50 protein-coding genes and 3 pseudogenes (2 of these 53 running past the window's edge) are annotated in these 57,171 nt (G+C 71.9%); 33 read left to right on the forward strand and 20 right to left on the reverse strand.

Annotated elements, in window-relative coordinates; genetic code table 11:
* A protein-coding gene (locus tag ABR737_RS14725; RefSeq protein WP_350250633.1) for an acyl-CoA dehydrogenase family protein crosses the window boundary here: on the reverse strand, positions 1-479 show its 5' end (the start). It extends 1,708 nt beyond the left edge of the window; the window shows 479 of its 2,187 coding nt (coding positions 1-479); its start codon is at positions 477-479; the stop codon falls past the left edge of the window.
* A 204-nt stretch (positions 480-683) separates the two neighbouring features.
* Here ABR737_RS14725 and ABR737_RS14730 point away from each other — a divergent pair.
* Together ABR737_RS14730 and ABR737_RS14735 are read left to right on the forward strand one after the other, a co-directional pair.
* Positions 684-1,127: pseudogene (locus ABR737_RS14730) on the forward strand (TnsA-like heteromeric transposase endonuclease subunit); the annotation flags it as partial.
* Entirely contained in the window at positions 1,067-1,906 is an 840-nt protein-coding gene (locus ABR737_RS14735) for an EamA family transporter (protein ID WP_502964484.1), read from the forward strand. The pseudogene ABR737_RS14730 and the gene ABR737_RS14735, both read left to right, overlap by 61 nt.
* On the opposite strand, the gene ABR737_RS14740 is transcribed toward ABR737_RS14735, so the two are convergent.
* Positions 1,866-3,011, reverse strand: coding sequence for an epoxide hydrolase family protein (locus ABR737_RS14740; RefSeq protein ID WP_350250635.1), 1,146 nt, complete (start codon positions 3,009-3,011; stop codon positions 1,866-1,868). The genes ABR737_RS14735 and ABR737_RS14740 overlap by 41 nt on opposite strands.
* A 63-nt stretch (positions 3,012-3,074) precedes the next feature.
* Here ABR737_RS14740 and ABR737_RS14745 point away from each other — a divergent pair, with 63 nt between their 5' ends.
* The gene (locus ABR737_RS14745; protein ID WP_350250636.1) at positions 3,075-4,040 is read left to right on the forward strand and encodes a helix-turn-helix transcriptional regulator; all 966 of its coding nucleotides are present in this window, start codon (positions 3,075-3,077) and stop codon (positions 4,038-4,040) included.
* Positions 4,041-4,069: 29 nt separating this feature from the next.
* On the opposite strand, the gene ABR737_RS14750 is transcribed toward ABR737_RS14745, so the two are convergent.
* The gene (locus ABR737_RS14750; protein WP_350250637.1) at positions 4,070-4,708 is read right to left on the reverse strand and encodes a TetR/AcrR family transcriptional regulator; all 639 of its coding nucleotides are present in this window, start codon (positions 4,706-4,708) and stop codon (positions 4,070-4,072) included.
* Positions 4,709-4,769: 61 nt separating this feature from the next.
* On the opposite strand from ABR737_RS14750, the gene ABR737_RS14755 reads away from it, so the two are divergent.
* Positions 4,770-5,201, forward strand: a complete 432-nt coding sequence (locus tag ABR737_RS14755) for a DUF4259 domain-containing protein (RefSeq protein ID WP_350250638.1) — start codon at positions 4,770-4,772, stop codon at positions 5,199-5,201.
* A 117-nt stretch (positions 5,202-5,318) separates the two neighbouring features.
* Here the strand turns inward: ABR737_RS14755 and ABR737_RS14760 are convergent, their stop codons facing one another.
* Complete coding sequence (locus tag ABR737_RS14760; protein ID WP_350250639.1) at positions 5,319-5,654, reverse strand: hypothetical protein; 336 nt, start codon at positions 5,652-5,654, stop codon at positions 5,319-5,321.
* Between the two features lie 133 nt (positions 5,655-5,787).
* Between ABR737_RS14760 and ABR737_RS14765 the strand changes: the two genes are divergently transcribed.
* The 5 genes and pseudogenes from ABR737_RS14765 (at position 5,788) to ABR737_RS14785 (ending at position 10,961) form a co-directional block, all read left to right on the forward strand.
* Positions 5,788-6,402, forward strand: a complete 615-nt coding sequence (locus tag ABR737_RS14765) for a GNAT family N-acetyltransferase (RefSeq protein ID WP_350250640.1) — start codon at positions 5,788-5,790, stop codon at positions 6,400-6,402.
* Positions 6,403-6,955: 553 nt separating this feature from the next.
* A complete protein-coding gene (locus tag ABR737_RS14770) occupies positions 6,956-7,615 on the forward strand; it encodes a class I SAM-dependent methyltransferase (RefSeq protein WP_350250641.1) in 660 nt (219 codons plus the stop codon).
* Positions 7,616-7,634: 19 nt separating this feature from the next.
* Positions 7,635-8,609: an N-acetylmuramoyl-L-alanine amidase gene (locus tag ABR737_RS14775; protein ID WP_350250642.1), complete on the forward strand. Its 975-nt coding sequence runs from the start codon at positions 7,635-7,637 to the stop codon at positions 8,607-8,609.
* A gap of 198 nt (positions 8,610-8,807) precedes the next feature.
* Positions 8,808-9,683, forward strand: a complete 876-nt coding sequence (locus ABR737_RS14780) for a hypothetical protein (protein ID WP_350250643.1) — start codon at positions 8,808-8,810, stop codon at positions 9,681-9,683.
* A 266-nt stretch (positions 9,684-9,949) separates the two neighbouring features.
* Positions 9,950-10,961, forward strand: a pseudogene (locus ABR737_RS14785) (LLM class F420-dependent oxidoreductase).
* Between the two features lie 14 nt (positions 10,962-10,975).
* Here the strand turns inward: ABR737_RS14785 and ABR737_RS14790 are convergent.
* From ABR737_RS14790 to ABR737_RS14805, 4 genes and pseudogenes are all read right to left on the reverse strand, one after another.
* Positions 10,976-11,779, reverse strand: coding sequence for a maleylpyruvate isomerase family mycothiol-dependent enzyme (locus ABR737_RS14790; protein ID WP_350250644.1), 804 nt, complete (start codon positions 11,777-11,779; stop codon positions 10,976-10,978).
* A 61-nt stretch (positions 11,780-11,840) separates the two neighbouring features.
* A complete protein-coding gene (locus ABR737_RS14795; RefSeq protein WP_350250645.1) occupies positions 11,841-12,923 on the reverse strand; it encodes a prenyltransferase/squalene oxidase repeat-containing protein in 1,083 nt (360 codons plus the stop codon).
* Between the two features lie 221 nt (positions 12,924-13,144).
* A pseudogene (locus ABR737_RS14800) lies at positions 13,145-13,876 on the reverse strand (class I SAM-dependent methyltransferase); the annotation flags it as partial.
* A 69-nt stretch (positions 13,877-13,945) separates the two neighbouring features.
* On the reverse strand, positions 13,946-15,358 hold the full coding sequence (locus ABR737_RS14805; protein ID WP_350250647.1) for a glycosyltransferase family 4 protein: 1,413 nt from the start codon (positions 15,356-15,358) through the stop codon (positions 13,946-13,948).
* A 239-nt stretch (positions 15,359-15,597) separates the two neighbouring features.
* On the opposite strand from ABR737_RS14805, the gene ABR737_RS14810 reads away from it, so the two are divergent.
* Positions 15,598-16,317, forward strand: coding sequence for a TetR family transcriptional regulator (locus tag ABR737_RS14810; protein WP_350250648.1), 720 nt, complete (start codon positions 15,598-15,600; stop codon positions 16,315-16,317).
* 171 nt (positions 16,318-16,488) lie between these two features.
* Here ABR737_RS14810 and ABR737_RS14815 read toward each other — a convergent pair whose 3' ends face one another.
* Positions 16,489-16,722: a ferredoxin gene (locus ABR737_RS14815; protein WP_350250649.1), complete on the reverse strand. Its 234-nt coding sequence runs from the start codon at positions 16,720-16,722 to the stop codon at positions 16,489-16,491.
* Complete coding sequence (locus ABR737_RS14820) at positions 16,722-18,173, reverse strand: aldehyde dehydrogenase (protein ID WP_350250650.1); 1,452 nt, start codon at positions 18,171-18,173, stop codon at positions 16,722-16,724. The genes ABR737_RS14815 and ABR737_RS14820 overlap by 1 nt, the downstream gene beginning before the upstream one ends.
* A 259-nt stretch (positions 18,174-18,432) precedes the next feature.
* On the opposite strand from ABR737_RS14820, the gene ABR737_RS14825 reads away from it, so the two are divergent.
* The 6 genes from ABR737_RS14825 to ABR737_RS14850 all read left to right on the forward strand — a co-directional run bounded on the left by ABR737_RS14825 (position 18,433) and on the right by ABR737_RS14850 (position 26,001).
* On the forward strand, positions 18,433-19,503 hold the full coding sequence (locus ABR737_RS14825; protein ID WP_350250651.1) for a Strvi_7410 family MBL fold metallo-hydrolase: 1,071 nt from the start codon (positions 18,433-18,435) through the stop codon (positions 19,501-19,503).
* Between the two features lie 494 nt (positions 19,504-19,997).
* On the forward strand, positions 19,998-21,302 hold the full coding sequence (locus tag ABR737_RS14830) for an SCO2321 family membrane protein (RefSeq protein WP_350250652.1): 1,305 nt from the start codon (positions 19,998-20,000) through the stop codon (positions 21,300-21,302).
* Positions 21,303-21,337: 35 nt separating this feature from the next.
* Positions 21,338-22,048: an SCO2322 family protein gene (locus ABR737_RS14835; protein ID WP_350256787.1), complete on the forward strand. Its 711-nt coding sequence runs from the start codon at positions 21,338-21,340 to the stop codon at positions 22,046-22,048.
* A complete protein-coding gene (locus ABR737_RS14840) occupies positions 22,045-23,337 on the forward strand; it encodes a CbiQ family ECF transporter T component (RefSeq protein ID WP_350250653.1) in 1,293 nt (430 codons plus the stop codon). The genes ABR737_RS14835 and ABR737_RS14840 overlap by 4 nt, the downstream gene beginning before the upstream one ends.
* Entirely contained in the window at positions 23,334-25,043 is a 1,710-nt protein-coding gene (locus ABR737_RS14845) for an ABC transporter ATP-binding protein (protein ID WP_350250654.1), read from the forward strand. The genes ABR737_RS14840 and ABR737_RS14845 overlap by 4 nt, the downstream gene beginning before the upstream one ends.
* Positions 25,044-25,119: 76 nt before the next feature.
* Positions 25,120-26,001: an ECF transporter S component gene (locus tag ABR737_RS14850; protein ID WP_350250655.1), complete on the forward strand. Its 882-nt coding sequence runs from the start codon at positions 25,120-25,122 to the stop codon at positions 25,999-26,001.
* Positions 26,002-26,100: 99 nt separating this feature from the next.
* Here the strand turns inward: ABR737_RS14850 and ABR737_RS14855 are convergent, their stop codons facing one another.
* Complete coding sequence (locus ABR737_RS14855) at positions 26,101-27,465, reverse strand: alpha/beta hydrolase family protein (protein WP_350250656.1); 1,365 nt, start codon at positions 27,463-27,465, stop codon at positions 26,101-26,103.
* Between the two features lie 166 nt (positions 27,466-27,631).
* Complete coding sequence (locus tag ABR737_RS14860; RefSeq protein WP_350250657.1) at positions 27,632-28,801, reverse strand: steroid 3-ketoacyl-CoA thiolase; 1,170 nt, start codon at positions 28,799-28,801, stop codon at positions 27,632-27,634.
* A gap of 247 nt (positions 28,802-29,048) precedes the next feature.
* On the opposite strand from ABR737_RS14860, the gene ABR737_RS14865 reads away from it, so the two are divergent.
* From ABR737_RS14865 to ABR737_RS14880, 4 genes are all read left to right on the forward strand, one after another.
* Entirely contained in the window at positions 29,049-30,281 is a 1,233-nt protein-coding gene (locus ABR737_RS14865; protein ID WP_350250658.1) for a cytochrome P450, read from the forward strand.
* 412 nt (positions 30,282-30,693) lie between these two features.
* Positions 30,694-31,314 carry a DUF6230 family protein gene (locus ABR737_RS14870; protein ID WP_350250659.1) on the forward strand — a complete coding sequence of 207 codons (621 nt, stop codon included), beginning with the start codon at positions 30,694-30,696 and terminating at the stop codon, positions 31,312-31,314.
* Positions 31,305-31,823 carry a DUF6114 domain-containing protein gene (locus tag ABR737_RS14875; RefSeq protein ID WP_350250660.1) on the forward strand — a complete coding sequence of 173 codons (519 nt, stop codon included), beginning with the start codon at positions 31,305-31,307 and terminating at the stop codon, positions 31,821-31,823. Before ABR737_RS14870 ends, ABR737_RS14875 begins: the two co-directional genes overlap by 10 nt.
* Positions 31,824-31,954: 131 nt before the next feature.
* Positions 31,955-32,653 (forward strand): hypothetical protein, encoded by a 699-nt coding sequence (locus ABR737_RS14880; protein WP_350250661.1) that lies wholly within the window; start codon positions 31,955-31,957, stop codon positions 32,651-32,653.
* 88 nt (positions 32,654-32,741) lie between these two features.
* Here ABR737_RS14880 and ABR737_RS14885 read toward each other — a convergent pair whose 3' ends face one another.
* The gene (locus ABR737_RS14885; RefSeq protein WP_350250662.1) at positions 32,742-33,083 is read right to left on the reverse strand and encodes a hypothetical protein; all 342 of its coding nucleotides are present in this window, start codon (positions 33,081-33,083) and stop codon (positions 32,742-32,744) included.
* Between the two features lie 134 nt (positions 33,084-33,217).
* Positions 33,218-34,864 (reverse strand): aa3-type cytochrome oxidase subunit I, encoded by a 1,647-nt coding sequence (gene ctaD, locus ABR737_RS14890; RefSeq protein ID WP_350250663.1) that lies wholly within the window; start codon positions 34,862-34,864, stop codon positions 33,218-33,220.
* A gap of 126 nt (positions 34,865-34,990) precedes the next feature.
* On the opposite strand from ctaD, the gene ABR737_RS14895 reads away from it, so the two are divergent.
* From ABR737_RS14895 to proP, 3 genes are all read left to right on the forward strand, one after another.
* Complete coding sequence (locus ABR737_RS14895; RefSeq protein WP_350250664.1) at positions 34,991-35,647, forward strand: RNA polymerase sigma factor; 657 nt, start codon at positions 34,991-34,993, stop codon at positions 35,645-35,647.
* Positions 35,640-36,668, forward strand: coding sequence for a CU044_5270 family protein (locus ABR737_RS14900; protein ID WP_350250665.1), 1,029 nt, complete (start codon positions 35,640-35,642; stop codon positions 36,666-36,668). Before ABR737_RS14895 ends, ABR737_RS14900 begins: the two co-directional genes overlap by 8 nt.
* 630 nt (positions 36,669-37,298) lie before the next feature.
* On the forward strand, positions 37,299-38,798 hold the full coding sequence (proP, locus tag ABR737_RS14905; protein WP_502964322.1) for a glycine betaine/L-proline transporter ProP: 1,500 nt from the start codon (positions 37,299-37,301) through the stop codon (positions 38,796-38,798).
* Between the two features lie 315 nt (positions 38,799-39,113).
* On the opposite strand, the gene ABR737_RS14910 is transcribed toward proP, so the two are convergent.
* Positions 39,114-39,965: an AraC family transcriptional regulator gene (locus ABR737_RS14910; RefSeq protein ID WP_350250666.1), complete on the reverse strand. Its 852-nt coding sequence runs from the start codon at positions 39,963-39,965 to the stop codon at positions 39,114-39,116.
* Between the two features lie 67 nt (positions 39,966-40,032).
* Here ABR737_RS14910 and ABR737_RS14915 point away from each other — a divergent pair, with 67 nt between their 5' ends.
* The 3 genes from ABR737_RS14915 to ABR737_RS14925 all read left to right on the forward strand — a co-directional run bounded on the left by ABR737_RS14915 (position 40,033) and on the right by ABR737_RS14925 (position 41,633).
* Complete coding sequence (locus tag ABR737_RS14915) at positions 40,033-40,542, forward strand: DUF2000 family protein (RefSeq protein WP_350250667.1); 510 nt, start codon at positions 40,033-40,035, stop codon at positions 40,540-40,542.
* Positions 40,543-40,708: 166 nt separating this feature from the next.
* On the forward strand, positions 40,709-41,038 hold the full coding sequence (locus tag ABR737_RS14920; RefSeq protein ID WP_129296640.1) for an antibiotic biosynthesis monooxygenase family protein: 330 nt from the start codon (positions 40,709-40,711) through the stop codon (positions 41,036-41,038).
* Positions 41,039-41,105: 67 nt separating this feature from the next.
* Positions 41,106-41,633: a GNAT family N-acetyltransferase gene (locus ABR737_RS14925; RefSeq protein ID WP_350250668.1), complete on the forward strand. Its 528-nt coding sequence runs from the start codon at positions 41,106-41,108 to the stop codon at positions 41,631-41,633.
* Between the two features lie 118 nt (positions 41,634-41,751).
* On the opposite strand, the gene ABR737_RS14930 is transcribed toward ABR737_RS14925, so the two are convergent.
* The 3 genes from ABR737_RS14930 to ABR737_RS14940 all read right to left on the reverse strand — a co-directional run bounded on the left by ABR737_RS14930 (position 41,752) and on the right by ABR737_RS14940 (position 47,022).
* The gene (locus ABR737_RS14930; protein ID WP_350250669.1) at positions 41,752-43,959 is read right to left on the reverse strand and encodes a M48 family metalloprotease; all 2,208 of its coding nucleotides are present in this window, start codon (positions 43,957-43,959) and stop codon (positions 41,752-41,754) included.
* Positions 43,956-44,453: a hypothetical protein gene (locus ABR737_RS14935; protein ID WP_350250670.1), complete on the reverse strand. Its 498-nt coding sequence runs from the start codon at positions 44,451-44,453 to the stop codon at positions 43,956-43,958. The genes ABR737_RS14930 and ABR737_RS14935 overlap by 4 nt, the downstream gene beginning before the upstream one ends.
* A gap of 490 nt (positions 44,454-44,943) precedes the next feature.
* Positions 44,944-47,022 carry a DHA2 family efflux MFS transporter permease subunit gene (locus ABR737_RS14940; protein ID WP_350250671.1) on the reverse strand — a complete coding sequence of 693 codons (2,079 nt, stop codon included), beginning with the start codon at positions 47,020-47,022 and terminating at the stop codon, positions 44,944-44,946.
* A gap of 301 nt (positions 47,023-47,323) precedes the next feature.
* Here ABR737_RS14940 and ABR737_RS14945 point away from each other — a divergent pair, with 301 nt between their 5' ends.
* Both ABR737_RS14945 and ABR737_RS14950 read left to right on the forward strand, forming a co-directional pair.
* Positions 47,324-48,412 (forward strand): peptidoglycan-binding domain-containing protein, encoded by a 1,089-nt coding sequence (locus tag ABR737_RS14945; RefSeq protein ID WP_350250672.1) that lies wholly within the window; start codon positions 47,324-47,326, stop codon positions 48,410-48,412.
* Positions 48,413-48,679: 267 nt separating this feature from the next.
* The gene (locus tag ABR737_RS14950; RefSeq protein WP_350250673.1) at positions 48,680-49,342 is read left to right on the forward strand and encodes an HAD-IA family hydrolase; all 663 of its coding nucleotides are present in this window, start codon (positions 48,680-48,682) and stop codon (positions 49,340-49,342) included.
* A gap of 87 nt (positions 49,343-49,429) precedes the next feature.
* On the opposite strand, the gene ABR737_RS14955 is transcribed toward ABR737_RS14950, so the two are convergent.
* Entirely contained in the window at positions 49,430-50,011 is a 582-nt protein-coding gene (locus ABR737_RS14955) for a TMEM165/GDT1 family protein (RefSeq protein ID WP_129296636.1), read from the reverse strand.
* Between the two features lie 225 nt (positions 50,012-50,236).
* Positions 50,237-50,995 (reverse strand): ABC transporter permease, encoded by a 759-nt coding sequence (locus tag ABR737_RS14960; protein ID WP_350250674.1) that lies wholly within the window; start codon positions 50,993-50,995, stop codon positions 50,237-50,239.
* Positions 50,996-51,204: 209 nt separating this feature from the next.
* Here ABR737_RS14960 and ABR737_RS14965 point away from each other — a divergent pair, with 209 nt between their 5' ends.
* The 5 genes from ABR737_RS14965 to ABR737_RS14985 all read left to right on the forward strand — a co-directional run.
* Positions 51,205-51,849 carry an HNH endonuclease family protein gene (locus ABR737_RS14965; protein WP_350250675.1) on the forward strand — a complete coding sequence of 215 codons (645 nt, stop codon included), beginning with the start codon at positions 51,205-51,207 and terminating at the stop codon, positions 51,847-51,849.
* Between the two features lie 145 nt (positions 51,850-51,994).
* Positions 51,995-53,743, forward strand: coding sequence for an alkaline phosphatase D family protein (locus ABR737_RS14970; protein ID WP_350250676.1), 1,749 nt, complete (start codon positions 51,995-51,997; stop codon positions 53,741-53,743).
* Between the two features lie 215 nt (positions 53,744-53,958).
* Positions 53,959-56,049 carry an FAD/NAD(P)-binding protein gene (locus tag ABR737_RS14975; protein ID WP_350250677.1) on the forward strand — a complete coding sequence of 697 codons (2,091 nt, stop codon included), beginning with the start codon at positions 53,959-53,961 and terminating at the stop codon, positions 56,047-56,049.
* A 79-nt stretch (positions 56,050-56,128) separates the two neighbouring features.
* Positions 56,129-56,593 (forward strand): DoxX family protein, encoded by a 465-nt coding sequence (locus ABR737_RS14980; protein WP_350250678.1) that lies wholly within the window; start codon positions 56,129-56,131, stop codon positions 56,591-56,593.
* Positions 56,594-56,892: 299 nt separating this feature from the next.
* Positions 56,893-57,171, forward strand: the 5' portion of a protein-coding gene (locus ABR737_RS14985; RefSeq protein ID WP_350250679.1) for a DedA family protein. The gene runs 372 nt beyond the window's last position; the window shows 279 of its 651 coding nt (coding positions 1-279); it begins with the start codon at positions 56,893-56,895; its stop codon lies off the right edge, out of view.

Consider the following 57,171-nt stretch of genomic DNA (forward strand, 5'->3'; position numbering starts at 1 on the left):
TGCGCGGCCAGCACCAGCAGATCCGCATCGGCGCCGGCCAGGACCGGGGGCGCGGTGCCGTCCAGGACGTAGCCTCCGGCGTGCGCCGTGGCGGTGAGGGAGCCGGGCCCCAGGGCGACGGCGGCGATGCGCTCCCCTTCGGCCAGGGCCCGCACCAGGGACCGGTGGCCGCCGGCGCGGTGCAGCAGCTCGGCGGCGAGGGTGGTGGGAAGGTAGGGGCCGGGGAGCGCGGCGCGGCCCATTTCCTCCAGCACGACGGCGAGATCGAGCAGTTCACCGCCACCACCGCCGTCGGCCTCGGGAAGGTGCAGCCCCAGCAGCCCCTGGGCTGCGAGCTGGTCCCAGTAAGCGGGCCGCCCCTGCGGTCCGTGTGCGGTGTCGAGCAGCTTGCGCACCTCTTCGGGCGGCACGGCCCGCGCGGCCCAGCCCCCCGCCGCCTCGGCCAGATCACGGTGCTCTGCTGTGATTCCGATGCCCATACGGCACAGACTAGAACACGTTTCATTCTGACGGAAGGTCAGGAATGGAGTGGAGTGGGGTGGGGTGGGGTGGAGAGGTGGGGTGGTGTCTTGTCTCGCTGAACCCTGCGAAGTCCGGGCATAGGTTGCGAGGGATCTTGCGAGGTCCCGCGTTACCTTGCGAGCGGACCTGGCGTTAGACCATCCGTGGAAGCTGGGTTACGCATGCTGGCCGGCGGCGCACAGGGGCCGCCCGCCGATGGATTCGAGGTCGGGTACGTCGAGCAAGATGGATCGGAACTACGCCGGCCGCTGGCCGATGTGTGGTCAGTACGGTTCGAGGACGTCGCGCCGGTACGCGCGTTCAAGTCGTACAAAGGGCAGCGGCACCTGCCAGGGCTGTGGTGGTCGTCGACGACGGACGGGCACATCGGGTACGAGTCCTGGCTGGAACGTGATCACGTGATGCTGATGGACTTTGACCCGTCCGTGGTGGCGGTGTCGTCACAGCCATTTTGGCTGTTCTGGATGTCGGGGAACAGCAAGGGCCTCTCGCACGTGCCGGCCTACTTCGCACGGCGGGAAGACGGCTCCGCAGTGGTGTTCGACTGCCGCCCTACGGAACGGCGCCGGCCTCGAGACTGGGAGAAGTTCGAGGCGACGCGGGCGGCCTGCGATCGGGTGGGGTGGGAGTTCCGGCTGGTGGGGGCACCGGACGAGATGCGGTCGGCCGGCCGCTGCTGCGGTCGTTCACCTGGGCGCAGTGGCGGCCGGTGCTGGGGCTGGCGCTGGTCTTCGCCACGATGAACCTGTCGCTCTACACGGCCATCGACCGCATCGGGCTCGGGCTGGCCGTCACACTGGAGTTCCTCGGCCCGCTGACCGTGGCGCTGGCCGGCTCCCGACGCCGGACCGACGCGCTCTGCGCGCTGGCCGCCGCGGCCGCGGTCGTCGTGCTGGCCCGTCCCTCCCCGTCCACCGACTACCCGGGCATCGGCCTGGCCCTGCTGGCCGCGGTGTGCTGGGGCTGTTACGTCGTGCTCAACCGCACCGTCGACCGGCGGCTGCCCGGCCTGGAGGGTTCGGCCGCGGCCGCGGCCATCTCCGGCGCGCTCTACCTCCCCGTCGGCGCCCTGGTGCTCTGGCACCGCCCGCCCACCCTTGCCGCCCTCGCCTGCGCGCTGGCCGCCGGAGTGCTCTCCTCGGCGGTGCCGTTCCTCTCCGATCTGCTGGCGCTGCGCCGCGTCCCGGCGCACTTCTTCGGCGTGTTCATGAGCGTGAGTCCGGTCTTCGCCGCTCTGGTCGGCCTGATCGTGCTGGACCAGGCCCTCGACACGGCCGCGTGGGCGGCGATCCTGGTGATCGTCGGCGCGAACGCCGTCGCCGTCACCGCAGCCTCCCCAGGTGTCAGGCGTCGAGCGAGCCGAAGAAGGCACGGACGTCGGTGACGAACGCCTCCGGCTGCTCCAGGGCGAGGAAGTTGCCGCCGCGCTCCAGCTCGGTCCAGTGGGTGATGTTGTGGTCGCGCTCGGCGAAGCGCCGGATGGCGATGTCGGTGTGCAGGGCGACGGCCACGCCGGTCGGGACGGTGCCGCGCGGCTTCGGGGCCCAGGCGCTCGGGTCGTGGCCCGACTCGTAGTACAGGTTCGCCGAGGAGCCCGCCGTACCGCTGAACCAGTAGACGCTGATGTTGGTCAGCAGCCGGTCGCGGCCCACAGCGTCCTCGGGGAGCTCGGCGGCGGGGTCCGTCCACTCCTTGAACTTCTCGGCGATCCAGGCGAGTTGGCCGACCGGCGAGTCATGCAGTCCATAGGCGACGGTCTGCGGGCGGGTGGACTGGATGGCGTTGAAGCCCATCATGTCCTGCTGGAAGTTCTCCATCCGGGCCAGCCGCTCCTGCTCCGGACCGGTCAGTCCTTCGAGCTCGGCGGGGTCCCCGGAAGGGAAGGTGACCAGGCCGTTGACGTGGACACCGATGACCCGGTCCGGAGCCTGGCGGCCCATCTCGGCGGCGATCCAGGCGCCGCCACCCGTGCCCTGGACGCCGTACGAGTCGTGGCCGAGCCGCGCCATCAGCTCGACGAACGCGCCCGCGATCCGGCCGGTGTTCCAGCCGGCCTCGCCGAGCGGACCGGAGAAGCCGGTGCCGGGGGTCGAGGTCACGACGACGTGGAAGTCCTCCGTCAGCGGCCGGATGACCTCGGCGAACTGCACGAACGAGCAGGGCCAGTCGTGCATCAGAAGCAGCGGAACGGCCGCCGGGTTCTGCGAACGGACGTGCAGGAAGTGGATGTTCTGGCCGTCGATCTCGGTGGTGAACTGCGGGAACTCATTGAGCTCCGCCTCCGCCTTGCGCCAGTCGAAACCATCGGCCCAGTACGCGGCCAGGTCCTTGAGATAGGCGCTGGGTACACCCCGGCTCCAGCCGGCGCCGGGGATCTCGCTGCCCCAGCGGGTACGTGCCAACCGCTCGCGCAGGTCGTCGAGTTCGGCCTGCGGAACGTCGATGCGGAAGGGATGGATCCGGGCGTCGGTGTTGCTGCTGTTCTCCATGGGTAAAACAGTAATCTGGATATAGGCACGGTACGTGCCTAATTGAAGAACAGGCTGGGTCCCATGCTTGATACCTCCGCACGTCTGCTGCGCCTGCTCTCCCTGTTACAGACACCGAGGGAATGGCCGGGCTCCGAACTGGCCGAGCGTCTCGGGGTGAGCGGCCGAACCGTCCGTAACGACATCGACCGGCTGCGTGAGCTCGGCTACCCCGTGGACGCCACCCGTGGAGCCACCGGCGGCTACCGGCTGGGTGCCGGGGCGGCCATGCCTCCGCTGCTCCTGGAGGACGAGGAGGCCGTCGCCGTGACGATCGCCCTGCGCATCGCGGCACAGGGCGCCGTTCCCGGCACCGAGGAGACTTCGTTACAGGCGCTGACCAAGCTGGAACAGGTGCTGCCCTCGCGGCTGCGCCAGCGGGTGCGGGCGCTCCAGACGTACACCGTGACCGTGCCGGCCGACCGCCCCGCCCCGGCCGTCTCGGCGGACGTGCTCACCACCCTGGTCTCCGCCTGCCGTGACCGGGAGCGACTGCGCTTCGACTACCTGGACCACGCCGGCTCGCCCACCCGCCGCGTCGTGGAGCCGTACCGGGCGGTGAACTCGGGGCAGCGCTGGTACCTGGTCGCGTGGGACGTCGAGCGCGAGGACTGGCGCACCTTCCGCGTCGACCGGATCGAGCCCCGCACCCCGACCGGACCGCGCTTCCCTCCGCGCGAACCGCCCGGCGGCGACGTGGCGGCGTACGTCTCCCGACGGGTGTCGGCCGCGGCCTGGCGCCACCACACACGGGTGACCGTGCATGCCCCCGCGTCGTCGGTGATCGAGCGGATCAACCCCGCCGTCGGCACCGTCGAGGCGCTCGACGCCGACACCTGCGTCCTGACCACCGGCGCCGACACCGTGCAGACCCTCGCGGTCTACCTGGGCATGCTCGACCTCGACTTCGATGTCACCGAACCCGCGGAACTGGTCGACCACCTGCGCCGGCTCGCGGAGCGCTACGCCCGTTCCACACGCACCGATTGAGTACCGTCGCGTTCTTCGAGCCCGCCGGATCAGCCGTGGGCGGCGAGGAAGGCGCGGACGCCGGCAGCGGCGTAGTGGTCGAGGTCTGCCTCGGTGTGCTGGGCACTGCCGTGGAACATGCCCTTGTTCACGGGGATCCACAGCAACAGGCCAGCGAAGTGATGGGCCGCCAGCATCGCGTCGTCGGTCCGGAGCAGGCCCGCGTCGGTGAGGTGCCGGAAGGTCTCCGCCAGGGTGACCAGAACCCTTTCGAAGCCCTGCTCGTACCAGGCGGCACCCAGCTCGGGGAAGGCATCGGCGTTGGCGATGATCAGACGTCGCAGCTGAAGGACCTGGGGCTGGGTGAGGGTGACCAGGAACTGGCGGGCGAGCCGGGTCAGGTTCTCTTCCAGGGCATCGGCGTCCGCGGGGACGGCGGCCACCACGTCGATCACGCCGTCGATGCGATCAGTGGTGGCCAGGACGATTTCGGAGAACAGCTTTTCCTTGTCCGCGAAGTGCTTGTAGACCGTCTGCTTGGACACCGCGGCCAGTTTCGCGATGACAACATTCCGGGCACCAGCGACAAGCGACTGCTCCTGCAACTCGTCTACAAACGCTCTCCGTTTCCACCCACGCAGCCACACCCGACGACCCAGCGCGACCTTGTCCCCGATCTCACTCTGCACAGGCAGCCCATGTCAGTCCTGCCTGGCACGATGCCTGGACATCACACGAGCAGGAGAGAACATGGGAACCTGGGACGTCGGCCCCTTCGACAATGACACTGCTGCCGACTTCTCTTACACCCTCGACGAGACAGCCGAGGGCAAACGGGAAGGCATCATCCGCTCGGCGCTGGCCCGCGCGGTCGACACCCATGGCTACCTCGACCACGACATCTCGGTGGAGGCAATCGCCGCGGCAGCACTGGTCGCCGCGCAGTGCCCTGGAGGCGAGCCCATCACCACTGCCTACGGGCCGGACCTGCCCATCCCCAAGCTACCCACCGACCTCCGCGAGCTCGCCGTCCACGCCCTCGACCGAGTCGTCACCGAGCCATCTGAGCTCATGGAACTCTGGGGTGAAAGCGATGAAGATGGCCCTTGGCGAGCCACGCTCTCCCAGCTCCGAAACGCTCTCCTGCCACCGGCTCCGGGAGAACAGCTCAGCCTGATCTGAGACACCTCACCCAAGCGGAACCAAACATCACCCCGGTGCCCAACACGCCACCGATAATGCAACCTACGGTGAGACGTTCTGGCCCTCGCGGCCCTAGCGAAGGTTGCGAATCGCAGGTCACCAGGACCGGTTCTCGAAAGGTTCAGTCGGACAGGACAGGTGGGGTGGGGTGGGGTGGGCTTGCGTGGAGCGGGGCGGGAGTTGGGCAGCGTGGGGCAGGGCAGGGCGGCGCTGTCGCCGGTCAGGCTTTCGGAACGGGGCCCCGCCCGCCGCGCGCACCATGAAGACGTCGATCGGATCCGCACGCATGACCACGGCCCGCAGCTCCGCGATCATCTCGACGTCCGCCACCTGTGCGGAACGCAGCACCCACCCCGAGCGACGCACCGAGTCGATCCGTTCGGGCAGCGCCGCGTCAGGCTGCGTCCCGCCCCCTATCGACCCGGCATCCATGACCGGAGTATCTCAGCCGGCCTGCTGCGTTAACTCGCGGCAGGGGAGGCCGTGTTCCCCGCAAAGAAGGGTATGTTTGCACTAGTACAGAACCCACTTGCTCCTAGTGCGATGCTCGGATAGCTTCTGCGTCATGCCTACCCGGTCTCCGCTGCCCACCGTCCTCACTGGCCACCACGTGCGCCTGGAGCCCCTGACGGCCGGGCATCTGGGCGAGCTGTTTGCGGCAGGAGGCCGCGACGAGGAGGTGTGGCGGTGGCAGGGCGGGCCGGCGCCGCAGACGCAGGAGGAGCTGGGCGACAAGCTCGCCGTACTGCTGGAGGGCGCCGGGCGGGGTGAGTGCGTTCCCTTCGCGGTCATCCACCGTGCGAGCGACCAGGCCGTCGGCTGGACCGCGTACATGGACATCGACGTGGACGACGAGCGGTTGGAGATCGGCTGGACGTGGTACGGGCGTGCGTGCTGGCGCACCGCGATCAATACCGAGGCGAAGCTGCTCCTGCTCACCCATGCCTTCGAAGACCTGGGCATGGGACGCGTGCAGTTGAAGACCGATCACCTCAATCACCGCTCGCAGGCGGCCATCGCCCGTCTCGGGGCGCAGCGCGAAGGAGTCCTGCGCCGCCATCGCCAACGGCCGGACGGCACCTGGCGCGACACGGTGTACTTCTCGATTCTTGCCCGGGAGTGGCCTGCGGCCAAGGAACGCCTGACCGCCCGCCTGGGAGGTCCCGGCCCTGGCGGATAGCGTCGTGGAGGCCGGCGGACGGGGAGGCCCGGGGCGATGAGCCGCTGCCCGCCGGGGCCCGTTCGGGATTCCCCAGGGGCGGTCCCACCCAACCGGCCCTACCGGACCTACCGGCCCCCACCGGCCCCATCGGGATTCCTCAGGGAACGAGAGGGAGGCGGACACGAAACGGTCCGGTGAATTCCGGTACGCCTCTCCGCAGGATGCCGCGAGCCGCCTTTCCCTCCGTACCGTTCCCCGTTGTGTATTCGCCGCTTTCGCGGCATCAGGGAAACGGCCGACGATAAAACGCCGGGAACAGACAGGAAACCGGCGGAGATCCGGCGGAGATCCGCCAGGAACCCAGCGGGAACCGACAGGAACAGCCCGGGAACAGCCCAGGAGCAGTCCAGGAACAGCCAGGTCCCCCGACGCACGGAAAGAGGAACCCCGTTCCGATATCCGAATGACCGGAAGGGTGGCAGGAAGAGTGGCCGTAAGGGAGACCCGCGACTCGCGCGTCCCGGCCCGTACGGCACGATGAGGCCCTGACCGCACCACCAGGAGGCAGCCCATGTCCGCTCCCACGGCTCCGACCGCTCCGCAGCCGGAGATCCTCGCCGCGTTCGAGGCGGCGAAGGGCTTCATGCCCGTGGACGAGGGCCTTGCGCTGTACGCGGCGGCGGCCGAGGCAGCGGCGCTCGGGCTGCCGCTGGTGGAGGTCGGCACCTACTGCGGCCGGTCCACGATTCTGCTCGCGGACGCCGCCCGCGCCGCCGGGGTCGTGGCCGTCACCGTCGACCACCACCGGGGCAGCGAGGAGCAGCAGCCCGGCTGGGAGTACCACGACCCGACCGTCGTCGACCCCGAGGTCGGCCGGATGGACACCCTGCCCGCCTTCCGCCGCACCCTGCACGCCGCGGGCCTGGAGGACCAGGTGATCGCCCTGGTGGGCCGCTCCCCGCAGGCCGCGGCCGTCTGGCAGGCGCCGGTGGGCCTGGTCTTCATCGACGGCGGGCACACCGACGAGCACGCCACCGCCGACTACGAGGGCTGGGCCCCGCATGTCGCGCCCGGCGGGCTGCTGGTCATCCACGACGTGTTCGCGGATCCGGCGGACGGCGGCCAGGCCCCGTACCGCATCTACCGCAGGGCCCTGGAGTCCGGCGCCTTCACCGAGATATCGGCCCACCGGTCGCTGCACGTACTGCGGCGCACCGGGGCCGGCATCTGAGCGGGCTACGATCGCCGACGTGTCGAACGGCAGTACTCCTCCCCCGCACCGCCGCCTGCGCGGCCCCCTCCTCGCCGTACTGGCCGCCGTGGTGGCCGCCGGCCTGGGGGGCGGCTGGCTGGTCTGGCGGTCGTCGGGGGACGGCGCCGGGCTCCCGTGGGCCGGGCAGCCCGCACCGAGCCGGTCGTCGGAGCACCAGGCCGGCGGCACGGCAGGCGACGGCAACCAGGGCCCGGGCGGCAAGGACAGCGGACCGGGCTCCACGGGCCACGGCTCCGGCTCCGGCTCCGGCTCCGGCCCCGGCAAGGGCGGCCCGCGCGGCAGCCTCAAGGGCAAGGTCGTGGTGATCGACCCCGGCCACAATCCGCACAACGGCGAGCACGGCCGGGACATAGCCCGCCAGGTGGACATCGGCAACGGCCACAAGGAGTGCGACACCACCGGCACCTCCACCAACGACGGTTACGCCGAAGCGTCCTTCACCCTCGACGTCGCCCGCCGCGCCCGCACACTCCTGCGGGACGCGGGCGCCAAGGTCGTGTTCACCCAGGACGGCGACCGCCCGTACGGGCCGTGCGTGGACGAGCGCGCCGGTATCGGGAACAAGCAGCACGCCGATGCCGCGCTCTCGATCCACGCCGACGGCTCGGACGCCGGCAACCGCGGCTTCCATGTCATCCTCCCCGCCCGCGTGACGGCCCGCCCCGCCGCCACCGCCCCGATCGTGGCGCCCTCGCGGAAGCTGGGCGAACGGCTGGCCGGCCGGTTCCGCGCGGTCACCGGAAGCGCCCCCTCCAATTACATCGGCCACGGCACCGGGCTGGACGTGCGCTCCGATCTCGGCGGCCTCAACCTCTCAACGGTGCCGAAGGTCTTCATCGAATGCGGCAATATGCGCGACCCCGAGGACGCCGCGCAATTGACCGACGCCAAGTGGCGGCAAAAAGCGGCCCGTGGGATCACCGAGGGCATTACGGACTTCTTGACGCACTGACCCGGCCGCCGGCCCACGACCCGAAACCCCGCCGATACCGGATCCGGTACGCCGTGCCGATAGCGCGGGGAAACGAACAGGGCAGCCCGCAGGATTCGGTGACAGGTTCCCCTTTACGATGGGTGGCCACCGCCGTGCCTCGCACTGCGCACCGCGACAGCGACGACCGGACCCACGAAACCGACAAAGGACCCTTACGTGAACATCCGCTCCCTCACTCGAGGCGACGGCGTGGTGATCGGAGCAGCGGTGTTGCTGTTCATCGCCTCGTTCCTCGATCTCACCAGCGCCCCGGACTGCTCCGGCGCCGGCGCACTCGCCAAGTACTGCGAAGCCCAGGCCTCCTCGGGCATCAACGCCTGGCAGTCGCTGGGCCTCCTCATGAGCGTGTACCTGGCCGGAGTGATCGGTGCGGCGATCATCATCCTCGGCCGGACGCTGCCGCAGACGCAGCAGCGCAAGGTCGCCGGCCTCGATGTCGGCCAGTTCGGTGTCGCCCTCACCGTCTTCGCGGCCTGGACGGCGCTGTGGACCATCATCTCCGCCGCCGGCGGCGGGGCGGGCCTGATCCTCGGCCTGATCGCCGCCCTGATCCTGGCCGGTGGCGCCGTCGCCGGTCCGCTCGTCCCGGCGCTCAAGGTCGCGCTGGTCGGCGCCCCCAAGCCGCAGCCCGCCCCCTACGGGGCCGGCCCCAACCCGGGTTACGGCTACCCCGGCGCCCAGCAGCAGGCGGGCCACGGCTACGGCTACCCGGGAGGCCAGCAGCAGCCCCAGCCCGGCCAGCCCTACGGCCAGCAGGCACCGGCCGACGCCACGGCCGGCGGCCAGGCGGCAGCCGCCCCCGCGGGAGCCGCCCCCGTGGCCGGCGCCCCCACGGACTTCGCGCCGTTCTGGTTCGCGGTGCCCGTCGCCCGCCCGCTGTACGGCGAGGACGGTTCGCCGGCGCCGATCGCCGAACTGGCGCCCGGCACCTGGTACCTCGCGGTGGAGCAGCGCGGCCAGGCCCTGATCGCCCAGACCCAGGACGGCCGTCGCGGCGTGCTGCAGGACACCACCGGTATCCAGCGCGGCTGACACCGGACGCCCAGCGGTCCTTTCGCGGCCTCGCACCTCGCGGCCCCTCGCCCTCCCGGGCGGGGGGCCGTTGCCATGTCCGCGACCGGGCCGTACAGTCGCCGGACGCACGGCACCTGACACACCGCCAGCAAAGACTTCACCGTCACCACGGGACATCGCCAGTACGGGACATCGCCGGTACGGGACACCGTCAGCCCGGGCCCCCGTCAGCGCGAGCCGCCGTCAGCACGGTGCGGTCACCGCGTCCGGGAGGGGCGATCGGCATGCGACTGGGGCTGGCACTCGGCTACTGGGGCCGCGGCCCCGATCCCCGGCACCTCGAACTCGCCCGCGAGGCCGAGCGGCTGGGGTACGACTCGGTGTGGACCGCGGAGGCCTGGGGGTCGGACGCCTTCACCGCGCTCACCTGGATCGCCGCCCACACCTCCGGCATCAAACTGGGCACCGGTATCGCGCAGATGGCGGCCCGCACCCCCACCGCCACCGCGATGCACGCCCTGACCCTCGACCATCTCTCCGGCGGGCGCCTGCTGCTGGGCCTGGGCCTCTCCGGACCGCAGGTCGTCGAGGGGTGGTACGGACGGCCCTTCCCCAAGAGCCCGCTGACCGCCACCCGCGAATATGTGGACGTGATCCGCCAAGTCCTGCGCCGCGAGGGGCCGGTGGCCTCGGACGGGCTCTTCCACCCGCACCCCTACCGCGGGGCGGACGGCACCGGCCTCGGCAAGCCGCTCAAGCCCATCACCCACCCGCTGCGGGCGGGCATTCCGCTCCTCCTCGGCGCCGAGGGCCCCAAGAACATCGTCCAGACCACCCGGATCGCGGACGGCTGGCTGCCGCTGTACTGGTCACCGCAGCGCACCGAGGTCTACCGGGCGTCGCTGGCGGACGCCCCGGACGGGTTCCTCATCGCGCCCATGGCCCGCGCCGTGGTCTGTGACGACATCGCCGAGGGGCTGCTGCCGGTGAAGGCCATGCTCGGCTTCTACATCGGCGGGATGGGCCACGCCGCAAAGAACTTCCACGCCGATCTGATGGCGCGGATGGGGTTCGAGGAGGAGGCCCTGGCGGGTGCAGCGGCTCTTCCTCGACGGCCGCAAGGAGGAGGCCGTCCGCGCCGTTCCGGACGCCTTCGCCGACGAGATCTCCCTGGTCGGTCCGCGGGAACGGATCGCCGAACGGCTGGAGTTGTGGCGCGCGGGCCCGGTCACGGATCTGCTGGTCACCGCCCCGGACCCGCACACGCTACGGGTACTGGCCGAACTGAACTCCTGAGCCCGGCCGGTCGCTCACTCGAAGGTCGCCCACTCCAGCCACCGGTCGAGGAGGTCGCGCTCGCCCAGTACCTGGACCCGGTCGCTGCCGGCGGGCAGCCGGCGGTAGAGGACCTGGAGCACATCGGTGAGGGGGCCGCGCAGCGCGACCGCCGCCTTCTCATGGGTGCGGCGGTGGGTGGGCGCCTCCCCCGTGAGGTCGAGCAGCCACTCGGCGTCCAGGCCGGGCGGGGCGTCGGTGGCGTGAACGTGAATCGTCCGGCCGGGGCCGGACAGCCCGGCCCCGCGCTCGGCGAAGCGGGCCACCACCATCGGCAGTTCGCCGATCTGCAGCCACTCCTCCAGACAGTCGGCGGCGACCGGCGCCGGGACGTCGAAGGGGACACCGGCGGCCAGCGCGGCATCGGCCCGGTGGATGACCGTCTCATGGGTCATCCGGCGGGCCCAGAACCCCGTGTTCCGCGCCGTCGTCCAGCTCCAGACCTCCGTGTCGGGGCCGGCCTCCCGCAGCGCGGCGACGGTCTGTTCGGCGCCCGCCGCCAGCCAGGCGTCCAGCGCCGCCGCGTCCTCGCCCTCGGGTCCCTCACCCTCGGGGACGTCCGCGTCGTCGACGTTCTCCGCCGCCCGGGTGGCGACGATCGTGCCGACCCAGCGGTGCGCACCCCCCACATGCCGGGCGAGATCGGCCAGCGTCCAGTCGGGGCAGGTCGGCACGGTCGCCGAGAGGTCAGCTGTCCGCACGATCTCCCGGAACGCGTCGGTTTCGGCGAGGAATTGGGCGCAGTATTCCTCGTGAGTGAGGGATCCTTGGAGTGTCATGGGGCGCACAGTAATGCGCCCTCCCCCTCCCCGCGCCTCCTTTTCCGGGGTGCGCGCCGTCCTACGGAGCCGGCGGCCTGCAGCAGTCCGGGTCCAGCCCCGTCGGCAGCCACTCGCTCCCGAAGACCGAGGTGGTGGCCTCGTCGCCGCCCAGGGCCGCCACCGCGAGCAGCAGCGAACCGGCCGTCCAGGAGGTGAGTTCGCGGGGCCAGATCGCGTCGTCGTCGAAGACGTAACCGGTCCAGTACATGCCGTCCTCGGCGCGCAGGTGCTGGATCCACTTGAGGATCTGTACGGCTCGCTCGGACTCCCCCATCGCCCACAGCGCGAGCGCCAGTTCCGCGCTCTCCCCGCCGGTGACCCAGGGGTTGGGCAGCACACAGCGGACGCCCAGACCGGGCACGACGAAGCGCTCCCACTCCGCGTCGATACGCTCCCTGGCCGCCGCACCGCGGACCGCGCCGCCCAGGATCGGGTAGTACCAGTCCATGGAGTAGCGGGCCTTGTCGAGGAACCGCTCGGGGTGGCTGCGTATCGCATGGCCGAGGCTGCCGACCGCCAGTTCCCAGTCGGGCTGCGGCTCCTCGCGCTGTTCGGCGAGGGCGAGCGCACAGCGCAGCGCCTGGTAGACGGAGGACGAGCCGGTGAGCAGCGCGTCGTTCACGGGGGTGCCGTCGTCCTCGCGCTTCCAGCCGATCTCGCCGCCCGGCTGCTGCAGCTCCAGGACGTACTCGATCGCCGAGTGGACTGCGGGCCACATGCGGTCGAGGAAGGTCTCGTCGCCGGTGGAGAGGTAGTGGTGCCAGACGCCGACCGCGATATAGGCGCAGAAGTTGGTCTCCCGGCCGCGGTCGGTGGGCTTCTCGGCGTCGCCGTCGGCGTAGGCCGCGTACCAGGACCCGTCCGGGTTCTGATGCCGCACCAGCCAGTCGTACGCCGCCTCGGCGCGCTCGTGTTCGCCGGCCGCGTCCAGGGCCATGGCGGCCTCGGTGTGGTCCCACGGGTCGAGGTGGTGGCCCCGGAACCAGGGGATCGCGCCGTCCGGCCGCTGGACCGCCAGGATGCCGGCCACCGTGCGGGCCGCCTCTTCGGCGGTGAGCACCCCCGGCAGGACCAGCCGTTCGGTACGCCCGGGACTTGTCACTTGGCGGCCCCGGTGGAGTTCTTGGTGGCGGGCTTGGTGGCGGGCTTGGCCGCGGAAGTCCTGGAGGGGGACTTGGCGGGAGCCTTGGTGCCGGACTTGGCGCCGGACTTGGTGCCGGACGTGCCGCCCGGCTTGGTGCCTCGGGCGGGCTTCGGGGCGGCCGGCTCGGAGGGCGCGGCGGCCTGTTCGGCGGCAGCCGGCTCGGCGACGGCCGGTTCGGCGGCAGCCGCCGTCCCGGGCAGGTGCGGCTTGGTCGCGTAGACGACGAAGCTCTTGCCGATGACGGGGTTGAGCGCCCGCTCGGCGAGCCGGGTGGCCAGCGGCTTCTTCATGATGTCCCAGACCAGCAGCTTGTGGTACGCCTGCACCGGCAGCGCCTTGTCGTTGTCGACCCCGAAGGCGCACTTGAGCCACCAGTAGGGGCTGTGCAGCCCGTGCGCGTGGTGGGTGCCGTACGGCTCCAGTCCGGCCTCCCGCATCCTGCCGAGCAGTTCGTCGCCGCGGTAGATGCGGATATGGCCGCCCTCGACCTCGTGGTAGGCGTCGCTGAGCGCCCAGCAGACCTTCTCGGGGCCGTAGCGCGGGACGGTGACGGCGATCCGGCCGCCGGGACGCAGCACCCGGACCATCTCGGCGAGCACCCCCTTGTCGTCCGGGATGTGCTCCATGACCTCGGAGATGATCACGACGTCGAAGCTGTCGTCGGGGAACGGCAGGTTCAGCGCATCGCCCTCCATGGCGGTGGCGGAGGCGCCCGCCGGGGCCTCGCCCGCCTCCTCCATCGCGGCGAACCACTTGGCGACCTCGCGGATCTCCTCGCCATTCTGGTCGAGGGCGACGACCTGCGCGCCGCGCCGGTAGCACTCGAAGGCATGCCGGCCGGCGCCGCACCCCAGGTCGAGCACGCGATCGCCCGGAGCGAGCGGGAAACGGGAAAAGTCGACGGTCAGCACGGCGTTCTGCTTTCGTCCGGCGGTTGGTGGCGGTGTGGCTGCGGAAAGAGGGCGGGGCCGGCCGGGCCGCTAGACGTGTCCGGCGGTGCTCGGCGCGGGCGCGGCGTGGGCGGCCTTGTCGGACGTGGCCCGCAAGGAGGTACGGGCGGCGTCCCGGCCGCCCTGGAGGGCGATGGCCTCGCGGTAGCGCTCGGCGGTGCCGAGGGCGGCCTGGCGCCAGGTGAAGCGGGCCAGTACCCGTTCCCGGCCGGCCGCGCCGAGCCGTCGGCGCAGGGTCTCGTCGCCCAGCAGCCGGAGCAGTCCGCCCGCCAGCGCGCCGGCGTCGCCCGGCGGCACCGCGAGGCAGGTCTCGCCGTCCGGCCCGGCGACCTCGGGGATCGCGCCGCCGGTGGTGGCCAGCAACGGGGTGCCGGTGGCCATCGCTTCGGCCGCGGGCAGCGAGAAGCCCTCGTAGAGGGAAGGGACACAGGCGATCTGGGCGCTGCGGACCAGGTCGACGAGTTCGCCGTCGGTGATGCCCTTGACGAATTCGATGGCACCGGACAGCCCGAGCCGTTCGATGGCGGCGGCGACCGGCCCGTCGTCGGCGCGCTTGCCGACGACCACCAGATGCGCGTCGGGGTTCTCGGTGCGCACCTTGGCCAGCGCCTCGACCAGGTGGATCAGACCCTTGAGCGGCACATCCGCGCTGGACGTGGTGACGATGCGGCCCGGCACCTCGGCGACCGACGCATCTGGCGAGAACAGGTCGGTGTCGGCGCCGATATGGACCACGTGGATCCGGCCTGCGGACACCCCGAGGTCGTCGACGATCTCCTGGCGGGAGGAGCCGGAGACGGTCAGCACCGACGGCAGCCGCCGGGCGACGCGCTTCTGCATGCGGGTGAAGCCGTACCAGCGGCGGACGGAGGCGCGGCGCTTCCAGCCGTCGGCGGCCTCCAGATCGAGCCGCCGGTCGACGGTGATGGGGTGGTGGATGGTGGTGACCAGCGGGGCGCCGAGCGCGCCGGGGCCGCCGAGCAGGCCGTAGCCGAGGGTCTGGTTGTCGTGGACGACATCGAACTGGCCGCGGCGGGCGGCGAGATGGCGCCGGGCCCGCAGGGAGAAGGTCAGCGGCTCGGGGAAGCCGCCGGTCCACATCGTGCCGACCTCGAGCGCGTCGATCCAGTCGCGGTACTCGCCCGGCTTCGGCGTGCGGAACGGGTCCGGCTGGCGGTAGAGGTCCAGGCTGGGCAGCTCGGTCAGGGGCACCCCCTCGTCCAGGACGGGGTAGGGCTGGGCGCCGATGACCTCGACGGTGTGGCCGAGGCGGGCCAGTTCGCGCGAGAGGTGGCGTACATAGACACCCTGGCCGCCGCAGAACGGGTTCCCCTTATACGTGAGCATCGCGATGCGCAGGGGACGCTCACCGTTCGACGGGGCGGAGGCCGGGGAGGCCTCTGCGGGGCGAGGCGCGGCTGCCTGGACGGCCTCTGCGGTCACGCTCGGCCCCCTTCTCACTGGACTTTCGCCGGAGCGTAACCGCTGGCGGTAATCTAGAACAAGTTTCAGAACTGATGGGCTACTCATCAGTTCACCCAGCTTCGAATCTACCGGCCGAGAACGAGGCGAAAAGAGCCGCACCAGGTGATTCGCGCCACCACCCGCCCCCCTGCCATGCTGTGCCGAGCACACCACCGGCACTCACCGCATCGCGGACGGAATGCCACGGAATGGGAAATATGACTACGGAATCCAAGGCGGCCAGACCGACCCTTCCCGCGAGTCCTCCCCTGACCGAGCGTCAGGAGGCGCGGCGCCGCCGCATCCTGCACACCAGCGCCAAACTGGCGTCCCGTGGCGGCTTCGACGCCGTGCAGATGCGCGAGGTCGCCGAGTCCTCGGGCGTCGCGCTCGGCACCCTCTACCGCTACTTCCCCTCCAAGGTGCATCTGCTGGTCGCCACCATGCAGGACCAGCTCCAGCACATGCACGAAACGCTGCGCAAGCGCCCGCCGTCGGAGCAGGACCCTGGCGCCCGCGTCGCCCAGACCCTGATGCGGGCCTTCCGCGCACTGCAGCGCGAACCGCATCTCGCGGACGCGATGGTGCGCGCGCTGACCTTCGCCGACCGTTCCGTCAGCCCCGAGGTCGACACCGTCTCCCGGCTGACCACCGCGATCATCCTCGACGCGATGGCCCCACCCGTCGCCCACCACCACCCTTCGCAGGAGCTGGCGCGCCCCTCCATCTCGCCCACCCCCGAACAGCTCTCCGCGGTCCGGGTCATCGAGCACACCTGGCACTCGGCGCTGATCACCTGGCTGTCGGGACGGGCCTCGATCGCCCAGGTGAAAATAGACATCGAGACGGTGTGCCGGCTGATCGGCCTGACCGCGCCGGACGCGCCCGGCGCGCCCGGCACGTCCGCGGCCCACACCGCCCACACCGCGGAGCGTTAACCCCGCGCCTCACCTGGGTAGTTGGCCCGTAGGGGGCCTTCCGCACCCCTACGGGACCGCCGCCCCCGCCCCCTACGGGGCCACCTCCCCCGCTCTTACGGCCGCCTCTCCCCAGGCCTTCCCGCGCTCCCCGGACCGTCCTTCCCCCGGACCCGCCCAGCCCCGGGCCGCTCACTCCTCCGGCGGGAAGACCGCCTCGCCGCTGCCGGCCACGGTCAGGGTGATCGCCTCCACGGGGCACCCCTCGGCCGCCGCCAGCACGCTCTCGCCGGCATCCGTCTCCGGCGCCACCGGGTGCGACTGCCGGGCCGAGTCCAGCCGGAAGCCGTCCGGCGCCGCGGCGGCGCACATCCCCGACCCGATGCAGACGCCGCGGTCCACCTCCACCTGCCAGCGGTCCCCCATCAGGCACCGGCCGGCAGATGGATCATCTTGTGCTCCAGATAGGCACCGAACCCCTCGGGCCCGAACTCCCGCCCGATGCCGGAGTTCTTGTAGCCGCCGAAGGGGCCGAGCATGTCGATGCTGAAAGTGTTCACCGAGTACGTCCCGGTGCGCACCTGCCGCGCGAGGTCGATGCCGTGGCCGACGTCGGCCGTCCACACCGAGCCGGAGAGCCCGTAGTCGGAGTCGTTGGCGATCCGTACCGCCTCGGCCTCGTCGTCGTACGGGAGGAGGCAGATGACCGGGCCGAAGATCTCCTCGCGGGCGATCCGCATGGAGTTGGCGACCTCGCCGAAGAGGGTCGGCTCGACGTACCAGCCCGTCGGCTGCCCCTCGGGCCGGCCGCCGCCGGTGAGGACCTTGGCGCCCTCCTTCCGGCCGAGCTCGATGTAGTCCAGCGAGCGCTGCTGCTGGCGGCGGGCCACCAGCGGGCCGAGTTCGGTGGCCGGATCCAGCGGGTCGCCGACGGTGAGCGCGGAGGCCGCCGCGGTGAACCGTTCGGCGATCTCGTCGTAGTGGCTGCGCGGGGCGAGGATCCGCGTCTGGGCCACACACGCCTGGCCGTTGATCATCCAGGCGAACGGCACGATGCCGGCCACCGCGGCGTCCAGGTCCGCGTCCGGCAGGATCACCGCCGCGGACTTCCCGCCCAGCTCCAGCGTGACCCGGCTGAGGTTCCGGGCCGCGACCTCCATGACCCGCTTGCCCGCCGCGACCGAGCCGGTGAACGACACCTTGTCCACGCCGGGGTGCCCGACCAGGTACTCGCTCACCTCGCGGTCCGCCGGGAGGATCGACAGCACACCCCGCGGCAGCCCGGCCTCCGTCGCGATCTCCGCGAGGAGGTACGCGTCCAACGGGGTCTCCGGGGACACCTTCAGCACCACCGAGCAGCCGGCCAGCAGCGCCGGGGCGAGCTTGGCGGCGGCGGTGAACTGCGGGACATTCCAGGGCACGACGGCAGCGACCACCCCGGCCGGCTCCCGCCGCACCAGCAGCGGCCCCAGCACCCCGTCCCGCCGCTCCTCGAACGGGAAGTCACGGGCCACGGTCAGCGCCGCGTCCCACGCCAGCATCGCGGCCAGCGACTGCACCATGACGCCGGAGGTGAAGGGCGTGCCGTTCTCGGAGCTGATGACCTTGGCGATCTCCTCGCTGCGGGCCGCGAAGGCGTCCTTGATCCGGGTCACCACCGCGATCCGGTCCGCCAGCGGGGCGTTCGCCCACACCCCGGAGTCGAACGACGTACGGGCCGCGGCCACCGCACGGTCGACATCGGTCCGCGAGGCGTGCGGCACCCGGCCGATGACCTGTTCGGTGTGGGGCGAGACGACCTCGATCACGTCCTGGCCGGCTGGATCGGCCCACTCACCGCCTATGTAGAGCTGTCCGTGCTCGACGAGGTCGCTCATCGCTGCCGCCTCCTGCGGGTTGGCCGCCTGTTCGGCGATCCCTGAGGGTTCCGGGGGTGCTGGTCGCTTTCAGGAACTGATACCAGTTCTAGTGGGAGGAGTCCACGGTACGAGACCGAATCCCAACTCCCGCTGCAACGCTGGTCACTTCGCGAGGTGACGACATGGCACTTCGCGGTGCAGGCCAGTCTCATTGAAACCAGTTCTAGTTATAGTGAGGCCGGGTACCGGGTGTACGGCACACCGAGAGGGGACCGGGATGACGCCGCAGGTGACCGACCACAAGGGCGGGGTGTGGAGCATCGCCGTCCCCATCCCGGACAACCCGCTCGGACACACCCTCGTCCACCTCCTGGAGACCGACCGCGGACCGGTGCTCATCGACACCGGCTGGGACGACCCGGACTCCTGGAAGACGCTCGTCGCCGGCATCGGCGCCTGCGGCTTCGCGCCCGCCGATCTCCACGGCGTCCTGATCACCCACCACCACCCCGACCACCACGGCCTCTCGGCCAAGGTGCGGGAGGCCTCCGGAGCGTGGATCGCGATGCATGCCGCGGACACCGCCGTGGTCCGCCGCACCCGCGAGGCCGAACCGGGCCGGTGGCTCGACCGCCTGACCGCCAGGCTCGCGGCGGCGGGCGCGCCCGACGAGCATCTGGCACCACTGCGGGAGGCACGCGCGCAAGGCCGTGGCCGGAAGTTCCCCGGGCAGGGGGCCGCACTGCCCGACCGCGACATCGGCCCCGGTGAGCTGCTCGACCTGCCGGGGCGCCGGGTGCGCGCCCTCTGGACACCGGGGCACACCCCGGGGCATGTGTGCCTCCACCTGGAGGAGGAGCACCCCTCGGGGCGGGCCGGCGGCTTCGGCCGGCTCTTCTCCGGCGACCACCTCCTCCCCGGCATCACCCCGCACATCGGCCTGTACGAGGACCCTGAGATCCCGGAGGACCCGGATGACCCGGAGGGGGCCACCGCCCCCGACCCCCTGGGCGACTATCTCGACTCCCTCGAACGCGTCGGCAGGCTCGCCCCCGCCGAGGTGCTGCCCGCCCACCAGCACGCCTTCACCGACGCCGGCGGCCGGGTACGCGAGCTCATCGCGCACCACGAGGAACGGCTCCGCCGGCTGCGGGCGCTGCTCCGCGAACCCCGTACCCCCTGGCAGCTCGCCATGGCCATGGAGTGGAACCGCCCCTGGGAGCAGATCCCTTACGCCTCCCGCAACATCGCCGTCTCGGAGGCCGAGGCCCATCTGCGCCGTCTGGTGAAACAGGGGCAGGCGGAGCGGGTGCCGGGGTCCGATCCGGCGCGGTACCAGGCGGTGTGAGGGGGACGGGCTCAGGGGCAGAGGGAGGGGGCGGCTCAGGGCAGAGGGAGGGGACGGCTCAGGGGCAGAGGCAGGGACGGGCCCGTACGCTCCCCGGCCCCGCCCCGGCCCTCCCCGGCGCGGAGCCGGTTCGTACGGGCGAGCGAGTGGCCCGGCGGGCGCCGGTTAAGGTGTGCGGGACAACTTCATCCGTACCCGATCGGGGGAAGCCGGTGGAAATCCGGCGCTGACCCGCAACCGTGAGGACGGCCTCGTCCGCACCGTGCCCCAGGCCCGGCGTGGCGGGCCGTACGAGCCGGAGCACCCGACCGGGCACGGCCAAGGCTCCCGCCACCGAACCACCCGCCCGTGCGGACGGCCGGTGCGCGGCACCGTCGAGGTATACGGAGCTGAGCCCGGTGCCACCGCGGCCGATGTACGCATCGGCGCGCGAGTGGCCGGCCGAGCGCGGCTGCGTAGCATCGCCGCGACCCGACCCGAGAGGCACCGACCCGATGGCCCCCATGGCTTCCATGGCTCACCCGGCCCCTTCGACGCATTCCGTCGCCTTCCTGGCGCGCCGCGCCGCCACGGCGCTGGCGGCCGTGGCGGTGCTGGGCGCGGCCGCTGCCCCCGCCGCGTACGCCGACTCGGCGTCCGCCTCCCCCAAGAAGCTGCCCGACGGGCTGTACGGCACCAAGGACCCGCAGTACGACGGCGTCTGGCGGCAGTCCCTCGCGCTGCTGGCCCAGGACACCGTGGGCATACGCCCCGCGGCGTCGGCCGTGCAGTGGCTGGCCGGGCAGCAGTGCGCCGACGGCTCGTTCACCGCCTTCCGGGCCGAGCCGGGCACGCCCTGCGACGCCAAGACCCCGCGGGACACCAACCAGACGGCTGCCGCGGTGCAGGCGCTGGCCGCGCTGGGCGGGCACGGGGACACCGTGAAGAAGGCCGTGAGCTGGCTGGAATCGGTGCAGAACGACGACGGCGGCTGGAGCTCGATGGCCGGCTCGGCCAGCGACGCCAACTCCACTTCCGTGGTCATCGGCGCGCTCGCCGCGGCGGGTGAGAAGCCGCGGTCCGTGACCTCGAAGAAGGGCGGCAAGACCCCCTACGACGCGCTGCTCACCTTCCGGCTGGGCTGCGAGGCGAAGGAGGGCGCGCACGGCGCGTTCACCTTCCAGCTCAAGGGGGCGGCCCCGAACGCGGACGCCACCGCGGCCGCCGCGACCGGAGCGCTCGGCAAGGGCTTTGTCGTCGAGCCGGCCGGCAAGGGCGCGGACACCCCCGTCAAGCCGCTGAGCTGCAAGGACGGCGACGACAAGAAGGCGGGCAGCAGCGATCCGGCACAGGCGGCGGAAGGCGGTGCCGGTTACCTCGTCGCTCAGCTCGGCAAGAACGGGCAGCATCTGCTCTCCGCGATGCCGGGCGCAAAGGAGCAGCCCGATGTGGGCAACACCGCCGACGCCGTGGTGGCGCTGGCGGCCGGCGCGCACACCACCGCCGCCGCGAAGCCGCTGAAGTGGCTGGAGAAGAACGCGGCGGGCTGGGCCAAGCAGAACGGCCCCGCCGCGTACGCCCAGTTGGTGCTGGCCGCGCACGCCACCGGCACCGACCCGCGCTCCTTCGGCGGCACCGACCTGGTGGCCGCGCTCAACGCCACCGGCCCCGCGCCGGCCGCCGCGGCGGCGAAGGACGGCAAGGACGCCGACGGCTCCCAGGGCGGCGGCTTCGGCCTGGTGTGGATCATCGGCATCGGCCTCGCCATCGGTGCCGGCATCGGCTTCCTGCTGAGCAGCCGTAAGAAGACCCAGCTCTGATGCGGCGTTCCCGTCCGGTGCGGCCTCCCCGTCCGATGCGGCGTTCCAGGATGGCCGGGGCCGTGCTGCTGGCCGGTGCGGTCGCCGGCCTGGCCGCCGGGCCCGCCCAGGCGCAGGAGTACCGCTACTGGTCCTTCTGGCACGGCAAGGGCAGCTCCTGGGCGTATGCCACCGAAGGTCCGGCCACGCTGCGGCCGGCCGACGGCGCGGTGGAGGGCTTCCGCTTCGCCGTCAGCGCCGACTCGGCCGCGGCCGGAAAGCCCCGTGCCGCCGCCGGCTTCGACGCGATCTGCCACGGCACCCCCGCGAAGGACGGCCGCAAGCGGGTCGGCATCGTCCTCGACTTCGGCACCGCGAAGGATGCGCCCGGCGGGGAGCGGCCGCCGAAGGCCCGGACGGAGTGTGCCCAGGTGGCGGAGGACGCCTCGGCGGGCGAGGCGCTGGCGGCGGTCGCCCGGCCGCTGCGCTATGACTCCCGCGCCCTGCTGTGCGCCATCGACGGCTATCCGACGGCGGGGTGCGCGGACCAGGTGGAGGGGGCCAAGGAGCCCGCGTCGTCCGCCGGGCCGTCTTCGGGCGCGGCGGACGACGGGAGTGCCGCGGGCAGCGGCGATGACGCGAACAGGGAGGGCGGCGCGAGCGGTGCGGGCGACGGCGGCCCGTCCGCCGGGCTGGTCGGCGGGGTCACGGCCGTCGTCGTACTGGGCGCGGCGGCGGTGTGGCAGGCGCGCCGCCGACGCGGATGAGCGCCCCGCAGGCGACCCGCACCACCGCGCTGCACGCCGGCGCCTGGTGGCTGTGGGCACTCGGCCTGGCCACCGCGGCTTCCCGCACCACGAATCCCCTGCTGCTGGGGCTGCTGGTGGGGGTGGCCGGCTATGTCGTCGCGGCCCGCCGTACGAACGCGCCGTGGGCCCGTTCGTACGGGGCGTTCGTCAAGCTCGGGCTGGTCGTGATCGCCATCCGGCTGCTCTTCGCCTTCGTCCTCGGCTCGCCGATCCCCGGTACGCACACCCTGGTCACGCTGCCCGAAGTGCCGCTGCCCGACTGGGCGAAGGGCGTCCGGATCGGCGGCCGGGTCACTGCCGAGGGCATGGTCTTCGCGCTGTACGACGGACTGAAACTGGCCACCCTCCTCATCTGCCTGGGCGCCGCCAATGCCCTGGCCAACCCGGCCCGGCTGCTGAAGTCGCTGCCGGGTGCGCTCTACGAGGCGGGCGTCGCGGTCGTCGTCGCGATGACCTTCGCGCCGAACCTGGTCGCCGATGTCCAGCGGCTGCGTGCCGCGCGCCGGCTGCGCGGCCGCCCGGACCGCGGTTTCACCGCGCTCCTCCAGGTCGGGTTGCCGGTCCTGGAGGGAGCTCTGGAGCGCTCGGTGGCGCTGGCCGCGGCCATGGACGCGCGCGGCTACGGCCGTAGCGCCGAGGTGCCGTCCGCGGTACGGCATCTCACTTCCGTCCTCACGCTCGGCGGGCTGCTCGGTATCTGCGCCGGGACGTACGGGCTGCTGGGCGACGCCGGCGGCGGCTACGGGCTGCCGCTGCTGCTGGCCGGGCTGGCGGCGGCGCTCGCCGGGCTGTGGCTCGGCGGCCGCCGGTCGGTGCGCAGCCGCTACCGGCCCGACCGGTGGGGCGCCCGGGCCTGGCTGGTCGCGGGCTCCGGCATCGCCGTCGCGGCCCTGATGATCTGGGCGAACGACTACGCGCCCACCGCCCTCCACCCGCCCGCCGTCCCGCTCACCGCCCCGGTCCTCCCCCTCTGGCCGGCCGCCTCCGTTCTCGTGGGGCTGCTGCCCGCGTTCGTCGCCCCGCTCCCGCCGGGCACGGGCCGGGCGGACAGGGCGGACCGGACGGAACGAGCGAACCGAAGCGACAGGGCGGACGGAGCCGACGGGGTCGACGGGACTGACGGGACCGACGGCCCGGGCCGAACCGGCAGGGCGAGCAGAACAAGCAAGGCAGACAAGGCAGCCGGGGCCGCGTCCCATGGCCGTACCCCCGATGGCGATCCGCATCCGAAGGAGCCCACCCAGTGATCCGGTTCGAGCAGGTCTCGGTCACCTACGGGGACGCCGCGGCGCCCGCCGTCCAGGGCGTCGACCTGACCGTCCCCGAGGGCGAACTCTGTCTCCTGGTCGGCCCTTCCGGCGTCGGCAAGTCCACTGTCCTGAACGCCGTGTGCGGCCTCGTCCCGCACTTCACCGGCGGCACCCTGCGCGGCCGGGTCAGCGTCGACGGACGGGACACCCGCACCCATAAACCGCGTGAACTGGCCGATGTGGTCGGCACCGTGGGCCAGGACCCGCGGGCGCACTTCGTCACCGACACCGTCGAGGACGAACTCGCCTACGGGATGGAGTCGCTGGGCCTCGCCCCCGACGTGATGCGCCGCCGTGTCGAGGAGACCCTGGACCTGCTGAGCCTGGCCGAGCTGCGCGACCGCGCCCTGACCACCCTCTCGGGCGGCCAGATGCAGCGGGTGGCGATCGGCTCGGTGCTCACCACCCACCCCAAGGTCCTGGTCCTCGACGAGCCGACGTCGGCACTCGACCCCGCCGCCGCCGAAGAAGTCCTCGCCGTCCTCCAACGCCTGGTCCACGACCTCGGCACCACGGTCCTGCTCGCCGAACACCGCCTGGAGCGCGTGGTCCAGTACGCCGACCAGGTCATCCTGCTCCCGTCCCCCGGCGCACCCCCGGTCATCGGCACCCCCGCCGACATCATGGCCGTCTCCCCCGTCCACCCCCCGGTGGTGGCCCTGGGCCGTCTGGCCCGCTGGTCGCCCCTCCCGCTGTCCGTACGCGACGCCCGCCGGAAGGCCGCGCCCCTGCGCGAGCGGCTGGCGGGAGTCAGGCCACCGGCACCGGAGACGGGTACGGGTACGGGTACGGGTACGACCGGAGGTCCGGGCCCGGGGAGCACGCCGGTGGTGCCGCCCCCGGCTCCTGCAGGCTCCCCGGCCTCTGCAGGCTCCCCCGCCGGTGCCGCCGCGGTCGTCCGTGGGCTCAGTGTCCGCCGGGGGCGGACGGAGGCGCTGCACCAGGTGGATCTGACCGTGCGGGGCGGCGAGATGCTGGCCTTGATGGGGCGGAACGGCGCGGGGAAGTCCACCTTGCTCTCCACGCTCGTCGGTATGCACGCACCGTTCTCCGGGACGGTGCGGGTCGGTGGCGTCACCCCGCACCGCACCAGCCCGCGGGACCTCCTGCGGCATGCCGGTCTCGTCCCCCAGGAGCCTCGTGACCTCCTGTACGCCGACACGGTCGCGGCCGAGTGCGCCGCGGCCGACCAGGACGCGGACGCCGCCGCCGGCAGCTGCCGGGCCCTGGTCACCCGGCTGCTGCCGGACGTCCCCGACTCCGTCCATCCCCGCGACCTGTCCGAGGGCCAGCGCCTCGCCCTGGCCCTGGCCATCGTGCTGACCGCCCGCCCTCCGCTGCTCCTTCTCGACGAGCCCACCCGTGGCCTGGACTACGCCGCCAAGGCCCGGCTGATCGAGGTGCTGCGGGCCCTGGCCGCCGAGGGCCACGCCATCGTCCTGGCCACCCATGACGTGGAACTCGCCGCCGAACTGGCCCACCGGGTCGTTCTCCTGGCCGACGGTGAGATCGTCGCCGACGGTCCCACCGATGAGATCGTGGTCTCCTCTCCTTCCTTCGCGCCGCAGGTCGCCAAGGTGCTGTCCCCGCTGCCCTGGCTGACCGTTGCCCAGGTGGCCCACGCCCTGGAGGCCGCCACGTGAGCACCCGCCCTGGAGGCCGTCGCATGAGCGCACACTCTGAAGGCCGCCGCTTGAGCGCACGCCCCGGGAGCCCCGCATGAGCGCACCCCCTCACCCGCCGGAGGGCGACGGTCCGCGCACCGTGCCCGGCCGCCAGGCCCGTGCCGTACGGCTCGGGCCCCGCTCCGTCGCCGCGCTGGTCCTCGTCTCGGCCATCGGCGTGATGGCCTTCGGGTGGCCGCTGCTCGCCGACTCCGCCTCCGGGCTCGCCCATTCCCGGGACGCGCCCTGGCTGTTCGCCGCGTTGCTGCCGATGCTGCTCGCCGTGGTCGTGGCGACCATCGCCGACACCGGCCTGGACGCGAAGGCCATCGCGATGCTCGGCGTCCTGGCCGCGGCCGGGGCCGCGATGCGCCCGCTGGGTGCGGGGACGGCCGGCATCGAGCCGATGTTCTTTCTGATGGTGCTGGCGGGGCGGGTGCTCGGGCCCGGCTTCGGGTTCGTGCTGGGGTCCGTGTCGATGTTTGCCTCGGCACTGCTGACCGGCGGTGTCGGCCCGTGGATGCCGTTCCAGATGCTGTCGATGGGGTGGGTGTCGATGGGCGCCGGCCTGCTGCCGGGGCCCGACCGGCTGCGCGGCCGCCGTGAACTGGCCGTGCTCGCCGCCTACGGAGCTGTCTCCGCCCTCCTCTACGGCCTGGTCATGAACCTTCAGGGCTGGCCCTACATCGGCGGCCTGGCTTCGGGCGTCTCCTTCGTCCCCGGAGACCCGCTCGACCAGAACCTCGCCCGCTACCTCGCCTACTGCCTGGCCACCTCCCTCGGCTGGGACGTCCCCCGGGCCCTGGTCACCGTCCTCCTCACCTGCACCCTGGGCGGCACCGTCCTCAAGGCCCTGCGCCGCGCCACCCGCCGCGCAGCCTTCGACGTCCCCGTCTCCTTCCCTTCCGATCCGCCCTCGGGGACCGCCGCCCCGTAATGCGAGGGGCCGCCGCCCCGTGACACCCGGGGGACCGCCGGTGCGGTGCTGCGCCCCGGGGCAGCACGCCGGAGGGGCCTGCCGCCGTCCGGAGCGGTGTCAGCGGGCGACGGGCAGGGCGCGGGCTATGGACGGTTCCGAGCGCAGGAACGAGGCGCCGTGGCCGGCGTCGGCGCCCTGGTCGACGACCGTGGCCCGGGTGCCGTGGCCGGCCAGCTCCTTTTCGCAGCTACGGGCGTTGGCTATGGGTACGTCACGGTCGCCGGTGGCGGTGTACAGGGTGATCCGCACGCCCCGGCCCGGCTTCCAGTCGCAGGTACGGTCGTTGGCGCGGAGGGCTTCGAGCAGGGCGCCGGAAGGGTGCTGAAGCTTCTTGTACCAGGTCTCCGTGAGCAGGTCTTCGACTCGGCCGGGGAGCTTTTTGACGATGTCCTCCTCCGTGTGGCTGCCGTCGAAAAAGCCCTCGACGCGGTGGGCGTAGGGAGCACGGAACACTTCGCCCGGATCGCGGTAGAGCGGGTGCAGACGGTTCTGGGCGGTGAGGAAGAAGGAGAGGTAGTACACGGCGGCCCCGGGGGCGACCCGGCCGTCGAAGATGCCGGGGAGTTCGCTGCCGTCGAGGTCGTACGGCCCGCCGACCGGGGCGAGCATCCCCGGCCGGAACCGGGGATCGGCGCCGCGGCCGAGCGCACGGCCCAGTTCCATGGTGGCCTGCCCGCCCTGCGAGAAGCCGGTCAGCGACACCGTGCGGTCGAGAGTGACGCCGAGTCCCGGGGCGGCGGAATGCGCTGCCCGGAGCAGGTCGAGAGAGGCCGAGGCGGCGGACCGGGCGTCCATGTAGGGGTGGTGCCCTGGGCCGGTGCCGAGGCCGAGGTAGTCGGGGGCGAGGGCGGCGCGACCGGCCGAGGCGTACAGCACCGACACCGCGCGGTCGGCGCCTTCCGCCACCGACGGGGCGTCGCCGCGGTAGGCGAGGGTGCCGTGACCGTGGACGACCGGCGGGAGAGGATGACGGCCGCTGCCGACGGGGAGGGCGAGCAGGCCGGATGCGGTGGTGGGGCGGCCGTCGGGCGTGATCGTGCGGTAGACCAGGCGGTATGCGGCGACGCCGTGCCGGGCGGTGCCGGCCTCCAGGCCTTGCTTTTGCGCCTGGGCAACGACCTCGGCCCGATTTTGCCGGCCGAGGGGCGTGAGGGAGAGGAGCGTCCCGCGTTTCTGGCCTGTTCTTGGCGCGGAGTCGGTGGTCGCCCCTGAGGCGGTGCCGGCTCCCTGTGCGGCACCCGCAGGCAGATGTGCCGGTGCCGCCGACGCGGCCGGGGCCGTCGTCAGCGCGGCCAGCAGGAGAGCGGCGCCGGCGGCCAGTGCACGCGGCACGCGCCGTCGTCCGCGTGAGGTCCGCGGCTCGACCGGCGCACCGGACGCGGAGGACTGCGCATGCTGTTGCGGCGAGGCGTTCTTCGTCATGTCGTCGACGCTACGGAGATCGCGGACTCCGCAGAATGCGGTTTGCCACCCAACCGCCCTGTGGTTTTCCTCAGGTTGAGGAGGAGGCCCCCCGCAGCCCCGCACCCTCGGCGCAACCGTCCTTGCCAACGACACCGGCACTCATCGGCACCCGCTGCGTCGGCCCCTACAACCGCTGAATGATCGTCCCCGTCGCCAGCGCCCCGCCCGCGCACATGGTGATCAGGGCGAACTCCTTGTCCCGGCGTTCGAGTTCGTGCAGTGCGGTGGTGATGAGGCGGGCACCGGTGGCGCCGACCGGGTGGCCCAGGGCGATCGCGCCGCCGTTCACGTTCACCTTCTCCAGGTCCTGCTCGAAGACCTGCGCCCAGGAGAGCACCACGGAGGCGAAGGCTTCGTTGATCTCGACGAGGTCTATGTCCTTGAGGGACATCCCGGCCTTGCCGAGCACGGCGCGGGTGGCATCGATGGGGCCGTCCAGGTGGAAGTGCGGATCGGAGCCGACCAGCGCCTGGGCCACGATGCGGGCCCGTGGCTTGAGTTTGAGGGCGCGGGCCATGCGCTTGGAGGCCCACATGACCGCGGCGGCGCCGTCGGAGATCTGCGAGGAGTTGCCCGCCGTGTGGACGGCGGTCGGCATCACGGGCTTGAGGCCGCCCAGGGCCTCCAGGCTGGTGTCGCGCAGCCCTTCGTCGCGGTCTACCAGCCGCCACATGCCCTGGCCGGCGGCCTGTTCTTCCTCGGTGGTGGGGACCTGGACGGCGAACGTCTCCCGTTTGAAGCGTTCCTCGGCCCAGGCGGCGGCCGCCCGCTCCTGGGAGCGCAGGCCCAGCGAGTCGACGTCCGCGCGGGTCAGCCCCCGCTTGCGGGCGATCCGTTCGGCCGCCTCGAACTGGTTGGGCAGGTCGACGTTCCACTCGTCGGGCCAGGGCTTGCCGGGGCCGTGCTTGGAGCCGCTGCCGAGCGGCACCCGGGACATCGCCTCGACGCCGCAGCCGATGCCGATGTCGATGACACCGGCCGCGATCATGTTGGCGGTCATGTGATTGGCCTGCTGGGAGGAGCCGCACTGGCAGTCCACCGTGGTCGCGGCGGTCTCGTACGGGAGGCCCATCGCCAGCCAGGCGTTGCGTGCCGGGTTCATGGACTGCTCACCGGCGTGGGTGACGGTGCCGCCGACGACCTGTTCGACGCAGTCGGGCTGAATGCCCGTACGGGCGAGGAGTTCGCGGTATGTCTCGCCCAGGAGATAGGCGGGGTGCAGGTTGGCGAGCGCACCTTGGCGCCTGCCGATCGGGGTGCGTACTGCTTCGACGATGACGGGTTCCGCGGCCATGACTGACTCGTCCTCTCCTCGCGTCCGCGGGCGTCCCGGCACCCACGGAAGAAGAACTAGTACGCGTTCTAGTTCTGCCACAGTCTTATGAGCCGCCTCCCGGGGCGCAAGGGGCGTGCAACGCCCTTGTCCGGAAAGGGAGCCACCGAGACCCTTGCTACTTGCAGAACTCGTCACTACCTTCACCGCGACCCATATCTGATGCACTGTCAGACACCAGTGACGCCGGATGGACCAGGAGTCGCCGATGCCATGCCCCGCATTGCCCGAAGGGTTCGACTTCACCGACCCCGACGTCTACCAGTCCCGCGTCCCGCTCCCGGAGTTCGCACAGCTGCGGCAGACCGCGCCCGTGTGGTGGAACACCCAGCCGCACGGCATCGCCGGCTTCGGTGACGACGGCTATTGGGTGGTCACCCGTCACCAGGACGTCAAGGAGGTGTCCACCAAGCCGGAGATCTTCTCCGCGAACCTCAACACCTCGATCATCCGCTTCCAGGCGTCCATGACCCGCGACCAGATCGACGTCCAGAAGCTGATCATGCTGAACATGGACCCGCCCGAGCACACCCGGGTCCGCCAGATCGTGCAGCGCGGCTTCACCCCGCGCGCCATCCGCGCCCTGGAGGACGCGCTGCGCGACCGGGCGGCGCGCATCGTCGCCGAGGCGCGCCGGAAGGTCTCCGGCGACTTCGTCACCGATGTCGCCTGCGAACTCCCCCTCCAGGCCATCGCGGAACTCATCGGCATCCCCCAGGACGACCGGGCCCGGATCTTCGACTGGTCGAACAAGATGATCGCGTACGACGATCCCGAGCTGGCCATTACCGAAGAGGTCGGCGTCAACGCGGCCATGGAGCTGATCTCGTACGCCATGAACCTCGCCGCGGCGCGCAAGGAGTGCCCGGCCGAGGACATCGTCAGCCGGCTGGTCGCGGCGGAGCACGAGGGGAACCTCGGCTCGGACGAGTTCGGCTTCTTCGTGCTGCTGCTGGCGGTGGCCGGCAACGAGACGACGCGCAACGCCATCACCCATGGGATGCACGCCTTCCTCACCCATCCCGACCAGTGGGAGCTCTACAAGCGCGAGCGCCCCGCGACGACGGCCGAGGAGATCGTGCGGTGGGCGACGCCGGTGGTCTCCTTCCAGCGCACCGCCACCCAGGACACCGAACTGGGCGGGGCGAAGATCAAGAAGGGGCAGCGGGTGGGGATCTTCTACTCCTCCGCCAACCACGACCCGGAGGTCTTCGACCGCCCCGAGGTCTTCGACATCACCCGCGACCCCAACCCCCACCTGGGGTTCGGCGGCGGCGGGCCGCACTTCTGCCTCGGCAAGTCCCTTGCGGTCCTGGAGATCAACCTGATCTTCAACGCACTCGCCGACGCCATGCCCGATATCAGCCTGGCGGGCGACCCGCGCCGGCTCCGTTCGGCCTGGCTCAACGGGGTCAAGGAACTTCAGGTCCACTACGGCTGAGCGGCGCGACGGCCGACGGGGGGTGCCGACTGCCGGCCGGCGGCAGCCCGCTGTCGGCGGCGAGCCGCGGGCGACGGGCGGTGAGCTGCGGGCGGTGAGCTGCGGGCGGTGAGCTGCGGGCGGCTAAAGCCGGACCGGCGGTATGTCCGAAAACGGTTCCGCCCTCAAGCTTGCCAGCCGTCATGGGCAGACTTACATTCAACTCGCCGGTAACAATTGGTAGTTCGGCATTTTCGCGCACCGCTCGACACCGCGCACCCCCGAGCCGCACGACATCCCCCATGGATGCACAGGCCGGCTCCCCCGCGCGACTTCAGCACCACCCGCACCTTGCGGCATCCGCACCTCGCACCTCCGCACCCCCACACGTTCGACAGTGCGCTCCACCGCTCTTCGAAGGGGACACACCAACATGAAAGACGCACACGGCAGACCTGTCACGGGACGTATCAGCTGGCGGAAGTTCGCCGTGCTGTCCGTTCCGGCCCTCGCCGGCACCGCCGCCCTGGGCATCGCCCTGGCCAACGGGGCGCTGGCGGCATCGTTCGCCGTCTCGGGACAGCAGTTCAAGGTCTCCGCAGACAGCCTCACGGGCAAGGGCTTCGCCCAGTACGGCGGTGTGGACGCGAACGCCAGGGGAGATCTCCTGCCGGTCGCCGTCACCGCCATCAAGACGGCCCAGCTGGACCATCTGTGCCAGTCGGTCGTCACCCACCTGCCGGTCATCGGCGATATCTCGCTCAACCTCAGCGCCGGTACGGGCAGTAAGCCCGTCGAGGCGAGCGATCTCTTCGTGGACGCCACCCAGCTCTCCGGCAACGCGACCTTCCATCAGATCGAGATCGGCCGGGACGCCTCCACCCTCGACAAGGGTCCGGACAGCGCCCAGGGCATGCAGGACCTCTTCGCCCAGCAGGCCGATGACATCAACATCAGCAACCTCCGGCAGACCGCCTGGGCCACCAACGCGGGGACCTTCAAGCTGTCCGGCCTCAATATGAAGATCTCCAAGGGCAAGAAGGAATGCTTCTGACCTGGCGGCGCTGGCGGAGGGGGCGGCCCTTCTGGGGCGGTCTGGCGGCCGTCCTCGCCGGTGCCGAGATCTGCGCCATCCCGTTGGCACCACTGAAGATCATGCTGCAACAGGGCATCGCGGGTATCCCGTCCGTGCTGATGGGGCTGGTGATGATCGTGATGGGGCTCTCGGCGTGGTTCGCGCCGCACTACCGGGGCCTCGCGGGCGTGCTCACCGTGCTGTGTGCGGCGGCCGCGCTGGTGATGTCCAACCTGGGCGGCTTTCTGATCGGCACCATCATCGGGATTCTCGGCGGCTCGATGATCTTTGCCTGGCAGCCGGTCGTCCCGGCAGACCCGGGAACCGCCGCAGCCCCCGCAACCACCACACCCTCGGCAGCCTCCAGAACCTCGGCAACCACCGCAACCACCGCCGCTCCCGGGGCCGTTGCCGAGCCCGGAACCGTTGCCAACCCCCCGGCTGTTCCCGAGCCCGGGGGCAACACCCCCGCACCCAGCGAGCCGTAGGGCCTGTCCCCCGGCCCGCGGCCTCCCGTACGCGTATCCCCACGCCTTCGTCCGCGTACGGGAGCCGAGCGCTGCCCGCACCACCCGCCGCACCGCTCCCCTGGCACCCCACCCCTCAAAGGAGACCCACGATGACCATGACGTCTGCCGTCCGCCGGCCGGCCCGCCGGCGCGCCTTGCTCACCGCTGGTACCGGGATCACCGCGGCCCTCGGCCTGTCACTCGCCATGGCGGGCCCGGCGGCGGCACAGCCCGCCCCCGCGCCGTCCACCACGGCGGCGTCCACGACCGTGACCCCCGCAGGCCATGACTTCACCGCCACGCTCAGCGGCAAGGCCACCTTCAAGGCCGGTTCGGTGACCGTCACCTGCACGGTCTCCTCCTCCAGCGGGCAGGTCCCGGCCGCGCCCGGCAACCACAACCCCGCGGGCCCGGTGAGCAGTTCCACCACCCCGGCGACCTACAGCTCCTGCACGACGAGCATGCCCGGCGTCGGCGCGAGCGTCACCACCTCCGGTGCCTGGGGCGTGGCCATGCAGAACGGGGCGCCGGTGACCGCCGGACTGACCATCCCCGTCGGCGGTTTCGTGCTCAAGACCAGCGGTCTGGCGTCCTGCACGGTGACCGCGGCCCCCACCTCGGCGGCAACGGTGAACGGCACCTGGACCAACGGCGCGCCCTCCACTCTCGGCTTCGCCAACGCCCAGGTGCCGGTGAAGGTGACAGGCGGTTTCGGCTGTCCCACCAGTGCCACCAGCTCGACGTTCAACGCCGTCTACAAGGTGGCCGACACCACCGCGCCCGCCTCGCAGATCACTGTCACGGGCTGAGCGGCGGAGGGGGCACGGGTTTCGGGTGACGGGCCGCTGTGCGCGGGCGTCACCCGTTCCGCCCCACCGCGGGCCGCCGCGGTCGCCCTCACCGCCAGGCCAGGCCGGCGGCCGCCGCGGTCACCAGCGCCACCACGGCCACCGTGCCGCTCAGGAGCCCGGTGACCAGCCGTCGCCGCAGAGCCCGGTAGACGCCCTCGTACTCGCTCCGCAGGGCGGTGCTGCGGACCGCGATGCGCTCCAGGTATGCCCGGGAGGTGTCGCGCTGGTCCTGGCAATAGCGCAATTCCACTTCCCACCGCTGGGAATCGGTGAGCCAGGGCAGGCCGTCGCAGAAGGCCCGCGCACGGCTGCGCGCCCGGTCCTTCTCCGCCTCCCAGAGAAGGAATCCCTCGATCTCGTTGATGGCCTGGTCCTGATCGAGCGGCACCTCCTCGCCCCTCCGTACTCCCTCGTCCCGCCATATTCCCTCGGCCGTTCCCGTTTCCCCGCCGCCGCGCATTCCTCGGTCCGCCCCCGATCCCTCGCCGCGCCACGTTCCTCCGCCCCGCCGTGCGCCCTCGTTCATATGCGTGCTCCGATTTCAGCCACCGGGGCTTTACCGGTATCGCCGAGGGCCCCGTTCTCCTGGGCGATCTCCGGGTGATGCAGGTCGAATGCCGGGGATTCGGAGCGAATACGCGGCAGGGTGAGGAAGTTGTGCCGCGGCGGCGGGCAGGACGTCGCCCACTCCAGCGAGCGGCCGAAGCCCCACGGGTCGTCGGCCTCGACCTTCTCGCCGTACTTCGCCGTCTTCCAGACGTTGTAGAAGAACGGCAGCAGGGAGAGCCCGAGGAGGAAGGAGAAGATGCTGGAGACGGTGTTCAGGGCGGTGAATCCGTCCGCGGCGAGATAGTCGGGGATACGCCGCACCATGCCCTCGGCGCCCAGCCAGTGCTGGACGAGGAAGGTGCCGTGGAAGCCCACGAACAGCGTCCAGAAGGTGATCTTCCCGAGCCGCTCGTCCAGCATCTTGCCGGTGAACTTCGGCCACCAGAAGTGGAAGCCCGCGAACATCGCGAACACGACGGTGCCGAACACCACGTAGTGGAAGTGCGCCACCACGAAGTACGAGTCCGAGACGTGGAAGTCCATCGGCGGCGAGGCCAGGATGACACCGGTCAGACCACCGAACGTGAAGGTGATCAGGAAGCCGATCGTCCACAGCATCGGCGTCTCGAAGGACAGTGAGCCCTTCCACATCGTGCCGATCCAGTTGAAGAACTTCACACCGGTCGGCACAGCGATCAGGAACGTCATGAACGAGAAGAACGGCAACAGCACGCCGCCCGTCACATACATGTGGTGCGCCCACACCGTGACCGACAGACCGGCAATCGACACCGTCGCCGCAATCAGGCCCATGTAACCGAACATCGGCTTCCGGGAGAACACCGGAATGACCTCGGAAATGATGCCGAAGAACGGCAGCGCGATGATGTACACCTCGGGATGCCCGAAGAACCAGAACAAATGCTGCCAGAGCAATGCCCCGCCATTTGCGGCATCGAAGACATGCGCCCCGAATTTACGGTCCGCCTCCAGCGCGAACAGCGCCGCCGCCAGCACCGGGAAGGCCAGCAGGACCAGCACACCGGTCAGCAGCACATTCCAGGTGAAGATCGGCATCCGGAACATCGTCATGCCGGGTGCCCGCATGCAGATGATCGTCGTGATGAAGTTGACCGAACCGAGGATCGTACCGAAGCCCGAGAAGGCCAGACCCATGATCCACATATCCCCGCCGATATTCGGGGAATGCACGGCGTCGGAGAGCGGTGCATACGCGAACCAGCCGAAGTCCGCCGCCCCTTGAGGCGTCAGAAATCCCCCCACCGCGATCAGCGAACCGAAGAGATAGAGCCAGTACGCGAACATATTCAGCCGGGGAAAGGCGACATCGGGCGCGCCGATCTGCAGCGGCATGATCCAGTTCGCGAATCCGGCGAACAGCGGCGTCGCGAACATCAGCAGCATGACCGTGCCGTGCATCGTGAACGCCTGGTTGAACTGCTCGTTCGACAGGAGCTGGTGGCCGGGACGGGCCAGTTCGGCGCGCATCAGCAGCGCCATCAGTCCGCCGACGCAGAAGAACGCGAAGGCGGTGACCAGGTACAGCGTGCCGATCGTCTTGTGGTCGGTGGTCGTCAGCCACTTCACGGGAGATCTCATGCCCCGTAGGTGTCCGCCGCCGCCGCGGACATCACCCCCGGCGGGGAACGGCGGCCCCGACAGCCGGTGGGAAGTCTCACCCCACCAGGGTGTGAAGATCGGGGCCATGCCGGACACCAAGGGTTCATGAGCACGGACGACGCCTTCGCCGAGGCCTATCGCGCGCACTACTGGGCGGTCAGCCGCTTTGTGGCGCGACGGCTGGACGGGCAGGCACACGAGGTCGAGGAAGTAGTGGCGGAGGTCTTCTCCATAGCCTGGAGACGCCGCACCGAACTCCCCGATGCGCCACTGCCCTGGCTGTACGGGGTGGCCCGGAACTGTCTGGCCAATACGGTGCGGGGGCTGGGCCGTTACCGGCGGCTGCTGCACCGGCTCGGCAACCACGAGGCGGCGCACCGGCAGCAGACCGTGGAGAGTCCGGACGCGGAGCGGCCCGGCTCCTGGGTGCACGAGGCACTGGCCCGGCTCTCCCCCGCCGACCAGGAGTTGCTGCGCCTGACGGCCTGGGAGGAACTGACCGTCGAGGAGTTGGCGGTGACCCTCGGATGCGGCCGGAGCGCGGCGGCCATGCGGCTGCACCGGGCGCGCGGCCGGCTCCGTACGCAGATCGAGCGGATGCGGCAGAGAGGCGCCGCCCGCCCCGACGCGCCCCCGCCACGGCCCGACGCGCCCCGTGCACAGCCACCGTCACCTCCTGCGCAGCCGCCCTCACCACCCGCGGCGCCCAGAGTGACCCACCACCCCGTACCGAGCCGAGCCGGAGGCCGCCGCCATGACTGAGGAACTGGAGCTGCTGCGGCAGGCCGACCCCGTCTCCGCCGAGGAGGGGCCCTGGCGCGACCGCCCGCTGACCGCGTCGGCCGAGGCCCGCCTGCAGGCGCTGACGGCCGGCGCCGCCCCCCGCGGCCGTCCGCGCCCCGTCCGCCGTCGCCGCCTGGTGCTGGGCCTGACCGCCGTGTCGTCGGCCGTCGCCGCCCTCGTGCTCACCTTTTCCGGGGCCGGCAGCGGCCCCGCCGTCGCGGCGCCCGTCGCCCTCGCCCTGCACGCCGATGCGCCCTCGGTCCCGCTGGACGTCCTGGCCCGCAGGGCGGAGGCCAGGGCGCGGGCGGCCGGTGCCGCGGACGGGCCGAGCCGGGGCAGCCATCTGCAGAGCTGGTACATGAGCATGGAGTCGGGCCCCGACGCCGATCCGCCCGTCACCGTGCCCGAGGAGCGCATCACCCGCTGGCACGACGACGGCAGCGGCTCGGAACTGGTCGTGGCCACCGACCCGCAGCACCCCGGCCGCCCGGTGATCCACGACAACGACGGCCACTGGCAGACCGTCAGCGACGGCAAGGTGCTGCACCGCAAGACCTATCCGGCGGGCTCGGAGGCCCAGCACAGCGGCCTCGCCTCCCGTACGAAGCCGTCGACCGACCCCGCGGAGCTGCGCGAACAGCTGTCATGGCTCTACGGCGGCCCCGGCGGCACCCGTACGACTCCGGAGCTCCTGTCGGCGCTCTCCTCCTTCCGCCAGGAATGGACCCCGGGGCCGCGGGAGACGGCCGCCATCGTCCGGATGCTGGCCGATGCGGGCGGGCTGCGGCAGGCGGGCGTGGTCACCGACCGGATGGGCCGGCACGGGCAGGCGTATGTCTACGACGGTCCCGACGGCGCCGCGAACTCCACCCGCCAGATGGTGATCCTCGATCCGCGCACCGGCGAACTCCTGGGGCTGGAGATCACCTTCACCAAGGACGCACCGGAATTCAAGATCAAGTCGGGGGAGGTCATGTCGTACGAGGCGTGGATGCCGTGAGGTGTGGCTGCCGGGAGGCGTGGGTGCCATGAAACGTGGCTGCCGGGAGGCGCGGATGGGGTGAGGCGCGGCTGCCGGGAAGCCTGTCGGTGTGCCATGGCGGCCGGCCGGGCGGGCCCACGCCCGAGTGGCGGGGCCGGCAGTCATGGCTGACCCTTGAGGGAACGCGACGATCCACATCGGCGCGGCGGTCCGAAGTGCGCCGCCGCGCCGCATTCGTGCGTGCCGCGCTCCTTTCCTGCATGCCGCGCCGCTTTCCTCCATGCCGCGCCGCATTTGCGCCCGCCGCACCTCTTTTGCGCCCCGGCGCGGCACTCCCGTCACCCCGGCCCGCCGCGACCCACCCCTCCCTCCTCCACGTGGCACACCTCACAATCCGCCGAAGGTTGCAGCGGATCATCGCGATATGGATCACAGACATAAGCGTCGTGAATTGCTCTGCGACAGGGCGTTTCCCCAGCAAGGAGCGGGTATACGGCCACCTGCGCGGTCGTCCGCGCACTGTCCGTGATGATCCGGTCTGCCCCTATGGTCGACCTTTGCCCGCCGCTCCGTGGCGGGCTTGGGCCCGCCGCTCCGTGGCGGGCGGAGTCATGTTGTCGTCCAAAGAGAGCGCAGGCGAGCGAGCACGTGCCGACGCATTCCACCGTCGCCCCCGGGCCCCGTAACCCCGTCGGCAGCCGTGCCGACACCGCATCCGATCCGCAACGGGAGCGGGCCGGGGATCCGGCGCAGCAATCGTCGGACGCGGTGACCGTCGTCGATCCCGCGATGGTCAAACGCGCCGTGTCGGCGGCCGCGCTCGGCAATGCGATGGAGTGGTTCGACTTCGGCGTGTACAGCTACATCGCGGTCACCCTCGGACACGTCTTCTTCCCGTCCGGGAATCCGACCGCGCAGTTGCTGTCGACGTTCGGGGCGTTCGCCGCGGCGTTCCTGGTCCGCCCCATCGGCGGCATGGTCTTCGGGCCGCTCGGTGACAAGATCGGCCGCCAGAAGATCCTCGCCATCACCATGATCATGATGGCGGCGGGCACCTTCAGCATCGGCCTGATCCCGTCCTATGCCTCCATCGGCGTCGGGGCGCCCATCCTGCTGCTCGTCGCCCGCCTGGTACAGGGCTTCTCCACCGGCGGCGAATACGGCGGCGCCTCCACCTTCATCGCCGAGTACGCGCCCGACAAGAAGCGCGGATTCCTCGGCAGCTGGCTGGAGTTCGGCACGCTGGCCGGTTACGTCGGCGGCGCCGGCCTGGTCACGCTGATGACCGCGCTGCTGTCCACCGAGGACCTGACCTCCTGGGGCTGGCGCATCCCGTTCCTGATCGCCGGACCGATGGGCATCATCGGCCTCTACCTGCGGATGCGGCTGGAAGAGACCCCGGCCTTCGCCCAGTTGGAGAAGGAGGCGCGGAACAAGGAGAAGGAGCGCCGCGAGGCCGAGAAGCGGATCGGCATCCGCGAGATGATCTTCGGTCAGTGGCGGTCGATGCTGCTCTGCGTCGGGCTGGTCCTGGTCTTCAACGTCACGGACTACATGCTGCTGTCGTACATGCCGAGCTACCTGACCTCGGAGCTCAAGTACGACGAGACGCACGGATTGCTGGTCGTGCTCGCGGTGATGGTCCTGATGATGGGCGTCCAGCCGTTCGCGGGCCGGCTCACCGACCGCTTCGGCCGCCGTCCGGTCATCGGCGCCGGCTGCGTCGGCTTCCTGGTGCTGTCCGTGCCGGCCCTGCTGCTGATCCGGCAGGGGTCGCTGGCCGCCATCGCGCTGGGCATGGCCGCCCTCGGACTGCTGCTGGTCACCTTCACCGCGGCCATGCCGTCCACGCTGCCCGCGCTGTTCCCGACCAAGGTGCGCTACGGCTCCCTGTCGATCGGCTTCAACGTCTCCGTGTCGCTCTTCGGCGGGACGACGCCGCTGGTGGTCACCGCCCTGATCGGCGCGACCGGCAACAAGATGATGCCCGCCTACTACATGATGGCGGCGGCCGTGATCGGCGGCATCGCCGTCCTGCTGATGTCGGAGAGCGCCCGCAAGCCGCTGCCCGGCTCCCCGCCGGCCGTCGAGACCGAGGCGGAGGCACGCGAGGTCCGCGACGCCGTCAAGGCCGGTGCGGCAGCCTGACCCCACCCGGCGCCGCCCGCCCGGGCAGCCGACGGCCCGACCGGGCCCTGCCACACTGCTGCTTCACCCCTGCTGCTTCATCGCAGCTCTTCACTGCGCCCCGCCGGTCCGACCGGCGGGGCGCAGTGCTGCCCGGGCAGTTCCTTCCCCGCCGACGCGCAACCGGCCCGTGCCTCTCATCTGCCGCCCTCTGGCGTACGGCCTCACGTGTACAGGCTCACGTCAGCCGCCTCAGGCGTACGGCCTCACCTCGGCCGCCCCACATCCGACGCCCCACATCCGACGCCCCACATCCGCCACCCCACATCCACTGCCTCACCTCTGCCCGCCGGCCCCGCGGAAGGCTCCGGGCGTGACACCGAAGCAGCGCACGAACCAGCGGTGGAAGTGCGCCTGGTCGGCGAAGCCGGCCTCGGTGGCCGCCTCGGCCGTCGGACGGCCGTCGATGAGCAGCGTGCGGGCACGGCGCAGTCGCAGCAGCCGCTGGAAGTCGCTGGGCGCCATGCCGTATTCGGCCCGGAACGCCCGGTAGAGCGCAAAGCGGCTGCAGCCCGCCGCATCGGCGAGGTCCTGGGCGGACAGCGGCTGGTCGTAGGCCGACATCAGCAGCTCGCGGACGCGCCGGGCCGCCGGTGCCTGCGCGCCCGGGGGCAGTTCGCGCGGTCCGGTGGGCGTGGCGCCGCGGGACGCATTGCGCCGCACCATGGCCTCGACGGCCGCGGTGAGCCGTTCCTCCCGCACCAACGGGTCCGCGCCGCCGACCAGTGCCGGGTGCAGCCGGCGCAGCGCGCGGGCAAGCACCGGGTCGTCGACGACCGGACGGGCGAACAGCGGCATGGCGCCCCGGCCGTCGGTGACATCGTCGAGAACGTCGCGGACCACGTCCGGCCCGATGTGCATGATCCGGTAGGTAAAGCCGAGTTCGACGGCGGACTCCCCGTCGTGCGGGTCGTCCGGGTTGAACGCCATCACCATGCCGGCCGTACTGGTGTGGCCCGCGCCCCGGCAGGTGAAGCGCTGAGCGCCGGTCTCCGTCACGGCGAACGAGTAGGCGTCATGACTGTGCGGGTGGAAGACATGGCGGACGAAGTGCGCGTGCATCGCTTCCAGGGGCCGCTCGGGGTCGCGCCAGTAGCGCGCCCAGTCCCCGCCGTGCTGCCTGATCATCACTCCAGTCTGCCGCGCCGCACCAGCGTTCAAGACGGCGGTCCGGATGCCGGACGACACTCCCCGTATGACGACTGCACCAACCGCATCCGCCGGCACGACCGCACCCGCTGACCCGACCACGTCCGCTGACACGACAACGTCCGCCGACACCGCCCCGGCAGCGCCCCGTTTCGACACCAAGATCGCCGTGATCGTCCGGGACGACCTCGCCGTCTGGCAGAAGCTGAACGTCACCGCCTTCCTCGCCAGCGGTATCGCGCACGCCACCGACGACATCATGGGCAAGCCCTACGAGGACGCCTCCGGGCAGAACTACCTGGCACTGCTCCGCGAGCCCGTGCTCTGCTACACCGCCGATTCCCGGGCACTGTCCCGCACCCACGCCCGCGCGCTCAGCCGCGGCGTACCGACCGCGCTGTACACCGCCGACATGTTCCGCACGGGGAACGACGACGACAACCGGGCCGCGGTCCGCGCGGTGGCCGTCACCGACCTCGACCTGGTGGGACTCGCCGTCCACGGCCCACGCGGCATCATCGACAAAATCACCAAGGGCCTGAAACTGCACAACTGAACAACCAAGCGCGCGGGGCTTGCCGGACCTGCCGGGCCTGCCGGGCCTGCCGGGCTCCTTGATACGGCCCCTCCGCCGAGCCGCCGCAGTTACCCAAGGATTCGCTGTCGCGGAGGCGGCACGCCTCGCTCGTCGCCGCGGGCCGCCCGTGCGGCAAGATGGAGCCATGAGCGTAGTCAAGATCAATGTACTGACCGTGCCCGCCGAGCAGCGCGAGGTTCTGGAGAAGCGCTTCGCGTCGCGTGCCGGCACCGTGGATTCCTCGGACGGCTTCGAGTGGTTCGAGCTGCTGCGCCCCGTGGAGGGCACCGAGCAGTACCTCGTCTACACCCGGTGGCGGGACGAGGAGTCGTTCCAGGCGTGGATGGAGGGTCCCATGAAGGCCGCGCACCAGCAGGGCGGCGACGGGGGCGGCGAGCGGCCCAAGCCCGCCGCGTCCGGATCCACCCTGTGGTCCTTTGAGGTGGTGCAGCAGACCGGCCCGAAGCAGGGCTGACCGGCCTCGGCGGCGTCACTCGGAAAACCGTTGCGCCTCGCGCCGCACCGGCCGCCACAATGACGGCATGAGTGACGCCGCCGCCCTCCGCCTCCCCTGGGCCGTCTCCGCGGAGCCGGTCGGCTCGCCGGCTGCCGAGGCGCTGCTGCGCGAGTACTACACCGAGGTGGCGGACCGCTACTTCGCGCTGCACGAGGGCCGCCGCTCGACTCCGGAGGAGATCGACGAGGGGGTGGCGGAGTACCCCAGCACCGATCTGACGCCGCCGCACGGCACGCTGCTGGTGGCGCGTCACGGCGAGGTGGTGGCGGGCTGCGTCGGCGTGCGGATGCTGGACGCACGGACCGCGGAGCTCAAGCAGATGTTCGTACGGGCCGCCCGGCGCGGCCGGGGCGGTGCGGACGTGCTGCTCGCGGCCGCCGAGCGGGTCGCGGCGCAGCTGGGCGCCGAGCGGATCCGGCTGGACACCCGGCGGGATCTGGTGGAGGCCGTCGCGCTCTACCGGCGGCATGGCTTCGTGGAGATCGATCCGTACCACGAGGACCCTTACGCGGAGATCTTCTTCGAGAAGCGGCTGGAGGGCGGGGGACGTTGACCGGCCGGGAGGGTGCTGTGACTGAGCGCTCCACCTGGGGGCTGAGCGTCCGAGTGGGCAGATCAGCACTTGAGTTGGCGGGCCTGAGAGGAACGGCTGGCCCAGGGCCTGTTCATGATCAAGGTCTCCGACGGTGCCTGCGCTCGCGCCGTCCGTACAGCGCCGCGCAGACCCCTGCGGCGATTATCGCTCCGGGAGACGCGGTGCTCATGCCCAGGGGCAGCTCGCCCAGCCGCCACAGCATGTGGCAGGCGTCTGTGCCCGCCGCGCAGCTGACGAGGGCGATCTGCGCAGCCCAGCTGACCGTCGCGACAAGGCCGGCGCCGTAGGCGGCGAGGGTGGCCCGCGCGACAGGCAGCAGGGCGGGTCCGCGCCCGGCCCACAGGGCAGCCGTCAGCTGCGCGGCGGCGATCAGCGTCCAGAGCGCGGCCTGCGTACTCAGCAGTGCCACGGGGGTGAGGAGTACGGAGGCTGCCAGGCCAGTAGGGATGCCGAGCCGTGCCCACAGCCACCCGGGTGGCCTGACCGGACCGAACTCACCGCGCACGGCTGCGGCCGACAGCCGCCAGGACCACCACCGTCCGGCGAGCGGAAGCATGCATGCGGCCGGGATCGCCAGCGATACCCAGGCGGTCGTGCTCACCTGACTCATGCGCTGTGCACTCAACAAGAGCACGACGGCACCGGGCCAATCCGGGGCCACGAACGAGGCGGCGTACAGCGTCCATTGGGGGAGTCTCAGCAAGTACAGCAACGCGGGCCATGTCCCTGCCGCAGAGAGAACCAGCACTGCGCACAGCAGCAGCCGCGACCTTCGGCTTTCGCACACTGCCAGGGTCCAGGCCGTTGCCACCCGCTCCAGCCAGCACACCACGCCCCAGCCTGCTGCAGCGCACAGGGCGGCGTAAGGCAGCACCATGGAGAGGCCGCGTCCGCTGACCATCACCGTCGAGGAGGCGAGTGTCGGGGAGAGGATGCGTGCCGTGCACAGGCCGAGCCCGAGACCGATCCCTGCTCTGCGCAGTGTGCGTTTCCGCTGTACCGAGCGCACTTCTCCGTGGCGCAGTCCGCGCGGTTCCGCACTGCTCCACACCGTCGCGGCCACCGCACCGACCAGGAGCAGCGTGGCCACGAAGGCAGCGACGGCCTCGGTCGCCGTGCTCACACCGGTCCCGCCGCCGAGCGGGCCCAGTTTCATCAGGTCGTACAGGTAGGCCGTGATCAGTCCGACTGCGAAGAGATCCAGTGGCGCGATGCGGACGTCCGCACTGGGCTGCGCAGCTGCGCGCGCACGCGTAGCGGGAGGGGGATGCACCTTGAGCAGGCGCCAGCAGCCGCGGGCGCCGCCCGCTGCGGCCGGTGGTCCGGTGCCATGGGCGAGTAGGCGCTGCAGCGGGGCTGCAGCGCCCAGCCACTTCACGGCCCGGGCATCAGCGTCCAGTTCGCGGCTCCTGAGGACGGCGTTGCGCAGCAGCAGGACCACTGCTCCCAGGAACAGGCCCCCCAAGCTGCCACTGATGGAGGAGGCGAGGACGGCCGTCGGCACCGGCCCCATGGTCGGCGGCATCTGCACCGTCCCCGCAGACTCAGTGATCGCGCTGGTGCCGCTTAAGCCGGCCAGGATCAGGATCGGCATCAGCGGCACGCAGCACCTGCAGACGAGCAACGTGAGGAATCCGATGTCCAGATCACGGTTGCGTACGTGGGCCAACTCGTGCAGTACCACCGTGTCGAAGGAGTCTCGATCGCGGGAGTAAAGCGTGAGCAGCCCACTGCTGAGGACCACATGACGCCTTCCGACCCGTCCGAAGGCGAGCCCCTGGACCCGCGGGTTGAGCGGCTCGACGAGGAAAGTGACCCGCCCCGCAACCCCCGCCTGCTCCACCAGGAAGGCCAGCCGGCACTCCACTTCCCGGTCTGCTGCTCCGGACAGCGCCACGTAGCCGCGGCGCCGCGTGCGCCACCCAGGCAGCAACCAGTAGGCGGCCGCGATCACGAGGACGAAGACCGCCGCAACCAGAACCGGCAGCAGCGACCCCATCCCGGCGCGTGGGTCATGGCACAGCGAGGCGTCCACGTCCCCGGCCAAGCCAGCAGCGGCCCCCTCGCCGGACCGCCTGCGCGCGCCCTCCTCGACCGCCCGCTGGTGGCACTCGTAGAACGCGAGGATCTCATCCAGCCGCACGCTGCTGATAGCTACGCTGGAGACAGCTGTGGCGAACAGCGTGACCGCATAGGCGGCGACCACAATCAGCAGGATGAACCGGATGGTCGTTCCCGTTGGGAGGGCGAAGGCGCGGGACGGGGTGAGCCTCGGACGCCTCACCCCGCCGCCTCGCCGCCGTCGTCAGTCTGGTCACAACGGCCGGTGGGCGCGTCCAGGGCCCCGCCCGCTCCTGTCCCTCCCGCCGAGGCTGTAGCCAGTTCCGCGACGATTCCGTCCGCCACAGCCTGCGCCGTCGGTTCCGCGAGCCGCTGACGCAGTCCCGACTGCACGGCGAGTTGTCGCACCTGCGCGAGCTGATCTGGGGTGAGCGTCGGCAGCGGTTCCACGACCGCTCCCCGTACATCGCCACCACCTTCACCGCTTCGACGGCGGGCGCGCCACCGCTGCCACCACGCCCGCACCCCTTGTCCGGTGGCATTCACACCGCGCTCGACCAGCTCCTTGGCCAGATGGTCGCTCACCTTCGCCGCCACCGCGAGCACTGCGGTGGTAAGCACCACCGCAGCACCCTCCAGCCCCAGCCCGAGCGGCTCCGCCCGTCGCATCGCTCGCTGCCGCTGCGCCTCCGACGCAGCGAGGTATGCCTGGGACACCACCGCGAACTGTGGTAATTCGTCCGGCACGACGTCCTGCACGGCCCTTCGGGCCAATTGCACCGTCCAGGCCGGTCTTCCCCCGCCTCCGGTCATCCGCCCCCCTGCTCCTCCAACTCCATGGTCCCGCCGCAAAAATAGGCGCGGACCGCGAAATCCTCCCCGAATACCCCAGTTTCGCCGTCCGTCTGTCCACGGAGACGGACACCGAGCCACGGGGCACTGCCTGTGGTCAGCTTGCCCCACGGGAGACCTGCTCACGCCGTACAACAAACGGGATCAGGGCCGCGTGCATGGCGGCAGTACGCTGGACGAGCGCTGCAGTTGGCGAACCTCGCCAGTTGAAGCGCTCAGTCACAGGTGCGGTGCCGCCGTCAGCTCCGTGCCGGATGTGCGCACACCTCTCACCTTCCCCGGGCGCCGACCCTCGACGGCGGCCTTGAGCCGCCGAGCCGGCGGCCCTGAGCCGGTAACTCGCCTTCGGATGTGTTCACTTCGCCAGGTCCGGTGGCTGTGGCGTGTGCGGTGGGGTGCGGGGCAGCGGCCGGCGGGCGGCGCCGTGATGGGGCTCCTCCGCGTCCGAGCCGCACAGCTGCTCCGTCAGCTCCCGGACGAGTGCGGTGAGATCGGTGGGCCGGTCCTGGGTCCACCAGTCGCCCAGCATCTCCGCGAGCGACTGCCGGCGGGCCGCCGCGAGCCGGTCGGCAGTCTCCCGTCCGCTGCCGGTGAGCCGCAGGAACCGCCCGTCACGGGTGGCGAGTCCGCGCTCCTCGATCTGGTGGATGCTCTCGGCGAGCACCCCGGGCGGGACGGTGCTGCACTCGGCGAGCAGCGCCGGTTCCACCGCGCCGTGGCGGTTGATGCGCAGGATCAGCCAGCCGGCCGCCGGTCTGAGGTCCAGCCCGGCCCGGGCGATGATCTTCTCGTAGATGCGCTTACGGCCTTCCCTGCTGCCGAGTTTGGACAGCGCGCGGGCGCATTCGTCGTGTGAGGACCGCTCGACGGGGTTGGAGGAGAGCACCTCGCTGGTGTCGGGGGCGGTGACGCTGCTGCGCAGTGGCTCCTCCTTGAGGAACCAGGCCAGCACGAACGCGGCCAGGACGACCGGGACGGCGTAGAGGAAGACATCGGTGATCGAGACGGCGTAGGCGTTGAGGACCCCGGCGGCCTGCCCGGACGGCAGCCGGGCGACGGTCCGCGGATCCTCGGCGATCCTGGACGGGTCGACGCCCGGCGGCAGGTGCGCTCCGGCGACGGCGTCGGCGATCCGCGGCCGGAGCCGGCTGGTGAAGAGCGTGCCGAAGAGGGACACCCCGAACGAGGCGCCGATGGAGCGGAAGAACGTGGCGCCGGAGGTGGCGACGCCCAGGTCCCGGTAGGGGACGGCGTTCTGCGCGATGAGCACCAGCACCTGCATGACCAGCCCGAGCCCGAAGCCGAAGACGAAGAGGCAGGCGCTCATCCCCGCGACGCCGCTGGACGGTTCGAGCCGGTGCAGGAGCAGCAGCCCCAGCGCCGTGACGCCGGTGCCGGCGATCGGGAAGACCTTGTAGTGGCCCGTGTGGCTGACGAGCTGCCCGGAGCCGGTGGAGGCGAGCAGCATGCCGACCACCATCGGCAGCATGTGCACCCCGGACATGGTCGGCGTCACCCCCTGCACGACCTGCAGGAACGTCGGCAGATACGTCATCGATCCGAACATCGCGAAGCCCACGACGAAGCCGATGGCGGCGGTCAGCGTAAAGGTGCGGCTGCGGAACAGACGCAGCGGCAGGACGGGTTCGGCGGCCCGGCGCTCGACGACGAGGAACGCGCCCAGCAGTACGACGCCCAGGACGCCGCATCCCACGATCTGCCACGAGGCCCAGGGGTAGGTGACACCACCGAGCGAGGTCATCAGGACGAGGCAGGCGGCGACCGCGGCGATCAGGGCGGTGCCCCGGTAGTCGATCAGGTGCGGGGTGCGGCGGCGCGGGATGTGCAGCACGGCGGCGATGACGGCGAGCGCGACGATGCCGACGGGGACGTTGATGTAGAACACCCAGCGCCAGCTGAGGTGGTCCACGAACAGCCCGCCGAGCAGCGGCCCGAGGACGCTGCTACCGCCGAAGACGGCGCCGAACAGGCCCTGGTACTTCCCGCGTTCGCGGGGCGGCACGATATCGCCGACGATCGCCATCGACAGCACGATCAGGCCGCCGCCGCCCAGCCCCTGGAGGGCCCGGAAGGCGACCAGCTGGCCCATGTTCTGCGCGATGCCGCACAGCACCGATCCGATCAGGAAGATCACGATGGCGGTCTGGAACAGCTTCTTGCGGCCGTACTGGTCACCGAGCTTGCCCCACAGGGGAGTCGCGGCCGTCGAGGCCAGGAGGTAGGCGGTGACCACCCAGGAGAGGTGGTCGAGGCCGCCGAGCTCGCTGACGATCGTGGGCAGCGCGGTGGCGACGATGGTCTGGTCGAGCGCCGCGATGAGCAGGCCGAGCAGCAGCGCGCCGATCGCGACGAGGATCGTCCGCCGTGCCCCCTCCTCGCGTGGAGCGGCAGGAGCGCCGGTGTCCTGCGCCATGAGCGTCTCCCTCTGTTCCGCTCCTTCGGTTTGGCTCCCGCTGTTCCGCCAGGCCGCCCTTTCCGTCGCGGGTCGTCCTTTCCGTCGCGGTGGTCATTCCGTCGCGTCGCGGAGCTTCCTTCGGGCTCCTCCCATCCTGGGCGGTTCGGCCGGATATGGCCCGCCGGGCGGCGTTCGGCATCCGGGGCCGTTCGGGGGACACCCGGGGTATGCCGTACGGATGTCTTCGAGCGCCTGCGCGAACGGGTGCGCCCTTTGGATAATCGCTGCCGCTTCGATGCCTCCAGGGAGGGGACCGCTCGTGACGGCACCGATATGCCCGCACTGCTCTGCCCCCGTACGCGGCCACGGCCGGCCGGCCTGCCTGTGCGCGGCGGTCGGTGCGGACGGCTTTGATCCGCTGCGCGTTCGGCCGTACGTGTCACTGCCCGGCGACACGGACGGGGAGGGGGACAGGGACGAGGGCGTGGGCGAGGACACGGGCGCCGGCGCGCGGGAGGTCTACGGCGGGCCGGACGCCACCTTTGTGAGCCGGGGCGACCGGCTGGACGACTTACCCGGAGTGGACGCCGCCGTGCACCGGGCGGACAGTCCCGTACCCGCGGAAGGCCCCGTGACCACGGAAGGCCCCATGACTGCGGAAGGCCCCGTACCCTCGCAAGGCTTCACACCCGCCGACGGCTTCACGGCGACCCCCGCTTCCGCGGCCTCCCGGACGTGCAGTGCCTCGGAAGGGACACCGGCCACCGGCGCCTCCCCCTCCGCTCCCGGCCGTCGGCGTGCTCTGCCCGCCGTACTCGCGGCCGCCGGGGCCGCGCTGGCCGCCGCCGCGGTCCTGATCACCACCGATGCCCTGTCCGGCGACACCCGGGACCGGGCGGCGAGGCCCGACCACGGCGCCGCCTCCCCCGACGCCGGCCTCCCCAGCGACGACGCCTCCGCCCCCGCGCGGGACAGCGCCGCCCCCTCCCGCTCCGCGGTGCGCACCCCGTCGCCGGGCGCGACCGGCCTCCCCCGCCCCACGGCCGGCGGGAACCGCTACCGGACCGGCGGGCCACCTGCCCCCGCCCCCACCCGGGCCTCCGGCAGCGTCACTCATTTCCCGACACGCTCCCCCGGAAGGGGAACCCCCAGCGCCCCGCCCACGGGGCCGATCGTGCTGCGCGAAGGGGCGGGCGGCCCGGAAGTGGCCGAACTGCAGGAGCGGCTGCGGCAACTGGCTCTCTACGCGGGCCCGGACGACGGCCACTACGGCACGGCGGTGCAGGCCGCCGTATCGCGCTACCAGCGGGCCTACGGGGTGACGGGTGACCGGGACGGCGTCTACGGCGCGCCGACCCGGGCATCCCTGGAGTCCCGCACCCGCGAGCCGGAAAGCGGCACGTCCTGATCCGGTGAGCCGGAGGGCGGCCCGTCTGATCCGGCGAGCCGGCCCCGACGGATCAGGGCGCTGACCAGCCCGGTTGTCGACACCCGGATGCGTTTTGTATCGTGAAGGAACAAAGTGGTTCCGCCCGCACTCCCTGACCGGCGGGCGGAACCGCTTGTGTTCTTCGTGCGATCCGCACCGTCCGCATACGGCGGCACCATCCGTATGACCGTCCGCATACGCGGCACCATCCGTACACGTATGCCCGTAGCGCTCAGGAGCCCGCCGATGCCGGCCACCACCACGCTCACCGCCCGCGCCCTGCTGCTGGACATGGACAGCACGATCGTGAACTCCGAGGCGGTCGTCGAGCGCTGCTGGCGCCGCTGGGCCGACGAGCAGGGGCTGGACGCGGACGAGGTCCTCAAGATCGTCCACGGCCGGCAGGGCTGGGCCACCATGGCCGCGCTGCTGCCGGACCGCCCCATGGAACGCAACCTGGCCGACAACCGCCGGATGCTGGCGCAGGAGACCTCCGACACGGACGGCGTGGTGCCGGTGCCCGGCGCGCCCGCCTTCATGGCCGCCCTCGCCACCCTCCCGCACGCCCTGGTGACCTCCGCCGACATCCCGCTCTCCGACGCGCGGATGGGCGCGGCGGGGCTGCCCATGCCCGCCGTGCGGATCACGGCGGAGAGCGTGAGCGCCAGCAAGCCCGACCCGGAGGGCTTCCTCAAGGGCGCGGCCGAGCTGGGTTACGCGCCCGAGGACTGCCTGGTCTTCGAGGACTCCGAGGCCGGCATCGAGGCGGGCCGGGCGGCCGGCATGCGGGTGGTCGGCGTCGGCGACCGGGCCGCGGCTTTCGCCCCCACCGTGCAGGTGCGCGACCTCACCGGCGTCCGCGTCGAGGCACTGGCGGACGGCGTGATCGCGGTGCATCTCACGAGCTGAGCCCCCGCGCGGGGCGAAGAGGGCGGAGGGCGGAGTGAGCCCCCGGGCGCCCCCGGGAGCCCCCGCCCGCCCCGTCCCGCGTACGACTCAGCCCGAAACCGCCTCGTACAGACTGAAGCCCGCCAGCACCAGCATCACACCCGCCGCGATCTTGGTGATGAGCTTCAGCGGCACGTACTTCATGAGCGTCCGGCCGCCCAGGATGCCCAGGCCGGCCACCGCCCACAGGGCCAGGACGGCGCCGGTGCCGACCGAGAGCGGGTCGTCGTAACGGGCCGCGAGGTTGGCGGTCATGATCTGGGTCAGATCACCGAACTCGGCGACCAGGATCATCATGAAACCCGCCCCGGAGACCTTCCAGAAGCTCTGGTCGGCGGGCTTCTTCACTTCTTCCTCGTCGTCGTCCTTCCTGAACAGCAGCACGGCGGCGCCCGCCAGGAAGAGGACACCGACCACGCCCTGGACCCAGCGGTGCGGGAGCAGCGTCAGCACGCTGCCCGCGGCGATGGCGAGCGCCACATGCACCAGGAAGGCCGCGGCGACGCCTGCGAAGACGTACGACGCGCGGTAGCGGGTGCCGAGCATCAGCCCGGCGAGGGCGGTCTTGTCGGGCAGTTCGGCGAGGAAGACGACGCCGAAGACGACTGCGGCGACGGTAAGGCTGAACACGGGGCGGGATACCTCGATCGGTCGGGCCGCACCAAAGGGGCCCGGAAGAGGGTTCGCTTCGGCACGGCAGCGTCAGACACTGCGGCCGAAGGTCTCGCTGGCTCGGTACGCGTACGTACCGGGCTCCGGGCGCCGGCTCCCCCGTCTCCCAGCGCCGGTCAGGCGCTCCGCCAAGAATGGCGGCCGGGTAACGGGAGGGCAGTATGTCGACGGTCCGGCAGAGAGCTACTCCCCTTCTGCTGCCGTCAAGGGTACGCGGTGCAGCCGTCCGCGCGCGACCAGCTCCAGCACCGTCGCGCAGGCCGCCGCCTGCACCGCCAGCAGGGCGACCAGCACGAACAGCTGCACCGCGCCCGCCTGTACGGGGGAGGCGCCGCCCAGCAGCATCCCGACGAAGGCGCCGGGCAGCGTGACCAATCCCACGGTCCGGGTCTGGTCGAGCCCCGGCAGCAGGGCGTCCGAGGCGGCCGGGCGGGCGACCTCCATCCGGGCGTCGCGGTCCGGCAGCCCCAGCGCGAGGCCCGCCTCGAACTCGCCGTGCCGGGTCTTCAGCTCGTCCAGCGCCCGCCGCCCGCCCAGGACGGTGGCGGTCAGCGCGCCGCCGATCAGGATGCCCGCGACGGGGATGAGGGTCAGGCCGCGCGGCGGGACCAGGCCGGTGAGCAGCAGCAGGCCGACGACCGGCACGACCCCGGCGGCGATCGGTGCGGCGGCCCACCACCAGGTGCGGTTCCGGGTGATCCGGCGGCCGGCGGTTCGTACCGCCACCGCGAACATCAGCACGAGGAAGCTCAGCAGCCAGGGGAGGGCGTGCACCACCCAGCCGATGAGGTAGGAGACGGCGGCGAGTTGGGCGGCGGCGCGCACTCCGGCGATGGCGATGGCCCGGGCATGGCCGAGGCGCGCCAGCGCGGCGAGGGCCACCGCGGCGGCCAGCAGGACGGCGAGGACGACCCCGAGGGTGACGTTGACCGGCAGCAGCACGCGCTCACTGTAGGGCGGCGACAGGGGCGCACACGCGGGAGCGGTTCAACCGGAGTGCCGTGATGTATTTGTGGTGCCCCGTCAACTCCCCTTGAACTGACGTGAGCATGTCGCCACTCTGTTACCTGGTGCCCATCCCCTGGAAACCCCACATCGTCACCATGGGGCGGCACCGCACGGTAACTTCCCCCCACATTCCGGGAGTTTCGATGAAAAAGGTCTACGCGCGTCGAGTTTCCCTCGCCGCGGGATCGGCGGCGGCGCTGGTCTGCACGCTGGCGCTCAGCAGCCAGTCCGCCCAGGCGGCACCGCCCAGCCCGCCGGACGCGGCCACCGCACGGACGTACCTGACCCAGATCAAGGAACAGGCCGAGGGCCCGCAGGACGGCTACAGCCGCGACAAGTTCCCGCACTGGATCGACCAGGGCAAGAACTGCAACACCCGCGAGGTGGTGCTCAAGCGCGACGGCACGGACGTGCAGCAGGACGGCAGCTGCGCGGCGACCAGCGGCAAGTGGGTCTCGGCCTACGACGGCGCGACCTGGACCAAACCGGCCGACCTCGACATCGATCACGTCGTACCGCTGTCGGAGGCCTGGAAGTCGGGCGCCGCACAGTGGACCACCGCGCGCCGCCAGGAGCTGGCCAACGACCTCACCCACTCCCAGCTGATCGCCGTCACCGACAACGTCAACCAGGAGAAGGGTGACAAGGACCCGGCGAAGTGGCTGCCGCCGAAGGCCTCCTACCACTGCGAGTACGCCCGGATGTGGGTGTCGGTGAAGCATGAGTACGGCATGACCGCGGACTCCGCGGAGAAGGCAGCGCTGAAGAAGATCCTGGACGGCTGCTGAGCGACCCCGTTCCGCGGATGCCCGCGGAGCCGGTCCCGCGCGCCCGTCGGCCGAAACCACCGGCCGGCGGGCGCGCCGCCGCCCCGGTCCCCCGCCGCGCCCGTCGTGCTCCTATCCTCTGACCACGACGAGTGGGGAGACACCGATGGCCGGACTGCGCTTGGGCCCGCTGCTGCGCTACGTCGACGCACGGAGCGCGACGGTGTGGGTGGAGACCGATGAGCCGTGCGTGGTGCACATCCGCTGCGACGGCGGTGCGGCCGGCGCGGAACGGACCTGGCAGGTGGCCGGGCACCACTATGCGCTGGTCCCGGTGACCGGCCTCGCGCCCGGCACCGAGACGCCCTACGAGGTCCTGCTGGAAGAGCTGGGGGCGCCTCCCGGAGGTGACCCGGGGACGGTCTGGCCGCCGCCCGGCAGCCGCTTCCCGGCGAGCACGATCCGTACGCTGCCCGCCTCCCCCGACCAGCCGCTGCATTTCGCCTTCGGCTCCTGCCGCTGGTCGGCGACGCCCTCGAACGCGGCGCACGACCCGGTGGGTCCGGACGCCCTGGACACCCTCGCCGCCACGCTGGCCGCCGATCCCGGCCGGCCGCGCCCCGACGTGCTGCTCCTGCTGGGCGACCAGGTCTACGCCGACCAGACCTCCGAGGCGACCGCCCGTGTGCTGGCCGGCCGCCGCGATATCAGCGAGCCGCCCTGGAAGCAGGTCGCGGACTTCGAGGAGTACACCCACCTCTACTACGAGTCCTGGCTCGACCCGGAGGTCCGCTGGCTGCTGTCCACGGTCCCCAGCTGCATGATCTTCGACGACCACGATGTGATCGACGACTGGAACACCTCGGCGGCCTGGGTGGCCCGGATGCGGGCGACCCCCTGGTGGCGGGAGCGGATACTCGGCGGCCTGATGTCGTACTGGGTCCACCAGCACCTGGGCAACCTCTCGCCCGCCGAGCTGGCCGCCGACGAGCTGTACGCGCGGGTGCGGGCGCTGCCGGACGCGACGGACGCGGTACGGGAGTTCGCGGCCGGCGCGGAGGCCGATCCGGCGTGCGCACGCTGGAGTTACCGCCGCGACTTCGGCCGGGTGCGGCTCGTCATGATCGACACCCGGGCCACCCGCGTGCTGGACGAGAGCAACCGCGCGATGCTCGACAAGGCCGAGGGCGAATGGCTGCGGCAGGCGGTGCTGGAGGGGCGCGGCGGCTACGACCACCTGCTGCTGGGCAGTTCGCTGCCCTGGCTGCTGCCCCATCTCATCCATGCCGCGGAGGGCTGGAACGCCGCGCTGTGCGCCGGCGAGCGCGGCCCCCGCTGGGCCCGCAGGAGCGAATCCCTGCGCCAGCGCGCCGACCTGGAGCACTGGGCGGCCTTCCCCGGTTCGTTCACCGCGCTCACCGAGCTGATCGCCGAGGCCGGCGGCGGTGCGGACGCGCCGGCGACGGTCTGTGTGCTGTCCGGGGATGTGCACCACGCCTATGTGGCCGAGCCGCACTGGCGCGGCGCCGGGCCGCACCCCACGAGCCGGGTGCTGCAACTGACCTGCTCCCCCGTTCACAACAGCATCCCCGGCTCGCTGCAGGCCGGTTTCCGCTTCGGCTGGAGCCGGTCGGGCCGCTGGCTGGGCAAGCTGCTGGCCCGGCACGGGCGGCTGGCCCGCCCGGTGGTGAAGTGGCGGCGTACGGGCGGCCCGTGGTTCGGCAATCAGCTGATGACGCTGACCCTGGCGGGCCGGACGGCGCGCCTCGCCCTGGACCAGACCCGCCGGGAGAAGCGGGGCGGCGTCCGGCTCGTCACGGTCTGGCGGGCGGCGTTGTCCGATGCGCGGGTTGCCGGGAAATCCGGTGATGCGGGCGGGCGTGCCCCGGGAACCGAACGACCGAAGACCGGATGATCCGGACGCTCCGGTTCCGGTAGCTGCCGGGCAGGCGTCCCGAAGGGCGCGGCGGCCGGGCAGCCACCCCGGGATTCCGGCGCATTCTTTGCTCACCCCGGGTGCCGCAACGGCGGATCGGGCGGTGATGATGGGGCGCACCTTTGCCCGTCGCCCGCACTCTCGGGCGGCCGCGCCCGCGCGCCGGCCGTCCGCCGCCCCAGGGAGAGCCCCTTTTGGCCGCCGACCATCTCGCCGACTGCCAACCACGACCCGCTCTCGCCCTCGTCGGTGCGGGGCCGCGCGGGACGAGCGTGCTGGAGCGGATCTGCGCCTCGGCCGCCGAACTGGCCCCGGGCGCCCGGCTGACGGTCCATGTCATCGACCCCGCCCCGCCCGGCGCCGGCCAGGTGTGGCGCACCGCCCAGCCCCCCGAGCTGCTGATGAACACCGTGGCCTCACAGGTCACGCTGTTCACCGACGACAGCGTCGAGTGCGCGGGTCCGATACGTACCGGGCCGAGCCTGTACGCCTGGGAGGGCTGCGAGGTCGGCCCGGACGACTATCCGGGGCGTGCGCTGTACGGCCGCTATCTGGAGTGGGTCTTCGGCCGTACCGTGCGCACCGCTCCCGACGGGGTGACGGTGGTGGTGCACCGGTCCCGCGCGGTGCACCTGGCCGAGACCCCCGACGGCTCGCAGTCGCTCGCCCTCGACGACGGCCGGACGCTGCACGGGCTGGGGGCGGTCGTGCTCGCCCAGGGCCATCTGCCGGCCGCGGCCGGCCCGGAGCAACGACGCCTGGCCGGCTACGCCGCCGGGCACGGCCTGCACTACCTCCCGCCCGCCAACCCCGCCGACCTCTCCGCCCCTCTGGCGGCACTGGCCCCGGGCCGCCCGGTACTGCTGCGCGGTCTCGGCCTCAACTTCTTCGATCACATGGCGCTGCTGACCACGGCCCGCGGCGGGCGGTTCGTGGACGGTGCCGACGGGGCGCTGACCTATCTGCCGTCCGGCCGCGAGCCCCGGCTGTACGCGGGCTCCCGCCGCGGCATCCCGTACCACGCACGCGGCGACAACGCGAAGGGCGCACACGGCCGTCATCTGCCGCTGCTGCTGACGCCGGACGTGATAGCGGCCTTCCGCAAGCGCGCGGACTCCGGCGATCTGCCCGACTTCCTGACGGAGGTCTGGCCCCTGGTGGCCAAGGAGGTGGAGGCGGTCTACTACGAGGCGCTGCTGAGGCGGCGCGGTGCGGGCGGCGGGGCAGGAAGTGCGGGCAGCGCGGACGGCGCCGGCGGTGAGCCGGGCCACCGCTTCCTGGAGCGCTTCCGGGAGCGCTTCCTGAGCAGCGCACACCGCGGCACCGACGAGGCCGACGTCCTGGACGCCTTCGGGATCGCCCCGGCCGAACGCTGGGACTGGGACCGGATCGCCCGGCCGCACGCGGAGCGGTCGTTCGCCGACCGGGCCGCGTTCCGGGAGTGGCTGCTGGGACACCTGCGCCAGGACATCGCGCACGCCCGCCAGGACAATGTGTCCGGCCCGCTCAAGGCGGCCCTCGACGTGCTGCGGGACCTGCGCAACGAGCTGCGGCAGATCGTCGACCACGGCGGGCTGGCCGGTGCCTCCCGTCACCGGCACCTGGACCGCTGGTACACCCCGCTGAACGCCTTCTTGTCCATCGGACCGCCGCGGCGCCGGATCGAGGAGATGACCGCGCTGATCGAGGCGGGGGTGCTGGAGGTGATTGGCCCCCGGATGACCGTCCGGCTCGGCGGCGCCGACGGCCGCGGGCCCGGTTTCACGGCCCATTCGCCGGATGTCGCGGGCTCGGAGGTGACGGCGACGGCGCTGATCGAGGCGCGGCTGCCGGAACCGGATCTGCGGCACACCGCGGACCCGCTGCTGGCCCGGCTGCTGGCCGAGGGCGGCTGCCGGCCGCACACCGCGGACGGCTACGAAACGGGCGGCCTCGATGTGTCGCCGAGCCCGTACCACCTCATCGCGGCGGACGGCGCACGCCACCCGCGGCGCTTCGCGGTCGGGGTACCCACGGAGGGGGTGCACTGGGTGACGGCGGCGGGGGCCCGTCCAGGGGTGGGGTCGGTCACATTGGCCGACACGGACGCCGTGGCACGGGCGGCGCTGCGGGCTGTGATGACGGGTGCGGCGACGGGGGCACGGATGGCCGCGACGGGGCCGGAGACGGGAAGCAGGCCGGGGACGGGAAGCAGGCCGGAAACGGGAAGCGGGCCGGGAACGCGCGCGGCCACGGTGGCCGGCTCGGCGGTTTCCGGCCCAAGGTCCGATTCGGCCAGAAGTTGAACTTGCAAGTACTGCTTAGGTGTCCCTAACCTCTGTCTCCGACGGTTACCTCGTCCCCAGAAACCGTAGGAGTCCCCACATGTCCGCACCCCTGCCCTCGCTCATCCAGAGATCAGCCCCGCACGTGCACGCGCTCTTCCGCATCGTCGTCGGGCTGCTCTTCGCCTGCCACGGCGCGTCCTCCCTCTTCGGCGTCCTCGGTGGCGCCATGGGCCAGGGCGGCACCATCCCCACCGGCACCTGGCCGGGCTGGTACGCCGCCGTGATCCAGCTGGCGGGCGGCATCCTCGTGATGCTCGGCCTGGGCACCCGCCCCGCGGCGTTCATCAGCTCCGGCTCGATGGCGTACGCGTACTTCTCCATGCACCAGGGCTCGGCGCTGTGGCCGATACAGAACGGCGGTGAGGCCGCCGCGATGTTCTGCTGGGCCTTCCTGCTGATCTTCTTCTCCGGCCCCGGGACGTGGGCACTCGACCGGGTCTTCTTCGGCGAGGGCCGGCAGGAGCAGGCTTCGACCGCGCGCCAGGAGCCTTCCGCCGCCTGACCCACGCGCGCCGGCGGGGCCCGGCGCACCACCGGCCCCGCCCCTTCACACGGCCCGTACGGCATCGCCGCTGTACGGGCCGTGCGACATCTCCGCCGTGCGCGGCGCCCGGCATCTCCCCCGTACACGGAGCCCGCCCCTCGTACGCGCCGCGCGGCACCTCCCCCGTACGCCCGCGGGCGCTGCGCCGTGCACCCGGGCCCGGCGCCCGCGAGGCCCAGGCGTACGCTGTATGGCTGTAGGGCCGCCCCTGCCGCACCGAGCGACGTCGCGGCGGGGTTCGGACCGGGAGCAGGGCGTTGCTGGAAAAGCTGGGGTCCCTCAGCGGCACCCCTTGGGTGTATGTGATCGTCAGTCTCTCGATCGTTCTCGATGTGTTCGTGCCGATACTGCCCAGCGGATTCCTGGTGATCGCCGCGGCCACCACGGCCGCCGGCACCGGCACCGCGGCGGCGGTGGGCGGTGCCGAGGTCACCTCGTCCGTCCACGCCGGCAGCCACCCGGCCGAGATCTTCTCCCTGATGTTGTGCGCGGCCAGCGCCTCGGTGCTCGGCGACATGGCCGCCTACCGGCTCGCC

Origin of the sequence: Streptomyces sp. Edi2 (genome assembly GCF_040253635.1) — a bacterium.
Taxonomy (GTDB): Bacteria; Actinomycetota; Actinomycetes; order Streptomycetales; family Streptomycetaceae; genus Streptomyces.

Coding starts and splice junctions, on each gene's coding strand:
- ABR737_RS14740 (WP_350250635.1), bottom strand. CDS start 3,011: ATGGAGAACAGCAGCAACACCGACGCCCGGATCCATCCCTTCCGCATC.
- ABR737_RS14745 (WP_350250636.1), top strand. CDS start 3,075: ATGCTTGATACCTCCGCACGTCTGCTGCGCCTGCTCTCCCTGTTACAG.
- ABR737_RS14755 (WP_350250638.1), top strand. CDS start 4,770: ATGGGAACCTGGGACGTCGGCCCCTTCGACAATGACACTGCTGCCGAC.
- ABR737_RS14760 (WP_350250639.1), bottom strand. CDS start 5,654: ATGGATGCCGGGTCGATAGGGGGCGGGACGCAGCCTGACGCGGCGCTG.
- ABR737_RS14765 (WP_350250640.1), top strand. CDS start 5,788: ATGCCTACCCGGTCTCCGCTGCCCACCGTCCTCACTGGCCACCACGTG.
- ABR737_RS14770 (WP_350250641.1), top strand. CDS start 6,956: ATGTCCGCTCCCACGGCTCCGACCGCTCCGCAGCCGGAGATCCTCGCC.
- ABR737_RS14790 (WP_350250644.1), bottom strand. CDS start 11,779: ATGACACTCCAAGGATCCCTCACTCACGAGGAATACTGCGCCCAATTC.
- ABR737_RS14810 (WP_350250648.1), top strand. CDS start 15,598: ATGACTACGGAATCCAAGGCGGCCAGACCGACCCTTCCCGCGAGTCCT.
- ABR737_RS14815 (WP_350250649.1), bottom strand. CDS start 16,722: ATGGGGGACCGCTGGCAGGTGGAGGTGGACCGCGGCGTCTGCATCGGG.
- ABR737_RS14820 (WP_350250650.1), bottom strand. CDS start 18,173: ATGAGCGACCTCGTCGAGCACGGACAGCTCTACATAGGCGGTGAGTGG.
- ABR737_RS14825 (WP_350250651.1), top strand. CDS start 18,433: ATGACGCCGCAGGTGACCGACCACAAGGGCGGGGTGTGGAGCATCGCC.
- ABR737_RS14830 (WP_350250652.1), top strand. CDS start 19,998: ATGGCCCCCATGGCTTCCATGGCTCACCCGGCCCCTTCGACGCATTCC.
- ABR737_RS14835 (WP_350256787.1), top strand. CDS start 21,338: ATGCGGCGTTCCAGGATGGCCGGGGCCGTGCTGCTGGCCGGTGCGGTC.
- ABR737_RS14840 (WP_350250653.1), top strand. CDS start 22,045: ATGAGCGCCCCGCAGGCGACCCGCACCACCGCGCTGCACGCCGGCGCC.
- ABR737_RS14850 (WP_350250655.1), top strand. CDS start 25,120: ATGAGCGCACCCCCTCACCCGCCGGAGGGCGACGGTCCGCGCACCGTG.
- ABR737_RS14855 (WP_350250656.1), bottom strand. CDS start 27,465: ATGACGAAGAACGCCTCGCCGCAACAGCATGCGCAGTCCTCCGCGTCC.
- ABR737_RS14860 (WP_350250657.1), bottom strand. CDS start 28,801: ATGGCCGCGGAACCCGTCATCGTCGAAGCAGTACGCACCCCGATCGGC.
- ABR737_RS14865 (WP_350250658.1), top strand. CDS start 29,049: ATGCCATGCCCCGCATTGCCCGAAGGGTTCGACTTCACCGACCCCGAC.
- ABR737_RS14870 (WP_350250659.1), top strand. CDS start 30,694: ATGAAAGACGCACACGGCAGACCTGTCACGGGACGTATCAGCTGGCGG.
- ABR737_RS14875 (WP_350250660.1), top strand. CDS start 31,305: ATGCTTCTGACCTGGCGGCGCTGGCGGAGGGGGCGGCCCTTCTGGGGC.
- ABR737_RS14880 (WP_350250661.1), top strand. CDS start 31,955: ATGACCATGACGTCTGCCGTCCGCCGGCCGGCCCGCCGGCGCGCCTTG.
- ctaD (WP_350250663.1), bottom strand. CDS start 34,864: ATGAGATCTCCCGTGAAGTGGCTGACGACCACCGACCACAAGACGATC.
- ABR737_RS14895 (WP_350250664.1), top strand. CDS start 34,991: ATGAGCACGGACGACGCCTTCGCCGAGGCCTATCGCGCGCACTACTGG.
- ABR737_RS14900 (WP_350250665.1), top strand. CDS start 35,640: ATGACTGAGGAACTGGAGCTGCTGCGGCAGGCCGACCCCGTCTCCGCC.
- ABR737_RS14910 (WP_350250666.1), bottom strand. CDS start 39,965: ATGATCAGGCAGCACGGCGGGGACTGGGCGCGCTACTGGCGCGACCCC.
- ABR737_RS14915 (WP_350250667.1), top strand. CDS start 40,033: ATGACGACTGCACCAACCGCATCCGCCGGCACGACCGCACCCGCTGAC.
- ABR737_RS14920 (WP_129296640.1), top strand. CDS start 40,709: ATGAGCGTAGTCAAGATCAATGTACTGACCGTGCCCGCCGAGCAGCGC.
- ABR737_RS14925 (WP_350250668.1), top strand. CDS start 41,106: ATGAGTGACGCCGCCGCCCTCCGCCTCCCCTGGGCCGTCTCCGCGGAG.
- ABR737_RS14940 (WP_350250671.1), bottom strand. CDS start 47,022: ATGGCGCAGGACACCGGCGCTCCTGCCGCTCCACGCGAGGAGGGGGCA.
- ABR737_RS14950 (WP_350250673.1), top strand. CDS start 48,680: ATGCCGGCCACCACCACGCTCACCGCCCGCGCCCTGCTGCTGGACATG.
- ABR737_RS14965 (WP_350250675.1), top strand. CDS start 51,205: ATGAAAAAGGTCTACGCGCGTCGAGTTTCCCTCGCCGCGGGATCGGCG.
- ABR737_RS14970 (WP_350250676.1), top strand. CDS start 51,995: ATGGCCGGACTGCGCTTGGGCCCGCTGCTGCGCTACGTCGACGCACGG.
- ABR737_RS14980 (WP_350250678.1), top strand. CDS start 56,129: ATGTCCGCACCCCTGCCCTCGCTCATCCAGAGATCAGCCCCGCACGTG.